General features: G+C 50.7%; 55 protein-coding genes and 1 pseudogene (1 of these 56 only partly in view). 30 read left to right on the top strand and 26 right to left on the bottom strand.

Annotated features, from left to right (window positions below; translation table 11 throughout):
• On the top strand, positions 1–704 hold the final stretch of the coding sequence (locus ACTRXD_RS06750; protein ID WP_442431075.1) for a DNA polymerase III subunit alpha. It extends 2,455 nt beyond the left edge of the window; 704 of the gene's 3,159 nt are visible here — the last part of the coding sequence; its start codon lies off the left edge, out of view; it ends in the stop codon at positions 702–704.
• A gap of 202 nt (positions 705–906) precedes the next feature.
• Here the strand turns inward: ACTRXD_RS06750 and ACTRXD_RS06745 are convergent, their stop codons facing one another.
• From ACTRXD_RS06745 to ACTRXD_RS06725, 5 genes are all read right to left on the bottom strand, one after another.
• Entirely contained in the window at positions 907–1,485 is a 579-nt protein-coding gene (locus ACTRXD_RS06745) for a hypothetical protein (RefSeq protein WP_312747396.1), read from the bottom strand.
• Positions 1,486–1,552: 67 nt separating this feature from the next.
• Positions 1,553–1,852, bottom strand: coding sequence for a BON domain-containing protein (locus tag ACTRXD_RS06740; RefSeq protein ID WP_442431074.1), 300 nt, complete (start codon positions 1,850–1,852; stop codon positions 1,553–1,555).
• A 63-nt stretch (positions 1,853–1,915) separates the two neighbouring features.
• Positions 1,916–2,227, bottom strand: a complete 312-nt coding sequence (locus tag ACTRXD_RS06735) for a BON domain-containing protein (protein WP_442431073.1) — start codon at positions 2,225–2,227, stop codon at positions 1,916–1,918.
• 73 nt (positions 2,228–2,300) lie between these two features.
• Positions 2,301–2,786 (bottom strand): hypothetical protein, encoded by a 486-nt coding sequence (locus ACTRXD_RS06730; RefSeq protein WP_442431072.1) that lies wholly within the window; start codon positions 2,784–2,786, stop codon positions 2,301–2,303.
• A 588-nt stretch (positions 2,787–3,374) separates the two neighbouring features.
• Positions 3,375–4,043, bottom strand: a complete 669-nt coding sequence (locus tag ACTRXD_RS06725) for an SOS response-associated peptidase (protein WP_442431071.1) — start codon at positions 4,041–4,043, stop codon at positions 3,375–3,377.
• Between the two features lie 356 nt (positions 4,044–4,399).
• Here ACTRXD_RS06725 and ACTRXD_RS06720 point away from each other — a divergent pair, with 356 nt between their 5' ends.
• Both ACTRXD_RS06720 and ACTRXD_RS06715 read left to right on the top strand, forming a co-directional pair.
• Positions 4,400–5,191, top strand: coding sequence for a class I SAM-dependent methyltransferase (locus tag ACTRXD_RS06720; RefSeq protein WP_442431070.1), 792 nt, complete (start codon positions 4,400–4,402; stop codon positions 5,189–5,191).
• 751 nt (positions 5,192–5,942) lie between these two features.
• A complete protein-coding gene (locus ACTRXD_RS06715) occupies positions 5,943–7,304 on the top strand; it encodes a DUF481 domain-containing protein (protein WP_442431069.1) in 1,362 nt (453 codons plus the stop codon).
• 448 nt (positions 7,305–7,752) lie between these two features.
• On the opposite strand, the gene ACTRXD_RS06710 is transcribed toward ACTRXD_RS06715, so the two are convergent.
• Complete coding sequence (locus ACTRXD_RS06710; protein ID WP_442431068.1) at positions 7,753–8,484, bottom strand: FAD-binding oxidoreductase; 732 nt, start codon at positions 8,482–8,484, stop codon at positions 7,753–7,755.
• Positions 8,485–9,037: 553 nt separating this feature from the next.
• On the opposite strand from ACTRXD_RS06710, the gene ACTRXD_RS06705 reads away from it, so the two are divergent.
• Entirely contained in the window at positions 9,038–10,009 is a 972-nt protein-coding gene (locus tag ACTRXD_RS06705; protein WP_442431067.1) for a hypothetical protein, read from the top strand.
• A 306-nt stretch (positions 10,010–10,315) separates the two neighbouring features.
• Here the strand turns inward: ACTRXD_RS06705 and ACTRXD_RS06700 are convergent, their stop codons facing one another.
• The 7 genes from ACTRXD_RS06700 to ACTRXD_RS06670 form a co-directional block, all read right to left on the bottom strand.
• Complete coding sequence (locus ACTRXD_RS06700) at positions 10,316–11,440, bottom strand: citrate/2-methylcitrate synthase (protein WP_442431066.1); 1,125 nt, start codon at positions 11,438–11,440, stop codon at positions 10,316–10,318.
• 108 nt (positions 11,441–11,548) lie between these two features.
• Entirely contained in the window at positions 11,549–12,430 is an 882-nt protein-coding gene (gene prpB / locus ACTRXD_RS06695; protein ID WP_442431065.1) for a methylisocitrate lyase, read from the bottom strand.
• Complete coding sequence (locus tag ACTRXD_RS06690) at positions 12,427–13,815, bottom strand: MmgE/PrpD family protein (protein WP_442431064.1); 1,389 nt, start codon at positions 13,813–13,815, stop codon at positions 12,427–12,429. The genes prpB and ACTRXD_RS06690 overlap by 4 nt, the downstream gene beginning before the upstream one ends.
• Positions 13,802–14,584, bottom strand: coding sequence for a hypothetical protein (locus tag ACTRXD_RS06685; protein ID WP_442431063.1), 783 nt, complete (start codon positions 14,582–14,584; stop codon positions 13,802–13,804). Before ACTRXD_RS06685 ends, ACTRXD_RS06690 begins: the two co-directional genes overlap by 14 nt.
• A gap of 2 nt (positions 14,585–14,586) precedes the next feature.
• On the bottom strand, positions 14,587–15,570 hold the full coding sequence (locus ACTRXD_RS06680) for a fumarylacetoacetate hydrolase family protein (RefSeq protein ID WP_442431062.1): 984 nt from the start codon (positions 15,568–15,570) through the stop codon (positions 14,587–14,589).
• Positions 15,567–16,673 carry a homogentisate 1,2-dioxygenase gene (locus ACTRXD_RS06675; protein WP_442431061.1) on the bottom strand — a complete coding sequence of 369 codons (1,107 nt, stop codon included), beginning with the start codon at positions 16,671–16,673 and terminating at the stop codon, positions 15,567–15,569. Before ACTRXD_RS06675 ends, ACTRXD_RS06680 begins: the two co-directional genes overlap by 4 nt.
• A 43-nt stretch (positions 16,674–16,716) precedes the next feature.
• Positions 16,717–17,268 carry a VOC family protein gene (locus tag ACTRXD_RS06670; RefSeq protein WP_442431060.1) on the bottom strand — a complete coding sequence of 184 codons (552 nt, stop codon included), beginning with the start codon at positions 17,266–17,268 and terminating at the stop codon, positions 16,717–16,719.
• Positions 17,269–17,584: 316 nt separating this feature from the next.
• On the opposite strand from ACTRXD_RS06670, the gene ACTRXD_RS06665 reads away from it, so the two are divergent.
• The 14 genes from ACTRXD_RS06665 (at position 17,585) to ACTRXD_RS06600 (ending at position 32,818) form a co-directional block, all read left to right on the top strand.
• Positions 17,585–18,352 (top strand): TenA family transcriptional regulator, encoded by a 768-nt coding sequence (locus ACTRXD_RS06665; protein ID WP_442431059.1) that lies wholly within the window; start codon positions 17,585–17,587, stop codon positions 18,350–18,352.
• 86 nt (positions 18,353–18,438) lie between these two features.
• Positions 18,439–20,178 (top strand): class I adenylate-forming enzyme family protein, encoded by a 1,740-nt coding sequence (locus ACTRXD_RS06660; protein ID WP_442431058.1) that lies wholly within the window; start codon positions 18,439–18,441, stop codon positions 20,176–20,178.
• A gap of 103 nt (positions 20,179–20,281) precedes the next feature.
• Positions 20,282–21,265 (top strand): thiamine pyrophosphate-dependent dehydrogenase E1 component subunit alpha, encoded by a 984-nt coding sequence (locus ACTRXD_RS06655; RefSeq protein ID WP_442431057.1) that lies wholly within the window; start codon positions 20,282–20,284, stop codon positions 21,263–21,265.
• Positions 21,262–22,254 (top strand): alpha-ketoacid dehydrogenase subunit beta, encoded by a 993-nt coding sequence (locus ACTRXD_RS06650; protein ID WP_442431056.1) that lies wholly within the window; start codon positions 21,262–21,264, stop codon positions 22,252–22,254. Before ACTRXD_RS06655 ends, ACTRXD_RS06650 begins: the two co-directional genes overlap by 4 nt.
• A 19-nt stretch (positions 22,255–22,273) precedes the next feature.
• The gene (locus ACTRXD_RS06645; RefSeq protein WP_442431055.1) at positions 22,274–23,455 is read left to right on the top strand and encodes a dihydrolipoamide acetyltransferase family protein; all 1,182 of its coding nucleotides are present in this window, start codon (positions 22,274–22,276) and stop codon (positions 23,453–23,455) included.
• Positions 23,452–24,642 carry a thiolase family protein gene (locus ACTRXD_RS06640; protein WP_442431054.1) on the top strand — a complete coding sequence of 397 codons (1,191 nt, stop codon included), beginning with the start codon at positions 23,452–23,454 and terminating at the stop codon, positions 24,640–24,642. Before ACTRXD_RS06645 ends, ACTRXD_RS06640 begins: the two co-directional genes overlap by 4 nt.
• Before the next feature lie 56 nt (positions 24,643–24,698).
• On the top strand, positions 24,699–25,562 hold the full coding sequence (locus ACTRXD_RS06635; RefSeq protein ID WP_442431053.1) for a 3-hydroxyacyl-CoA dehydrogenase family protein: 864 nt from the start codon (positions 24,699–24,701) through the stop codon (positions 25,560–25,562).
• Positions 25,563–25,585: 23 nt separating this feature from the next.
• Positions 25,586–27,253, top strand: a complete 1,668-nt coding sequence (locus ACTRXD_RS06630; RefSeq protein ID WP_442431052.1) for an acyl-CoA mutase large subunit family protein — start codon at positions 25,586–25,588, stop codon at positions 27,251–27,253.
• 146 nt (positions 27,254–27,399) lie between these two features.
• Positions 27,400–28,254, top strand: coding sequence for an MBL fold metallo-hydrolase (locus ACTRXD_RS06625; RefSeq protein ID WP_442431051.1), 855 nt, complete (start codon positions 27,400–27,402; stop codon positions 28,252–28,254).
• Positions 28,251–28,652 (top strand): cobalamin B12-binding domain-containing protein, encoded by a 402-nt coding sequence (locus ACTRXD_RS06620; RefSeq protein ID WP_442431050.1) that lies wholly within the window; start codon positions 28,251–28,253, stop codon positions 28,650–28,652. The genes ACTRXD_RS06625 and ACTRXD_RS06620 overlap by 4 nt, the downstream gene beginning before the upstream one ends.
• Positions 28,649–29,932: a thiolase C-terminal domain-containing protein gene (locus ACTRXD_RS06615; protein ID WP_442431049.1), complete on the top strand. Its 1,284-nt coding sequence runs from the start codon at positions 28,649–28,651 to the stop codon at positions 29,930–29,932. Before ACTRXD_RS06620 ends, ACTRXD_RS06615 begins: the two co-directional genes overlap by 4 nt.
• 7 nt (positions 29,933–29,939) lie before the next feature.
• Positions 29,940–30,437 carry a Zn-ribbon domain-containing OB-fold protein gene (locus tag ACTRXD_RS06610; protein WP_442431048.1) on the top strand — a complete coding sequence of 166 codons (498 nt, stop codon included), beginning with the start codon at positions 29,940–29,942 and terminating at the stop codon, positions 30,435–30,437.
• Positions 30,406–31,182, top strand: a complete 777-nt coding sequence (gene meaB, locus ACTRXD_RS06605; RefSeq protein WP_442431047.1) for a methylmalonyl Co-A mutase-associated GTPase MeaB — start codon at positions 30,406–30,408, stop codon at positions 31,180–31,182. Before ACTRXD_RS06610 ends, meaB begins: the two co-directional genes overlap by 32 nt.
• 433 nt (positions 31,183–31,615) lie before the next feature.
• Positions 31,616–32,818: a hypothetical protein gene (locus ACTRXD_RS06600; RefSeq protein WP_442431046.1), complete on the top strand. Its 1,203-nt coding sequence runs from the start codon at positions 31,616–31,618 to the stop codon at positions 32,816–32,818.
• Positions 32,819–33,023: 205 nt separating this feature from the next.
• Here ACTRXD_RS06600 and ACTRXD_RS06595 read toward each other — a convergent pair whose 3' ends face one another.
• Together ACTRXD_RS06595 and ACTRXD_RS06590 are read right to left on the bottom strand one after the other, a co-directional pair.
• Positions 33,024–34,103: a hypothetical protein gene (locus tag ACTRXD_RS06595; protein WP_442431045.1), complete on the bottom strand. Its 1,080-nt coding sequence runs from the start codon at positions 34,101–34,103 to the stop codon at positions 33,024–33,026.
• Positions 34,104–34,751: 648 nt separating this feature from the next.
• A complete protein-coding gene (locus tag ACTRXD_RS06590; protein WP_442431044.1) occupies positions 34,752–35,516 on the bottom strand; it encodes an iron-sulfur cluster loop in 765 nt (254 codons plus the stop codon).
• 318 nt (positions 35,517–35,834) lie between these two features.
• On the opposite strand from ACTRXD_RS06590, the gene ACTRXD_RS06585 reads away from it, so the two are divergent.
• From ACTRXD_RS06585 to ACTRXD_RS06575, 3 genes are all read left to right on the top strand, one after another.
• On the top strand, positions 35,835–36,020 hold the full coding sequence (locus tag ACTRXD_RS06585) for a hypothetical protein (RefSeq protein WP_442431043.1): 186 nt from the start codon (positions 35,835–35,837) through the stop codon (positions 36,018–36,020).
• 740 nt (positions 36,021–36,760) lie between these two features.
• Positions 36,761–37,246 (top strand): aminoacyl-tRNA deacylase, encoded by a 486-nt coding sequence (locus ACTRXD_RS06580; RefSeq protein ID WP_442431042.1) that lies wholly within the window; start codon positions 36,761–36,763, stop codon positions 37,244–37,246.
• Between the two features lie 231 nt (positions 37,247–37,477).
• Positions 37,478–37,894: a CBS domain-containing protein gene (locus ACTRXD_RS06575; protein ID WP_442431041.1), complete on the top strand. Its 417-nt coding sequence runs from the start codon at positions 37,478–37,480 to the stop codon at positions 37,892–37,894.
• Between the two features lie 805 nt (positions 37,895–38,699).
• On the opposite strand, the gene ACTRXD_RS06570 is transcribed toward ACTRXD_RS06575, so the two are convergent.
• The 5 genes from ACTRXD_RS06570 to ACTRXD_RS06550 form a co-directional block, all read right to left on the bottom strand.
• Positions 38,700–39,683, bottom strand: coding sequence for a hypothetical protein (locus tag ACTRXD_RS06570; protein WP_442431040.1), 984 nt, complete (start codon positions 39,681–39,683; stop codon positions 38,700–38,702).
• Positions 39,680–40,087 carry a hypothetical protein gene (locus ACTRXD_RS06565; protein ID WP_442431039.1) on the bottom strand — a complete coding sequence of 136 codons (408 nt, stop codon included), beginning with the start codon at positions 40,085–40,087 and terminating at the stop codon, positions 39,680–39,682. The genes ACTRXD_RS06570 and ACTRXD_RS06565 overlap by 4 nt, the downstream gene beginning before the upstream one ends.
• Before the next feature lie 82 nt (positions 40,088–40,169).
• Complete coding sequence (locus tag ACTRXD_RS06560; protein ID WP_442431038.1) at positions 40,170–40,487, bottom strand: hypothetical protein; 318 nt, start codon at positions 40,485–40,487, stop codon at positions 40,170–40,172.
• 209 nt (positions 40,488–40,696) lie between these two features.
• A complete protein-coding gene (locus ACTRXD_RS06555) occupies positions 40,697–42,787 on the bottom strand; it encodes a sigma 54-interacting transcriptional regulator (protein WP_442431037.1) in 2,091 nt (696 codons plus the stop codon).
• 330 nt (positions 42,788–43,117) lie between these two features.
• Positions 43,118–45,103, bottom strand: coding sequence for an acyl-CoA dehydrogenase family protein (locus ACTRXD_RS06550; protein WP_442431036.1), 1,986 nt, complete (start codon positions 45,101–45,103; stop codon positions 43,118–43,120).
• Between the two features lie 263 nt (positions 45,104–45,366).
• On the opposite strand from ACTRXD_RS06550, the gene ACTRXD_RS06545 reads away from it, so the two are divergent.
• Both ACTRXD_RS06545 and ACTRXD_RS06540 read left to right on the top strand, forming a co-directional pair.
• A complete protein-coding gene (locus ACTRXD_RS06545) occupies positions 45,367–46,155 on the top strand; it encodes an enoyl-CoA hydratase-related protein (RefSeq protein ID WP_442431035.1) in 789 nt (262 codons plus the stop codon).
• Positions 46,156–46,591: 436 nt separating this feature from the next.
• Entirely contained in the window at positions 46,592–46,846 is a 255-nt protein-coding gene (locus tag ACTRXD_RS06540) for a hypothetical protein (protein WP_442431034.1), read from the top strand.
• Positions 46,847–47,459: 613 nt separating this feature from the next.
• Here ACTRXD_RS06540 and ACTRXD_RS06535 read toward each other — a convergent pair.
• A pseudogene (locus tag ACTRXD_RS06535) lies at positions 47,460–47,663 on the bottom strand (DnaJ domain-containing protein); the annotation flags it as partial.
• Positions 47,664–47,774: 111 nt separating this feature from the next.
• Here ACTRXD_RS06535 and ACTRXD_RS06530 point away from each other — a divergent pair.
• The gene (locus ACTRXD_RS06530; protein WP_442431033.1) at positions 47,775–48,302 is read left to right on the top strand and encodes a hypothetical protein; all 528 of its coding nucleotides are present in this window, start codon (positions 47,775–47,777) and stop codon (positions 48,300–48,302) included.
• Between the two features lie 26 nt (positions 48,303–48,328).
• On the opposite strand, the gene ACTRXD_RS06525 is transcribed toward ACTRXD_RS06530, so the two are convergent.
• Positions 48,329–49,414, bottom strand: a complete 1,086-nt coding sequence (locus ACTRXD_RS06525; protein WP_442431032.1) for a hypothetical protein — start codon at positions 49,412–49,414, stop codon at positions 48,329–48,331.
• Between the two features lie 156 nt (positions 49,415–49,570).
• On the opposite strand from ACTRXD_RS06525, the gene ACTRXD_RS06520 reads away from it, so the two are divergent.
• The gene (locus tag ACTRXD_RS06520; protein WP_442431031.1) at positions 49,571–50,041 is read left to right on the top strand and encodes a tetratricopeptide repeat protein; all 471 of its coding nucleotides are present in this window, start codon (positions 49,571–49,573) and stop codon (positions 50,039–50,041) included.
• Positions 50,042–50,238: 197 nt separating this feature from the next.
• Complete coding sequence (locus tag ACTRXD_RS06515) at positions 50,239–50,523, top strand: hypothetical protein (protein WP_442431030.1); 285 nt, start codon at positions 50,239–50,241, stop codon at positions 50,521–50,523.
• 45 nt (positions 50,524–50,568) lie between these two features.
• Here the strand turns inward: ACTRXD_RS06515 and ACTRXD_RS06510 are convergent, their stop codons facing one another.
• Complete coding sequence (locus ACTRXD_RS06510; RefSeq protein WP_442431029.1) at positions 50,569–51,468, bottom strand: hypothetical protein; 900 nt, start codon at positions 51,466–51,468, stop codon at positions 50,569–50,571.
• Positions 51,469–51,621: 153 nt separating this feature from the next.
• Between ACTRXD_RS06510 and ACTRXD_RS06505 the strand changes: the two genes are divergently transcribed.
• The 3 genes from ACTRXD_RS06505 (at position 51,622) to ACTRXD_RS06495 (ending at position 54,196) form a co-directional block, all read left to right on the top strand.
• A complete protein-coding gene (locus tag ACTRXD_RS06505; protein WP_442431028.1) occupies positions 51,622–51,963 on the top strand; it encodes a flagellar biosynthesis anti-sigma factor FlgM in 342 nt (113 codons plus the stop codon).
• 218 nt (positions 51,964–52,181) lie between these two features.
• Positions 52,182–52,841, top strand: a complete 660-nt coding sequence (locus tag ACTRXD_RS06500; protein ID WP_442431027.1) for a PilZ domain-containing protein — start codon at positions 52,182–52,184, stop codon at positions 52,839–52,841.
• Positions 52,842–53,119: 278 nt separating this feature from the next.
• Complete coding sequence (locus tag ACTRXD_RS06495; RefSeq protein ID WP_442431026.1) at positions 53,120–54,196, top strand: 3-deoxy-7-phosphoheptulonate synthase; 1,077 nt, start codon at positions 53,120–53,122, stop codon at positions 54,194–54,196.
• Positions 54,197–54,412: 216 nt separating this feature from the next.
• Here the strand turns inward: ACTRXD_RS06495 and ACTRXD_RS06490 are convergent, their stop codons facing one another.
• The 3 genes from ACTRXD_RS06490 to ACTRXD_RS06480 all read right to left on the bottom strand — a co-directional run bounded on the left by ACTRXD_RS06490 (position 54,413) and on the right by ACTRXD_RS06480 (position 56,187).
• Positions 54,413–54,898, bottom strand: coding sequence for a MerC domain-containing protein (locus ACTRXD_RS06490; protein WP_442431025.1), 486 nt, complete (start codon positions 54,896–54,898; stop codon positions 54,413–54,415).
• 1 nt (position 54,899) lies between these two features.
• Positions 54,900–55,274, bottom strand: coding sequence for a Fur family transcriptional regulator (locus ACTRXD_RS06485; RefSeq protein ID WP_312641038.1), 375 nt, complete (start codon positions 55,272–55,274; stop codon positions 54,900–54,902).
• A 358-nt stretch (positions 55,275–55,632) separates the two neighbouring features.
• A complete protein-coding gene (locus ACTRXD_RS06480; protein WP_442431024.1) occupies positions 55,633–56,187 on the bottom strand; it encodes an OmpA family protein in 555 nt (184 codons plus the stop codon).
• Positions 56,188–56,409: 222 nt separating this feature from the next.
• Here ACTRXD_RS06480 and ACTRXD_RS06475 point away from each other — a divergent pair, with 222 nt between their 5' ends.
• Positions 56,410–56,553, top strand: coding sequence for a transposase (locus ACTRXD_RS06475; protein WP_442431023.1), 144 nt, complete (start codon positions 56,410–56,412; stop codon positions 56,551–56,553).
• Positions 56,554–56,841 lie beyond the last annotated feature (288 nt).

The raw sequence follows: 56,841 nt of genomic DNA, 5'->3' as shown, positions 1-56,841 counted from the left end.
CGACCATCCGCATGGGCTTGATGCAAATCAAAGGCATCGTACGGGGATTCATTGATCGGCTTCTCGAAGAACGATCCCGCCACGGCCCGTTTCAGTCGTTTCATGATTTTCTGAGGAGGCTCAACCCCGAACCGGCGCAGACGCGGTTATTGGTTCTGGCAGGTTGCTTCGATGCTATTGCCGGTGAGGTCACCCGCCCCGGCCTGCTCTGGCGGGTTTACGCCGAGCATCCAACCTTTTGCATCTCCTCATCCAGATCCGTTACACAACACGCCACCCCGCTGTTGCCATCCGTTCGTCTGCTCCCAATTCCGAATGAATATGACACAGAACGGCTGATCCAGCATGAGATTGAGCTCTTCGGCTTCCCCCTCCATTGTCATCCATTGACGCTCTACGCGAGACATTTGCAAAGCCTGCAAATCACTCCCGCCACAGAGATGGCTATGCATATCGGCCGTCGGATCATGATGATTGGCTGGCTGATCACGGAAAAAGCTGCCTCGACGAAACATGGCAAACCCATGGAATTTATCACGCTGGAAGATACCACGGCACTTTACGATGCCACGCTGTTCCCCGAAATATTCCAACGATACGGACCGTTACTCACAAACGAACGGCCGCTTCTTCTGGAGGGGTTGGTGGAGGAAGACTTCACCGCCACCACACTGACGGTGCAGCATATGCAAGTGATCGGTTGACATCCAATCTGTCCAAACAGAGACTTCCCCATTTAAGCATGGACCGAACGCATCCTGGTTCAGGACAACCCCACACCATATTGTTACCCTGAGCCAACGAGGAAGGATCGATGTTCAGGTAGAGAAGTTATTTGTCAGGAGATGTTGCAGCCGGCAGCGGCCAGCTCGCCTTCGAACAAATAGGTGACGACATCGCGGGCTCTTAGGATTCTTTTTTCTTCGGCGGATCAAACTCTTCCAGGGGCTGGAAATTGACTGGCAGTTGAAATAAATAATCGGTTACGGGCCGCAGCTTCACATGTTGATACTCGACACTCCAGCTTCCGTCCTTCCTGGTCAACTGCATCGGGAACTGAATGTCGGTGGCGAACCATTGGTAGTAGACATCGATCTCATCGCCCTGCTTCACCGTCACCTCGTACAAGATCGTCGGATGGCCTTCGCGTGTCTCCGTGCCGATCTCTTCACGCGAGATCTCTCCTTCCAGATGCTCACTCAATTTTGGCTCCTGAGCAGGATCGTAGGGAAGCGTCTTGAAGTGTCTCACGCGGGAGAGCAGCAGCCACATAAGCTGTTTGTCTTTTCGCACAATAGTGACGTTGACCGGACCCATCGACTGATGCTCCAATCGCCACCGGTCATCCCGATAGTACAGGTTGGCCTTTTGAGTCTGCCGCCCGAACTTAATGATTTGGTCTGCAGTAAATTCCAGTCCCCAAGCCTCAAGGCCTGACAAGAAGCCACTGGCGATCAGTACTCCGGTGAAGATCCAACAACGCATAATTTCATATTACCAACAAACGCCGATCACATTCTATAATCGGTGAGGATTTCCGGAAGTTTTCCCTTTATTTGATACTGAGTCGGTTCTCAACCACCCCCACCCCCTCAACCTCCCTCGATAAAAATATCGCTTGTTCAGCCTGCCTCATTTCATCCACGAATCCACTCAACTGCACCCGATTTTTAAATGTTTCGACATGAACATCAGTCCCTGACACCAGGGGGCATCGGAGAAGAGCGGTCTTCACCTTTGTCGTGATAATACTGTCATCAAGGTATTCTCCCGTGCTCTCGTGAAGAGGGGTGCTCGCGCAACCCATCGAGATCATCAAGAACATGATTCCAATACCCGTAACTATGTGCATCTCGATCTTTCCTTGTATTAGAAAACCTCTCTATCAAGTTGAAATGATCATGACAGGATTTCATTACTTTATGGACAAGTTATTTTCAACCGCCATGACCCCACCGACTTCCCGTGCTAATCGTGCGGCCTGGTCGATCTGCTGAGCATTATTGACAAGGCCGTTTAATTGAACCCGTCCTTTAAAAGTCGTCACATTGATATCCATCCCGGACACTTCCGGATCACTTAAGAGAGCCGTTTTTACCTTGGTCGTTATGACACTATCATCAATATGCTCTCCAAAGCTTTCCTTTTGAGGCCCCCCCGCGCATCCTACAATCAAGGAAACAAAAAAAAGACAAGCCACTAATCCCATAGTCTGTAATTGTTTCATAAAGTATCACTCCTTTTTTGTCTGGAAAGAAAAAGTAATTCCTCAGTATTTCCTTGAAAAACATCTACTTCACTTATCGGCCATCTGACCTATCCTCCATTCGTCGGGCGCTGGACGGGCTGGATGCGTTTATCGAACTCCCAAAAAAATTACTTCGGGCATCTTGAAATCTCTCTCGGGCACCCACAAATTTATCTCGTGCTTCCAAATACCGGTCACGATCTCCGCTGAATTTTTCATAAGTTTTATTAAACAGGTGCTCTTCCTGCTCATAAATTGATCTGGCTCGATCAAATTTCGCTCTGGCTTCGTTGTAGCGCATTCGGTCATTTATGAATTGATCAACATTTTCATTAAAATTGTCTTGAGCTTCTTCATATCGATCTATGTCCCGTTGGGCTTCACCCAGTTCTTTGAGGGAAGGACCCACGTCTGAAAATGCTGCCGAGTCATTCGAAGGTTCTGACTCTTGAGCAAACGCACACGCCCCCCCTATACCCAGGGAAAACACCATACACAGGGGGAAGGACAGAGCAGTCTTCAAGGTGTACCTTTTCATAAAACCTCCATTGAGCTTAAGTGGTTTATCCTGACCGGGGGTGAAACTCTTTATGTGCTTACAAGTACCACGGCAGGATGCGCCGACCAACTGATAGAAACCCTTGTTTGACGGGTCTTCCAAATAAAAATGATGTTATTAAGGGAACGGGGTCGTTCATTTACGGCCCAGAAGCAATGAGAGAGAGAACGCAAAAAAAAGGAAAAGGTCTGATGGGGGACAATGGAAACAGATTGGCCAAGGTGGGTCCTTCCCAAAAACGAAGTGAGCAGGACGGCCTTATTTCAAAATGGGATTGGTCTTTTCCTTTCTCTTACTAAAATGGGAATGACTACACTTGGAGGGTACGACAGAACACAAATCATAAAATAGATTTGCATCACATTCTGGAATCGTTTTTCTCAGATGGTCTCAAATTCGACTTGCTCTCGATGCCAGAGAAATATCCCCATGACCTTCCAGATGGCAACTTCACCGAAAAGTTCACGACTAACGAGAACCAGGTCTGATTTTCCTCTCTGAATATCAGTCTACCAACCGGCGCATTGCTCCAACTTTCGCGACATGCCACCCACCTTTTCCCTTTCATTAAATAGGAACCACACATTCAGGCCGATCATGTCTTGGATTATTCACGAGCTGACTGACGGGATAGGCTTCCATCTCCTCGGGTGGATACGGTCGGAGCAATGCATTGATTCGCTCAATAGCTTGCAAAGATGGATCGAGCCAATCGGCATAATCTTTAGAGGTTAAAATGACCGGCATGCGATGATGGATAAATTCCATGACTGCATTGGGAGCAGTCGTAATGAGTGTGCAGGTTTCCAGAGGGTCGGCCTCGTTTTTCTTCCACCGTTCCCACAAGCCCGCGAACGCAAAGAGCCGTTGATCTTTGAATCGAACGTAATAGGGTTGTTTTGTTTTTCCTTCTTGTTTCCATTCATAAAAGCCATCCGCCAGGACCAGGCAGCGTTGTTGTTTAAATGCTTTGCGGAAAGCCGGCTTCTCCGCCACAGTCTCTCCGCGGGCATTAATCAACTTATTTCCGATGCTGGGGTCCTTAGCCCAGGAGGGTACCAGTCCCCACTTCAATTCCGTACATTCTCTTTGTCCTGATTCAAGATTTGTGCGCACACAGGCCACCAACTGCGATGGAGCAATATTGTAGCGAGGGCTCAATGGCGGGAGGACCTTTAGACCCAACTGTTCCGCCAAATGCTGGAAATTCTCTTTGCGTGTGAAGCGACCGCACATAATGGGGTGTTATCAAGCTTCAGATTTACTCTAACCCTACAAATTTCTGTAAAAAAAGGAAAGAGGATGATTCACGAAAAAGATTCGAGGACTCCCAACGCTATCCACCACGATCAAGAATAGGTAGGGTAGCCTAAACCCCATATCTTCTCCCATAAACCATAATGTGAAATTACTGCTGTCCGCATATCATTTTTCCAATAGCAGTTTTTTGATTTGCCCGGAAGCCAATTTCCCTAGTTTCCAAACCCCCTTTTATTTTATGATCTTGAATCAAGAAACATAGAACAATGCGTGTATTTCCAGGAATTCTTAAGAAATTCGTTCTTTGCAGGAGATCACCGGAGGCACTATCGATGACTGACCAGGAACACATTCGCATCTTTGATTCCCAGGGGGAGGACTACAAGCAGGCCTTTCAAATTTTCCTGAATCATACCGACCAGAAACGGAACGCGAAGCGTTGGCTGCAACAAGTAGTTGACGATCTGCCGATTCGGCAGGTATTCGTCGACGCCGGGGCCGGCAACGGCGAACTCACCCGCGCCTTCGCCGCCGCTTTCGACCGCACTATCGCCATCGAACCAAACGCGTACCTGCTCAATCAACTACAACAGACCATTCCAACTGCGGAAGCCATAGGTCTGCCAATCCTTTCCGCTCAGCCATCCACACCAGGCGATTTGGTGCTCTCCTCGCATACATTCTATTACATACCCGCCGATGAATGGCTCGCCCACCTCGAACGTCTCGTTTCCTGGATGTCCCCGACCGGCGTCACCATTATCGTCCTACAGAATCGCGAGAGCGGCTGCATGAACATGTTTCATCATTTCTTCTCCCACAGATTTGAACTTCGTCGCATGGTTGACCAGTTCCGCGCGAAGCACGGCAATCAGTACGAGGTCATGACTACCCTCGATCCGGCACATGTCGACACCCCCGACCTATCCTCCACCTATGCCGTCGCCGAATTCATGCTCAATCTTCTCAGCATCGAGCAGGCTCCCAGACGAAAAGACGTCGAGAACTATATTCAGTCCCACTTTGCCCTCCCCGGTGGAGGCTATCGCATTCCCGTTCATCAAGATTTCCTTCAAATCCGTGCCAAAGGGCATGTCTTCGGCAGCGGTGAGTTGCCAACTTAAGCCGACACCGTCGGTTGATAGAAGATGGCAGGAACGGATCTTTTTTGGATTACGTTGCTCCAAACCCCACCAGACCCCATTCAATCCGATGCAAAATCCTTGTCGGGATCCAAGATTGATGCACTTACAACCCCTAACCTGTGAGGGTGCAATATTGGAACGAGAGATCAAAGGCGGAGGGTGCCAAACAAAATTGTATTGTTCGATGCGAATGGGGCAGAGGCCTTTTTTTCTCACAATTTCCGTCGTGTCTCGAAACATGTCGCCGTTTCCGCACAGATAAAAAGTCACATTGCTCATTGATGCGACGTTGTTCTCCACTAATGTTGTCACTCTTTCGGTCGAACCTTTCCAGCCATTTGGGGGACGGGAGAGAATTGTGATCCCTTTCTGTTATCCTTGCCCGTCGTCAACAGGGATTGTTCCTTTTTTTACATTTGAATAGAAGTGAAATGTCTCTTTCTCTAACGGGACACAATATACCCGGTCTGGCACCATTTTAGGGTAGCTTTATGGTGAATCTGTGGCTATAATCCCAAACTTTTCGGGTACCGTGCACTGTTAGTGGGCTCGATCTCAACGTTCGCTCACGCCAAATCTTTCAGTTGCAGGCCCAATTTCTACACAGTGTTTCGTAAAGTTGTCCGAAGTCACATTTAAGAGGAGTGATTGTTGATTGTCCGTGATTTGTGATGAAGCATCCGATTGATCACGCACAAGGCTATTTTCTCTACCAAGGAGAATCATTGCATTGAGATTGAAGCTCTTCATCGTCCTTCTTAGTATTATGCTGATCAGTGGGGGCGGTCCTCTTTATGCCGCAGTCTCAGGACAGATTTCTCTCAAAGATGGCACCATTCTCCAAGGCAAGATATTTGGCATGACGAATGGTGTCCTCCGGGTGAGAGCGTCGGCGAGTATGCACAATCCTATTCCGCTTCGTTGGAAAGAAGTGACAGGGTTGACGACTGAAGAGCCGGTCACGGTGGTTCTGGATACCGGCGAGATCTATGAAGGCCGAATCCAATTGGCTGAGTCCGGAACAATCCAGGTGTTGAGAGACCAGGACTCGGCTCCCCTGATGATTACCCTCAATTCGGTAAAGGCTATCAAAAGCTCAAAAGAGGAAGCCGTGGCGGGGGAAAAGAGTCAAGAGAGCGAAGAGTTAGATGAGATCACTCTCAAGAATGGCATGCATCTCATCGGAACTATTGTTTCGATGGAAGACAAAGCTCTTACTATCAAAACTGCTTATGCGGGGGATATATCGGTTCAGTGGGATGAGGTGGAACAACTCCAATCCCGAACACCGCTTTCTGTTCAAGTTTTTGAGGAGGAGAAAGATTCCGATGGAGATGGTTTTCTCAAAACCTCCCGGACGACTGTGACCGCGTTAGGCGGAAATGAAGGTTTATCGCCGGCGCGTGTGAAGACCATCAATATTCCAGAGCTTCGCTACAAAGGAAACTTCGACCTGGGAGGGAACCGCACGAAGGGGAATACGGACACCACGGCTGTGAACGCCTCAACGGACAATACCATTTGGACGGAACGACACCGTGGCCTCTTGAACGGCAAGTATGCCTTTGCCCAGGCCGATGGAGATAACACAGCCAAGAATGCCAGAGGCACACTAGGCTATGATTATTTTTTCACCAAAAAGTTGTTTGCCAACAGTTACGAATTCCTCGAATATGATAAGTTTCAGGGATTGGATCTCCGGAGTACGACCGGCCTGGGTCTCGGGTATCAATTTTTCGATACCCCAAGCCATAGTTTAAGTGGGTCCATTGGTCCGGCATTTGTTTACGAAAAATTTCAAGAGACCGGGACGACCAAAACCGCTACCGCTGCGTGGGGAGTGGATTGGAATTATGATCTGATTTCGGATCGATTACGAGTGTATCACCGCCAAAAAGGTTTTCGCGATCTGGGAGTAGGTGGAAGTACCGCTCTGCGGTTGACATTGGAGCAAGGAGCTCGCATAGAAGTGTATGGGAATTTGTTTTTGAAGGTGGCCTTCGAATACCGGTACAACAGCGACCCGGAGCCGGGGAAAAAGAAATCGGATGATGCGTTCATCTGGGCACTGGGGTATGAGTTTTCGAATTGATTTACGGTTAGTCTCCCGCCTTTTCTCCCAACCTCTGCGGACCACATCTGAAGCCGCCGGCACTCGGAAATAGACCCCTGGGTTCCCATACTTGATTTTGATATACATCCGATAATGCGGGCAAAACTCAAAGGGTCGCGAGTCGTTTTTGACATACTTCATGAGAGAAAAGAACAAGCCCAAGTTGTGTAGCCCAGAGACTTAACAAACTACACCGCCAGAGTTGCATCAGAACAACCTTATGAATACAAGGCAAGAGATCTTCTGGAGTGAGGTGGCCTATCCAAATCTCAACGACGTTCGTGTGTATTGGGGAGGATCCCTCAGCAAAACACATCACATCAGTTCGCTCTCTGGAAAGACCGGGCCGTTCACTGAAAAGCTCCACGTGTTGTTTGGCTCAACAATCATGGGCATCACTTGTTTTATCCGTAGAGTCGGGATAGATTCAATCGTTTATTCCAGCACCGGCTTTATCATAGTATTGCTCAGTGCGAATGGGACAGAGGCCTTTTTTTCTCACAATGGACATCGTGTCTCGTATCATGCCGCCATTTCCGCACAGATAAAAAGTCACATTGCTCACTGAGACAATGTAGTTCTCTACTAATGTTGTCACGCGTCCGATGGGACCTTGCCAACCGTTTTCCGGCCTGGACAGGATGGTGATAAAACTGAAATTCGGATGCCGCCGTGCAAGAGCTTCCAATTCATGTTGGTAGTAAAGGTCTCGCTGGCTCCGCAAGCCCCAATATAACGTCAAAGTTCCAGCGCCAGGTTCCTCCAAGAAGGTAGAGAGCATTGAACGGAACGGCGCAATCCCGGTTCCCGTGGCCACAAAGACGAGGTCTCGTCCGGGTTTCTCCTGGAGAACAAACGATCCATTAGGCCCTTGAAATGTTATGGGATCCCCTTCATGAAGGCCAAACAAATAGTTTGAGCCTGAGCCGTCGGGGACCCGGTTAAAGAGAAGGGTGATCTGGTGGGATTGCCCTGGCGGAGAGGCAATCGAATACTGCCGCGGAACATGCTGTCTCAATCCTGGATTCCAGACATGCAGGGAGATCCACTGTCCCGCCATGAATTCGATGGCATCCGGGGCGAGCAGGGTGAGTTCCAACTCACGGACATCATGGGTCAGATCCTTGACACGACTGACACGGGCGTTAAACTCTTGCATGATTGTAGGTTCCTGCCGATTGAGGTTATTCTCTAGAGTGCGCCATTACACATTACCAAGCCGACAAACCGCCTGCAAAAATTTGATGAAAATTGCCGCACCTCACAACAATGAGGGCGACTGCCCATCAGTGCTCTATTTCGGAAAGCAAAAAGCGCACATGAATGAGGGAGTCAGGAAGAATCATGGAAGATGAAAAGAGATAGCATCCCTTTGAACTGAACAACATCCCAATGAGAAACAACAAAGGGATGCTCTTCAGCTCATTTGCCCTACCCGTCCCGAGTTACCCTTTCCTTTAATAATCCGTTGATCACTGGCCTTGACCAACGGATACTTCCTCCCACATCACAAAATCACAAGATTACGCGGAGCCAACGCAAGGCCGGGTTGACCTTTCTACCGGAAAGATCCCTGTATTTTAAATTCCGGATGAATTCGTCTAGAATCAACTCTCTGAAGCAAGACCGGATTGCATGCGCCTCATCCGGCAGTGAAAATGATCTTTTTTGCATTCCACTGATTCATTTGGATTGATTTTTTGGAGCCGAGCATGGACTTTCCTAAGTTTATCGAGCAGATCAAAAAAACCTATGGCATCACGAACGATTACGCCCTGGCAAAAAAACTCAAAGTGAGCCAACCTGAGGCCAACTGGTTTCGCCGCGGCAAAAAAGTACCGAATGCCACCGTTTGCATCCGGATAGCCAATCTTCTCAAAAAAAATCCTGTCGAACTCTTAATCGTTGCCCAGAAAGACCGGGCCGCCCCCGAAGAAAAAAGCCATTGGGCCATGGCGTTGTCAGCCGTCGATGTCATGATGCATGTGCCGGAACGACCGAGATACATTCCCCACAAAGTGGAGGCCATAGGGCAGGAACTCCGCCAGCTTGAATCCCAAATGCTGTCCTATGAGGGCACCATTGCTCAGAATGAAGCCATTCAACTACTGAATACCGTGGAGTCCACCATTAATTCGATGATGGAACGATGGCAGATATGGAAACGGGATGGTCCCCTCTTTCCCAGTTATTTATTGGCAAATCAGGCAGCGGTTCAGCGGGGAGTCAAAATTCGGCGGGTGTTTATCTTCAACAGAGAGCAGATGAACGATGCCTCTCAAATCGAAAACTGCCTTCAGGTATTACACGATCAACGACACGCGGGGATTGCCGCGTTTTACGGATTTCGCGAGCAGCTAGCCACGACCCTCATCTATCAACGATTGGTTGAAGAATTCCGAGCCCGTGGCATCAAAGAAGAGATCAATGCCGCGTTATTCGATAATGAAATTCTCATCTTTTCCCGATCTTATGCCACCAGGGATTTGGGCATGAACAACAGTGGTTCTATCCCTATCACCGTCATTGACCAGTTAAATATTTCCTGGAAACCGGACCATTTACGGGATCTGAATCCAAGCCCTCTCTTTGAAACCCGCTTTGTCTTTGAATATCAAGGAGAACGACAATTCAAAACACAACTCGGCCGGTTTCTTCGGACATACGGTGAAGACAAGGACTAAATTATTCCTTCCAGCCGTCAGTTTTTCTCCCAATTGATATCTTTTCCCTTGAGGATCATCTAATGGTCGCATATATAGTGATTCAAATTTAAAATAAGCCTTCACCTTCGGTCGCATCCAATCCTCTCCATTAAAAAAGGCGAGGGAGAGGTGGCATCTTGACCAAAATGTGAAAAACTATGGGAATTCCTATCCGGCTTTTTCCCCTGGAAGACATGGGTGGCCTTTTGCCATACGCTTGGGGCACAGATCCTTCGTTTGACTCAGGATGACAGAAATCGACATGCGAATGTTTTTATATTTATCCTACCGGTCCTCGATAAAGAGAAATTCCCGCGCAGAATGGCCGATATAGGAGGCTCGTGGCCGGATCAGACGATTGTGATCCTGTTGTTCGATGATATGGGCACACCATCCACTCAGCCGGCTTGCGACAAAAATAGGCGTGAAGGCTTCTTTGGGAATTCCGATGAACAGGTAGACCACTGCCGTATAAAAATCCAGATTCGGGAGAAGCCCCTTTTCTTCCTTCATCATCTGTTCAATGATTTCCGCAATTTCATACCACCGCATCTCATCCGCATGGTGGCTCAAGGCTTTCGCCCGTCGTTTGATGATAGCCGAACGCGGATCCTCGTGTTTTAAGACTCGATGGCCAAACCCCATCACCCGTTCCTTCCCGGACAATTTGGAATGGACCCACCCTTGCGCGTTTTCCGGGTTCCGAATGGCGTGGAACATCTCCGCCACAGCTTCATTCGCTCCGCCATGAAGGGGGCCTTTGAGTGTCGCAATAGCCGCCGTGACAGCCCCATAAAGATCAGCCAGGGTTGAGGCCGTAACCCGACCAGCGAACGTCGAGGCGTTCAATTCGTGCTCGGCATAGAGATTAAGAGAGACCTCCAGTTCTTTTGCATGATCTTCCCTAAGATTCCCTGTCAACAGATACAAGAGGCTTTGGGCAAACGACTTTGTGGCAGGAGCCTGAAAAAAAGGATGTTCGAATCGGGTCCGACTCGCCCAGGAAAGCAGGAGAGGCATTTGTGCAAGTAACCGGACGGTCTTTCGGAGATTCGCCTCATGGGAAATATCTTGAGCTTCAGGGTCGATCATCCCGAGAAACGACACCCCCGTTCGCAGTACATCCATGACATTCGCAGAAGCTGGAACCGTTTGGAGAAATTGCCTCATAACAGGGGATAAGGATCCGGCATGAGCCAACTCGGCCTGCCACTCCTGAAGATCGCGGGATGACGGTAGATCTCCATGCAGTAATAAATATGACACCTCTTCAAACGTCGCCTGCTCGGCTAGATCTTCAATGGCATATCCTCGATATCGTAAACCTCCCCTCGTCTCGTCTATTTGGCAGATGGCTGATTCCCCCACCACCACCCCGTCAAGCCCGGGATTATGAACAGCCGTTTCCATGACACACCTGCCTTTCGTTACAGGCCTGTTGAAAATTTTGTGCCCTGAGACGGTCCAAAGAGGCCAGCATATGCATTCTCAGAGCTCGGAGGGTTCAACGTTCCTCTTTCATTCTTTTGGCCCACGTTCATACTTTTGATATTCCAACACCTCGTATAATGCCTGCCTGGTTTGCATACGGTCGAGGAAAGCTTGTTGGGTCCCCTGTTTTTGTAATTCCAGGAGAGCGGCTCGGCCTTCCTTTGCCATCACACGAAATACGGTCATGGGGAACAGCACGATGTGATATCCCATTCCGGAGAATTCCTTGACGGTCATATAGGGGGTTTGTCCCCATTCAGTCATATTGGCGACCAGAATGATCCCGGAATATTTCAGGGCTTTGGCTGCCGTTTGAAATTCTTTGGCAGACTGCAGGGCCTCCGGGAAAATCGCATCAGCGCCGGCTGCCCTGTAAGCTCGAGCCCTTTCAATGGCCCCATCCAGACCTTCCACAGCCCGGGCATCCGTCCTCGCAATAATGACTAGATCCCGATCCTGTTTTGCTACAACTGCCGACTGAATTTTTTGACACATGTTCTCACACGAAATCAGGGTTTTTCCGGGCAAATGGCCGCAACGTTTCGCTAACACCTGGTCTTCTAATTGAATGCCCACCGCCCCGGCTGATTCTAATTCCTGAACCGTCCGATACACCTGATGCCTCTCTCCAAAGCCCGTATCAGCATCGACGATGACCGGAATTTGAACCCGTTGAGTCACGTACCGGGTTTCTGTCACCACCTCCGTCATCGTTAACAGCCCGATATCGGGTAGTGCCCGGGAAGCCGCCAGACCCGCTCCTGACAGGTAGGCTGCCGGAAAACCGGCATCCTCAACCAATCGAGCCGAAAACGCATTAAATACACCCGGCACCGCCAACGTGTCCCGTTGAAGCTCGGTTCGAAAGCGCCGCGCCGGACTCTGGGAGGTTATTGGTTTCCCACTCATCGGCTTTCCAAAACTGGTAATGCCGACACCAGGACATTCACGTCTTTCAGACGGTCCAGTTCCCACACGGTTTGGATAACGTTCGTCATATCTTTACGGCCGATTTTCCGCGAAGACAACTTCTGAAACTTCAATTCCAGTTCGCGATCGGTGAGCGGGCGTCGTGGATGACCTTTGGGATGGTCAATCTGAGCGGTGAACGTCCTGCCGTCCATCAGCGTGACATCAATTCTGTTGGCCATGGCATCCGGATAACGCTCGGAAAACTCTTTGACCTCTTCAACACGGATTTTCTGCATCAGATTCAACAGAACGGTATCGATCAGGCGATGCGGGGAAAATGACCGGGGAGATATTTCCCCATCCGTCAGGGCGACTGCCACGCAAAAGGGGAGACTATGATCAGCCGTCTCACGGGTTTTGGGATGCCACTTTTCCTGATCCCGTCCAATAATTTCGATCGCCACATCACCACTGCCGACAATAATTGCTTTGATTCGGTGGACAGGGTATTCCCCACACGCAGCAATCAGTTGTTCCCGAATGGCGAATGCCGCCTCCACCGCCGACTGAGCATGATATTCCACCGGATGGGGCTTGATGTAGGTGTCAAGAATTTTATAGGAAGAGCCGTGACATCCACCCATTTCGGGTAAAGAGAATGGCCCGGAAATCACCTTCATAAACCCCTTTTCTCCTTCAAACATGGCCTCCGGTCCGGTCATACCCTCGCGAGCCGCAAACCCTGCGAAGATTCCGTTCCTGCTTGCATTGGCAAACGCGCAGGCTTTCCATAGGGAAACTTCCCCCACTCTGGTCTGACGCAGTGCTCCCGCCGTAATACCCGCCAGATTGAGCGCATGCACGATCTGTTTTTTTGACAGTTTAAGCAGCCTGGCTGTGGCGGCCGCGGTAGAAAACGCTCCGTAGGTGACATGATCCCATCCTCGGGGGCGAAGCGCCGCGGCGTCACAAAGACGGCACTGAATCTCATAGGCCAGCACGATGGATTGAATGAATTGCCGGCCATGAACATGAAGACTTTCGGCAACCGCCAGACAGGCGGGAATATTGTCTGACGGATGAGCCGGCTCCTTGGAGAGGTAGGTATCGTTGCAGTCGAGATACCGCACCGCCGTGCCATTCGCAAAAGCGGCCAGATCCGGACTGGTTCGATGGCGGGTTCCCCATACCGTTGCGCCATCTTTGACCATCTCCCGGGTCGCCAGGCGCCTGGCAATTCTGCATGGGGATGCAGTGGTGGCACCATATGCACAGGCCAGGCTATCCAACACCCGTCGCTTTACCTCATGGATCACGTCCGAAGGAAGGTTCTGAAAGGTCAAAAACTCCGCATATTCGGCCAGGCGGTCAGCAAGCATCATCCCCTCTTGCCCTAAGGTCGGACGGCATTTCCTTCCAGGAAAAGAATTCTTCTCCGGCTCGACAATTCGGGCAGTCCTGAATTTCCCATTGAGGCATCGTCACATTCGTCCCGTAGTAAAATGGATAACGAGACATCAAGTCGTCCATTAAAGGGAATTGCCCGCTGTCCCGACGGGCAAATACCATCATCCCCACGACATGACCGCCATGTTCGCTCACAATGGTTTTGAGTTTGTTGACGCAACTCCCTCGTGCGGTGACGTCATTGATCACCACAAAATTATCCCCTTTTTGTATCGAGCCTTCGGGAATCTCCACTCCAATCTTTCCTGTCTCCTGATTGAAAGGCGCATATACCACTTTCATCGCCATCTGAGGGCCGATGATTGTCGCGATACCCTCTGCCAACCATCGTGCATCCGAGGCCGGCACGAGGAGTCCGTCGATTCGATGGTGTTGACTCAGGCCTAGAACCCAGTTCCCCATATCCGCACTGATAAGGGAAAGCAGATCCGCATCACGTGCGATGGACTCAAATCCTAAATAGGTCGCGGTATGGTGCCCTGACACGACTGATACATGCGTATCGAACAGAACCGCCATTGAGTCGCGAAGTATCCGAATGATCTCGTGTTTTGACAAGGAAGAGGATGGGGACTCCCGGACAATCGATTGAAGCCGTTCTTCGACGGTTGAATCCGCGTAGAGCCTTCGCTGATAATCGACCAACTCCGATATCCTTTTGTGTTTCTCAAGCACCAGATTCATGCTCAATGCTCCTTAGTAACCTTTGTTTTCAATTTGCCAATAGGCTGAATTTCCAGCTCCACGACATCATCCGGCTGTAAAAACCGATCCATCTCCAATCCACATCCCCCACCCACGGTTCCAGAGCCGAACACTTCGCCGGGATAGACCGTTTCTCCCCTGGACACATGTTCAATCATTTGAGCGAACGACCAGTAAATGGTTCCAAACGTCCCTTTCGACCAGACTTCTCCGTTGACACGAGCCACCATGGCGAGTTGCTTCAGGTCTGGAATCTCATCCGGCGTCACCAGACAGGGTCCCAACGCCGTGGCAAAATCCTTCCCCTTCGCGGGTCCCAGCCGACAAGCCATTTCCAGAAATTGAATATCCCGCGCACTAAAATCATTCATGATGGTATAGCCGGCGATGTAGTCCCACGCCTTATCCGCTGGAATATCTCTCCCCTTTCGACCAATGACGCAGGCCAACTCCAGCTCAAAATCAAGTTTTTGTGTCTGTAACGGCCATGCCAGAACATCTTCGGGCCCGATGATGGTCTGTGGATTGCCTTTATAATAGACCGGCGCCTTGTACCACTCCGGGGGTATCGGTTGTCCTCGTTTTTTGGAAGTCGCGGCGATGTGCGCCTCAAAGGCAATAAAATCACGAAGAAGAGGGGGATGAGGGATCGGCGCAAGCAACGAAACCTTTTCCCTGTTATAGACAATCGTTTCGCCATCGGGACCATGGACCACCTGATCGTTGTCACTAATATAATGAAAGGCCTCCCGGGCTCTATTCATGGCCGACACTTCTCCCTGAAGGAGTTCCAGCATAGAGGACGGGACTCCCGATGTGGCCAGCCTGTAGGGTTGCGCCTCCCCTTGATCCGCCAGCATCCGCGTGTATGCCATGTTCAGATCCACGATGGATTGATGGTGGAATGCTCCGACCCGTGCAAATTTTCCGACTGGTGTGTGAACCTGGAAGGTGACAAGTTTCATGGTGTGCTCCAACTCATGGAATAGTTTTTTAATTCAACAGCCTCAGCCTCAAGCATCACGGAGAAGGGCTGCTGTGACTCCACCATCACCGCAATTTCATTCGTCTGTGTTTGTGTTTTACTGGCCTCAACAGCGCCTGGATGGGGTCCATGATGGATGCCCTGAGGATGCAGGGTCAGGGTTCCCGGATGGATTCCCGACCGGCTGAAGAAATTTCCCTCGTGATAAAACAGGACTTCATCAAAATCCGTATTCCGATGATAAAAGGGAATTTTCAATGCACCCGGCTCACTCTCCAGCGGTCTGGGGGCAAACGTCGATATCCACACCCTTCCCGCCTGGAAGGTCGCGTGCACGCTCGGAGGCAAGTGATAGCGGGGACTGGTCACCGGCCGAAAATCCCGAACGTTGAGTTTCGTCGGCCAAACCTCTCCCTTCCACCCCACGACATCCAATGGAGAAAACGGATAAAACACCTTGGTAAAGGTCCCATCACGTTTGATGCGAAGCTCCCATTCATGTTGACGCTGTGTGGTGACAGGCGCTGAAAGTTCGGGGACCACAAGGACCTCGGGATCAAATAGGGCATGCTGTCCCAACAACCCCCGCTCGGGTAGCATGACAGGCTCAGAAGTTTCGATGATCAACATGACACCGGGTCCTTCTTCCACAACCATCCGGTAGGTCGTCCCTTTGGGAATGACCAGATAGTCTCCGGGTTCATACGTCAGCACGCCGTAATCGGTTTCCACCAGACCACGCCCTTTATGGACAAAATGCACTTCATCGCCATCCGCATTGCGAAAGTAATACGGCATCGTTTCTTTCCGACGGGAGATAGACACCAGGACATCCGGACTTCGTAATATTTCAACCGGTCGGCTGTCCCCGGAGAAAAAGTCTGAAGGGGTCAGATCGCTGCACTGGAAAGCGCGAGGCCGACAAGGCCCATCGATGCGAAGCCAGTTGGTGGGAGGGTGCGATCGATACAGATGGGAAGCCGGACCGGCAAATCCCTTACGCCCATGTTCCTCTTCATACAGACCTGATGGAATATTGACGTGCGCTTGCCGGGGTGACTGACCTTTCCGTGTTAAGTACATGGGGTCCTTTCTGTCAGCATGAATCCGCCATGGCTATGGCTGCTTAGGGGATATGCCCAAAATCAATAATGGTCTGTTCTACGCCCTGCGTTTGATCCCGCTCAATATCCTGATATAAGGACTCGACCGTACTCTTCACAAAAGTTTTTGACTCCTCCTGTCCCTCTCTACGCTGAGTCAATTCGAAGAAAATTCCACTGCCGGGAAACAGTGGATACGTAAAACGCTGACGGAGCGGACCGAATCCATCTCGACCTTCTTTGACGGGTCCGCTGAACTTCACCCCATGGGCTTCCCATTCCTGGCAAACGGTTTCGATGTCGTCCACTTCCAACGCGACATGCTGAATACCTGGCCCAAACCGTTCGACAAACTCCGTAATCTGTGATTTCCCGGTTTTATCCCGGCCTTGCATGAGGGCCACTCGAATGTTGTTCCGTTGAACCACAATGGTATCCATGCTTGATCTGTCGGACCCTACATCATCGGCAGACCAGATCGTTCGGAAGCCGAGAATGTTGTTGAACAGGTGTTCGGCAGCATGAAGATCATTCACACAAAGGGTAATGTGATCAATTCCAACCGTGTCACCCATTGGATTCTCCTTCCCTATCCGTAATATGAAACGGCTCCTCCAGATCTTTTATGTATCTCAGCGTTGTCCGGTCCATTTTGAGCCTTGGCCACCAAATTAATTATAACTTACCATTAAAAAATTATTATTGGCAATCCTTATTAAAGCATAAATTAAAATGGCCCATACGATATCATTATTATATGCAATCATTGCTTGTTATCTATAAAAGTTTTATGATGATAATAATATTTTATCATTTAATTTATGACTGGCAATCACCACATACAGCTACTTGAATGGGACTTACTTATAGGTTCCGATTAAGGAGGCCACCATGTCAGGATTTTATCGGGAGATGCGGGAGTTCGTACTTCATCATGGTGCAATCAATAACTCTTACCTGAATTGGTTTAAGAGGGGCGATGCATCCGATGAAGAGCTCTATGCGTTTGGAGTGGAGTTTTATAACTTTGCCCGATTCTTTCCAAAAATTCTTGTCGCACAACTGGTCAACACCGAGGACGAATCCATCGCGGAAGAGTTGACACGGGTATTGTATTCAGAATTAGGTGAGGGAAATCCTGAGAATCGACATGAGTTGCTCTATCGGCATTTCCTGCGTTCCCTCGGAATCGATCTTCATCAAGCTCTGACTACACCGATGATGCCTTCTACCCGGGCCTATATCGAAGGGTTGGAAGAATTGTACAGCAGCGGACTCCATGAACAAGCCCTAGGAGCTTCATTCGGCCTGGAAAACATGGCCATTACCATGTGGGACCACCTCATTCCCGGCTTACAGTCTTTGCGTCGTCAAAGATTTCCCGGCCTTGATATAAGGTATTTCACCTTCCATCGTGAACTGGAATCCACTCATGAGGAAGCCATGGTGCATGCAGTTGCGGCAATGGAAGGACATGGTTCTGCTCAGGGGACACTCTCCAACCAGGAGCAACAGGATTTTCACGACGGCGTCCGACAGGTTCTGAACTTTTTAGAGGGGTTCTGGTTGGGTCTCGAGCGACAACGCAAGATGAACATGCCTAACCACCATGGGGCGCATTCCAGGAACACGCATGTCACACTCGGCGATGCACGATGAAAGAACCCGAGCTTAAGGATGAGCACGGCTATCGCGCTCGAGACCTCATGCTTCAATCGAGAATAAGTCCTTAGAGGGTAAAACAGATGATTGAAACCATTTCCATGAATAACAATATTCAGGAGGCCCATCGGAACGGATACCCGCTCCTCAAATTCCCTTATTCTTCGTTTACACAATTTTTTCAGCAGCGGGTGGCCGATCCGGCACTCATGAAAGAAGTGTACTTAACATATTACGGCGATTCCGGAATGGTTCGAACCTATACCTATGAGGAATTCGGAAACGCCGTCAACCGAACCGTAACCTTCCTGCGTGAGCAACTGGGGATCCAATGGGGGGATCGCATTGCCACCCTGCTGTTTAATCATGACTTTACTGTGGTGATGTATTTTGCCGCATGGGTCCTGGGAGCCGTGGTGGTGCCGATTGACATCGATGAATCTGAAGACCGTCGCTTCTACATTCTGGAACATTCAGAGGCCTGTGTGGCCTTTTGTTGGGAAGCCGAATATGAAGCCCTCCAGGATATCCGGAATCGACTGCCCCACCTCCGGCATCTCGTCTCTCTCGGGAATGGAACCTCACCGCTCATGGACATGTTGGGTCAACCTCGCCCGGCTCAATCACACAGCCACGGATCTCTCGATCAAGCTGCTCTCCAGGATGACGCATTGATTGTTTACACCTCCGGAACGACGGGACCGCCGAAAGGAGTTGTGCTCACGATCGAAAATCTTCTCGTCGATGCCCACGGCATTGCACAATGGCACGGATTGGAAAAAGGTCATTGCCTCATGTGTGTGCTGCCAATCCATCATGTAAACGGAATTGTTGTCACGCTCATCACACCATTTTACGGACAGGGCAGATCCGTGCTGAACCGGCGTTTTCGTCAGTCCGCGTTCTGGAACCGAATCCAGGAAGAAGGGGTGACCTGCGTGAGTGTGGTCCCTACTATTCTGGAGTTCCTGCTGGAAGGAAGCCGGGATAACCGGCAATACCGGCTTGACCATTTTCGTGGATTGATTTGCGGTGCCGGCCCCCTCTTAAAGGACACAGTGTCACGGTTTGAGGATCAATTTCATGCTCCGGTTCGTCATGGGTACGGACTATCTGAAACCACGTGCTATGCCAGTTTTCTCCCCGTTAATCTTTCCGAACAGGAACACAGGCATTGGCTTACCGACTATGACTATCCATCCATTGGCCTCGCCATTCCTCACAACGACATGGCGATTCTCAATCCCCATGGACAACCGGCCGGCGAGATGGAAAAGGGGGAAATTTGTATCCACGGACAAACGGTGTGCTCAGGTTACTTGAAACGACCGGATGCGAATGAGGAAAGTTTCCGGTGGGGATGGTTCCGGTCGGGAGATGAGGGGTTTTTCATTCGTGATCAGGCTGATCGCCAGTATTTTTTCATATCCGGGCGTCTGAAGGAATTAATCATCCGTGGGGGTGTGAATATATCACCCCTGGAAATTGATGAAGTACTCAGAGGACACCCTTCCGTCAAATTCGGTATGGCCGTTTCATTCGAAAACCGTTTCTACGGAGAAGAAATTGCCGGATACCTCGTGGTCAAAGAACATATGCCGCAACCTTCGGAAGATGAGATGGTCACCTGGTGTCGCAAGACGTTGCCCTTTGCCAAGTGTCCCAAGGTCATCATGTTCGGCCAGGAAGTACCCTATACGACAACGGGGAAGCCCAAACGTTTGGAGTTAAAGGCGAGGTTGAGCCCGGCATTGGCACGCTATCGCGACGTCCAATTCCGCTCTGTGCAACGCGGCTCAACTACAAAACATCAGACGGCTTGAGGAGGTCGTCATCGAATAAGTGGGGGACATGACGTATCACCAATACCACACCCAATGACCAACAAGAGGATAACTATTCATGTCTAGACAAAAGGAGAGTGTTATGGAGATTTCACAATCTGAATTTCTCCACCTCTATTATTTCCTGAAACTCACCAGAGCGTTGGAGGAACGAGTGACCACTCTGTACCGGCAAGGTCGCATCGTCGGTGGTGCATACACCAGCCATGGAATGGAGGCGATTTCGGTGGGCTATGCTTCCGCCCTTCAGACGGATGACATTATCGCCCCCTTCCACCGGGATATGGGCGCGTTCTTAGTCAGAGGCATTACGCCGGGTGAGGTCTTAGCGCAATATCTTGGCAAGCGCACCGGACCCACCAAAGGAAAGGACGGCAACGTGCATATGGGCGACCTGAAACGTGGCATCATCGCTTTTGTCAGTCATCTGGCTGACAATCTTCCCGTTGCGACCGGAGTGGCTCTGGCGTTTAAGCTCCGTGGTGAATCCCGTATTGTCGCCGCTAATACAGGAGATGGAGGGACCAGTCGCGGAGATTTTCATGAAGCGTTGAACTTCGCCTCCGTTCGCCGGCTGCCGGTGGTATTCTTTTGCAATAACAACCAGTACGCCTACTCCACCCCTCTTCACCATCAGATGGCCATCAAAGATGTCGTCGAGCGGGCGAAAGCCTATGCCATACCCGGTGAAATTGTGGACGGAAACGATGTCGCCTCCGTCTATCTGACGGCACAACGGGCCTTTCAACGTGCCAGGGATGGAGGAGGTCCCACCTTTATCGAATGCAAAACCATGCGTATGCACGGGCATTCGGAACATGATTCCGCCAAATATGTGCCTCAAGCACTCTTGGAGGAGTGGAAGAAGAAAGACCCTATTCTGAAGGCGGAACGTCGACTGAAAGAATTGGGGTATGCCGGTCCACCCGAATTCCAGGAAATTCATATGAGGGTTGAAAAGGAAATTGAATCCGCCTTGGAGTTCGCGGAACAAAGCCCTCTTCCGGAGGGTTCAGAAGCGTTGGAAGGCGTTTTTGCGGCCAATCCCGTGGAGGTACTGATATGACCACATCCGCCATCGCACATGAAGTGACCTATCTGGAAGCCATTTCGCAAGCCCTTGATGAAGAAATGGGCCAGGATGAACGGGTCTTCCTTATGGGAGAGGATATCGGCCCGTACGGCGGGGCCTTTCGTGTCACCGAAGGGTTTCAGGATAAGTATGGTGAATGGAGAGTGCTGGACACCCCTCTGGCGGAATCGGGTATTGTCGGCGCCGCGATCGGAGCGGCAATGATGGGCATGAGACCCGTGGTTGAAATGCAATTTGCGGATTTCATTTCCTGTGCGTTCGATCAAATTACCGAGATGGCCGCCAAGAATCACTATCGCTGGGGAGCAGAGGTGCCTCTGGTCATCCGCGCACCCTTCGGAGGAGGGACTCATGGAGGGCCGTTCCATTCCGTGTGTCCGGAAGCCTGGTTCTTTCATACCCCCGGGTTGAAACTGGTGGCGCCCTCAACGGCTTATGACGCCAAAGGATTGTTGAAGGCCGCGATCCGGGATCATAACCCCGTCATTTATTTTGAACATAAATTTCTGTACCGGCGCGTGAAGGAGGGGCTTCCCGCTGAAGAGTATATCGTCCCGATCGGAGAGGCGGAGATCAAACGGACAGGAAGCGAGATCTCCGTCATCACCTATGGAGCCATGGTCCACGTAGCATTAGAGGCAGCCGAGGCCTTGGATCAGGAAGGGATCGACATGGAAGTCGTGGATCTTCGCACCCTGAGCCCCCTTGATACCGACACCGTCAAAGACTCGGTTCGAAAAACGGGCAAAGTGATTATTCTCCACGAAGACACGAAGACCGGAGGAATCGGTGGTGAGATTGCCGCGATTCTGGCTGAAGAATGTTTCAACGCGCTTGATGCGCCGATTATGCGGATCGCAGCCCCCGATATTCCCGTGCCCTATAGTCCCCCGCTTGAGGACTTTTTTCTTCCGAAAGCTCATGACGTCATCACCGCCGCCCGCCAATTGGCGGCCTATTGATTACACAGGGGAGCAATTCATGGCCACCGACATCGTCATGCCGCAGTTAGGTGAAAGCATTGCCGAAGGCACCATCGTGAAATGGCTCGTTCCGCTGGGGGCCCAGGTGAAAAAAGATGAATCCCTGTTAGAGGTGGAAACCGATAAAGTCGCATTGGATATTCCTTCCCCGGCGACCGGAGCCTTAACCGAGATTTTGATTCAGGAAGGGGAAACGGTCCCGGTGGGCACCCTTCTTGCGCGACTCGATTACCATTCCGAATCCGGAAACGGTGATTCCGCGACAAGCACAATTCACTCACCGGTATCGTCCGGTTACGGCCAGTCAACGATCTCAGGATCCCCTGACCTCCTTTCACCGGCTGTTCGAGACCTTGCCGCCAAGCACCAGGTGGACCTCAGCCGCATCACTGGAACCGGCATGAATGGACGGATTACTAAAAAGGACATTCTGGAGTTTCTGGACAAACAAGGTCTGGCCGGAAAAGAGTCCGGCGTTTCGCTAAAGGGACAGCCCACATCAGTGCCCCCTACCCTTGAAGAAGAGGTGATTCCCCTGAGTTCCATGCGACGAACAATTGCGGAACGCATGGTCAAGAGTCGACAGACCGCAGCCCACGTGGTGACGTTCTTTGAAGCCGACTTTACAACCGTCGAACCCACCAGACAGCAGCTGCATCTGACCTATCTGCCTTTTGTGATCAAAGCGGTCACACAGGGGATTCACGCCTTTCCGATTCTCAATTCCTCCTGGTCTGCCAAAGGTCTGGTCCTCAAACATCCCGTGCATATCGGTGTAGCTGTCGCCGTAGAAGAAGGATTATTGGTTCCCGTTATCAAGCATGCCGATCAAAAAGATCTTCGACAATTAGGTCAAATAGTCGCCGATCTGTCTCAACGGGCACGAAGCAAACAACTCCAGCCCGAAGAAGTCCAAGGAGGGACCTTTACCATCACCAATCATGGAGGGACCGGCAGCCTTTTCAGCACCCCGATCATCAACCAACCGCAAATCGCCATTCTTGGCGTTGGCGCTGTTCAGCGGCGAGCAGTGGTCGTGAACGAGTCCATTGAAATTCGCCCCATGGCCTACTTGAGCCTTGCCTTTGATCATCGGGTCATCGATGGAGCCACAGCCGATCAATTTATGCTCATGGTGAAATCTGTCCTGGAACAACCGTCCTGGGAGGTCACCTCATGAATGAGACCAAACACGCGGTCATTGTGAGCGCGGTCCGCACTCCCATGGGAAGCTTTCAGGGCGTCTTCAGTCCGGTTCCCGCGACGAAACTCGGAAGCCTGGCCATTGCCGAAAGCTTACATCGCGTTCACCTTTCCGGGGCGTTGGTGGACGAGGTCTATATGGGTTGCGTGCTGGCTGCCGGTCTCGGACAGGCACCCGCGAGGCAAGCCGCGCTTGGAGCCGGCCTGCCCGACTCGGTGGGCGCAACCACCATCAACAAGGTCTGCGGGTCCAGTCTTATGGCCATCATTATGGCCACTCAGGCCATTAAATTGGGAGAAGCCCGCATTCTGATTGCCGGAGGCATGGAAAGCATGACCGGCGCCCCCTACCTCCTGACCAGGGCCAGACAAGGCTACCGGCTGGGCCATGGGGAACTGGTCGATAGCCTGATCAAGGATGGCCTCTGGGACGTGTATAACGATTTTCATATGGGTCAGGGTGGGGAACTCTGTGCGTCCAAGTATCAACTCAGCCGGAAGGCCCTTGATGACTTTACGATTGAAAGCTATCGCAGGGCCCGCATGGCCATCGCGACCGGGGCCTTCAAACAGGAAATTGTTCCCGTCGAAGTTTCTCAAAAAAAAGGTGATACCCTTCTCGTTACCGACGATGAAGAACCGAATCGCGTGAATCTCGAAAAACTCGCCAGCTTGAAGCCGGTGTTCAAAGAAGACGGCGTGTTAACGGTCGGCAATTCTCCATCCTGCAATGACGGTGCGGCAGCCCTTGTCCTGATGGAAGAGAGAGAGGCCGAACGCCAGGGCATCAAACCGTTGGCACGAATCATCGGGTATGCCGGCGCCGCATTAGCACCCGAGTGGTTTACCATCGCCCCGGTTCACGCTATCCAAAAAGTTCTGAAGCAAACAGGTCTGACCATCGAGCAGATTGATCTCTTTGAAATCAATGAAGCCTTTAGCTCGGTGTCTCTGGCAATTAACCGGGAACTCAACCTGGACCCGGCTAAAGTCAATGTGAACGGAGGTGCCGTGGCGCTTGGCCATCCTATCGGAGCTACCGGCGGACGGATGATGACCACCCTGCTCTACGCACTGGAAGCCAGAGGTGGCCGTTTGGGGCTTGCCAGTCTCTGTATTGGTGGAGGCGAGGCCCTGGCTGTCGTGATCGAACGCATGCCCTAGCACATGGTATTCACGCCCCCGATCACGTTTCGGTTTGGACTGGAGGAGATGCGTACATGCCATCACAGGCCATACAAACCATTGGTGTCGTAGGAGCCGGCCAAATGGGTGCGGGCATTGCGTGCGTATCTGCGCTCGCAGGCTGTGAGGTCTTCCTCTACGATATTCACACCGCATCTCTGGAAGCCGCTCTTGAACGCATTCACAAGGGTTTCGACAAACAAATTCAGGAGGCCATCATCCCGGCTTCGGAGGGCGAAGCGGCCATTAAACGAATCCGGACCACCCAATCCCTCGCAGACATGACTGATCGTCACCTGATCCTGGAAGCCGCCCCCGAAAATTTTGAAATGAAATGCGAGCTGTTCCAAGAGCTTGGCGCAATCTGCAAACCGGAGGTGATCCTGGCCAGCAATACCTCCTCGATATCCATCACAAAATTAGGGGCCATGTCAGAGCGGGATGCTCAGGTAGCCGGCATGCATTTTATGAATCCGGTCCCGGTCATGAAATTGGTCGAACTCATTCGAGGTTTGCGAACCAGCGATGAGACCATCTCGCTTCTCGCCGGACTTGCCGACCGCATGGGAAAAGTTGTGGTGGAATCCAAAGATTCTCCGGGTTTCATTGTCAATCGCCTGCTCATGCCGATGGTCAATGAAGCCATTTTTGCCTTAGCCGAAGGCATCGCGACCGCCGACATGATCGACAAGGCCATGACCCATGGCACCAACCACCCCGTAGGGCCACTGGCCTTAGCCGATCGGATCGGTCTGGATACCGTGCTCAACATTTGCGAAATTTTATATCAAGAATTCGGCGATCAAAAGTTTCGCCCGTGTCCGCTTCTTCGAAAATATGTCGAGGCGGGTTGGTTGGGTCGAAAGTCAGGAAGAGGATTTTACACCTATCAACCTTGACCCCCTTGTCAGGATATGACGCCATGAAGATTGCTCACGATTCACCGGTGGTCCATCAGAAGGGTTCGGCTGAAGAACGTCCGGCCTCTCATTATCCTCAGGACCGGAAGACGCCCTGTACGTCCTTGTCCGGACTGCCGATTGCCGAACAATATACGCAGGAAGACCTCAGAGATTGGGATCCTGAACGTGACCTCGGGCATCCTGGAGACTTTCCTTACACACGTGGGATTCATCCGACGATGTACCGCAGTCGGCTATGGACGATGCGGCAATTCGCAGGGTTCGGGACGGCTCATGACACCAACGCCCGTTTCAAATATCTCCTGGATCAGGGACAAACCGGTCTGAGCGTCGCGTTTGATATGCCAACCCTCATGGGCCTGGATTCAGATGATCAGCAGGCTCTTGGGGAGGTAGGCTATTGTGGGGTCGCAATTTCGTCACTGGAAGATATGGCCACACTCTTCGAAGGAATCCCTTTGGATCGGGTATCGGTCTCCATGACTATCAATGGTCCGGCCGCCGTGATATTCGCCATGTATCTCACTCTGGCTGAACAGCAAGGCATCCCGCTGAATCGGCTCAATGGCACCCTTCAAAACGATATTCTCAAAGAATATATCGCACAAAAAGAATGGTTGTTCCCCCCTGCACCCCACATGCGGTTGATTACGGACACCATCGGCTACTGCAGTGTACACGTGCCGAAATGGCATCCCATCAGCATTAGCGGATATCATATCCGGGAAGCAGGATCCACCGCCGTGCAGGAACTGGCCTTTACCCTGTATGACGGGCTGACCTATGTCGAAGCCGCCGTTCAGGCGGGATTGCCGATTGACGCCTTTGCCCCGCAACTGTCCTTTTTCTTTAATTCGCATAACGAATTTTTTGAGGAAATTGCCAAGTTTCGAGCGGCACGACGCGTGTGGGCGCAGGAAATGAAAGACCGATACCACCCCAACAATCCACGCTCGCTCCAGCTCCGCTGCCATGCCCAGACAGCAGGGTGTTCCCTCATGGCGCAACAACCCATGAACAATGTGGTGCGGACCACCCTTCAGGCTCTGGCAGCCGTGCTCGGCGGCACGCAATCACTGCATACCAATTCCATGGATGAGACGCTGTCTCTGCCCACTCAGGAGGCGGTGACGCTGGCGTTACGCACCCAACAGATCATTGCTCATGAAAGCGGGGTCACTAACACGGTTGATCCTTTGGCCGGTTCCTACTTTATTGAACACCTCACCAACCGTATGGAAGAAGGTGCCCGCGAATACTTTCGCAGGCTGGATGACATGGGAGGCATGTTGGCCGCCATCGAACGAGGTTTCCCACAACGAGAGATTCTGGAAGCGTCCCAGCACTACCAGGAGGGAATCGACAGGAAAGAACGCATCATCGTCGGGGTCAATGAGTACGTTGAGTCGGAGCAGTACACCATACCCACCCTGCGAATCGGGAAGGAAGTCGAACAGTATCAGAGGGAACGCTTACGCTCATTTCGCGCCAACCGGGATCCCAAGAAAGTGGCTGAAGCGCTTCATGAAATTCAATGGTTCGCACAATCCGGTGAGAATCTGTTGCCACACCTGATGCACGCCGTCAAAGCCAGGGCCACATTGGGAGAAATGTGTTCAGCCTTAAAGGAAGTCTTCGGCACCTATCGTGAACCGGTGGTCTTATGAACTGTTGTCGTAACCTGAGGACCACAAGGCATGTTGGCCTTCAGGAGTTAATTCGCAAGGAGGTCACAGAGCAAACCGGCAGACGGATTTCACCAATGTTCCTGTAGCGGAAAAACCCTTTCCTCAAAACAGAAGGGACCAATCCTGTGAAACTTGGACAATTTAACATTTATCCTGTGACAGACGGCCGGTTCCGGCTTGACGGCGGAGCGATGTTCGGGGTGGTCCCCAGAGTGCTCTGGGAGAAATGTTGTCCGGCCGACGATCACCACCGCATCCCGCTCAGCTTGACCTGTCTGCTGATCCAGGCACATGGGAAGAACATCCTCGTCGATACGGGACTTGGCTCAAAACATGACAAAAAATTTCACCGAATGTTTGCCGTGGATCAATCCTCCTCGCTTCATGATGCCTTACACCATTACCGCCTTGCCCCGAAGGATATCGATATGGTGATCAATACCCATCTTCATTTCGATCATGCCGGAGGCAACACGCGGTGTAATGAAAAAGGACAGACGATCCCGACGTTTCCGATGGCCCGCTATCTGGTGCAACGCGGAGAATTTGAGGATGCCATCAAGGCGAATGAACGGACCAAGGCTAGTTACCGTCAGGAAAATTTCATTCCTATTCTGGAACATCACCAGTGTGAGTTTGTCACAGGCACGACCGAGTGGCTGCCCGGTGTCTCGATGGTGGTCACCCCAGGCCATACCAAATACCACCAAAGCGTCAAGATTGAATCCGAAGGACACACGGCCTTCTTTTTAGGTGATTGTATTCCAACGGTCTCTCACCTGCCCCTCCCCTACATTATGGGCTACGACCTCTTTCCGCTACAGACGCTGGAAACCAAACGATGGATTCTTGATCAAGCCTACGAAGAAGGATGGCTCCTGATTTTCGAACATGACCCCCGGATTGAGATGGGGTACGTCCACAAAGACCCGGAAGGCAAATATTTCTTGAAACCTGCAGAGGAAGCGAGAACAGCATGACCACAGCGACGACGCCCATTCGAGTCCTGATCGGAAAGGTTGGTTTGGATGGCCATGACCGCGGCGTGAAACTGGTAGCCCGGGCCCTGCGAGACTCTGGTGTAGAAGTTATTTATACCGGGTTACATCAAACCCCCGAGCAGGTCGTCAATATCGCCATCCAAGAAGACGTGAACGCGATAGGCCTCAGCATTCATTCCGGTGCCCATACCTCTCTGTTTCCACGGGTCCTGGAATTACTGAAAACGCATCATGCCGAGGATATCGTCGTCTTCGGTGGAGGCATTATCCCTTCTGATGATGTCGGCCCTCTGATGGAAACCGGTGTGCGGGCCCTGTTCCCTCCCGGCACCTCGATGTCACGCATTGTGGAATTCGTGAAAGGACTGCCCCAATGAGACCGGTCTATATGATCAGTGGCGGGATCACCAAATTCGCCAAAGCCCATCCGAATAAAGATTTTCGTCTGATGGTCAAAGAAGCGTATGACGCCGCCCTCCAGGACGTGCCCGACTTATCGAAAGACATGATTGACGGAGGGGTCGGCTCCTATTTTTCAGATCATTTCACCCGACAGCTCAAAGCCGCCAGCATGGCACACGATTACCTGGGACTGTGCCCTAAACCCTCAAAACGGGTCGAAGGGGGTGGCGCCACGGGAGGCCTGTGCTTTCAATCGGCCTGGGAAGCGATCACCTCTGGACGAATGCATTGCTGTGTGGCGTATGGATTTGAAACCATGTCCCGGGTCAACACCTGGAAGGGCAACGAATTCATTGCGTTGGCTTCCGATACGAATTTCGACTTTCCGGTCGGCGGGTTTTACAGCGGGTACTATGCCATGATGGTCAATCGCCATATGCATGAATTCGGCACCACGGTTGAACAGATGGCCATGGTCTCCGTCAAAAATCATCTGAATGCCCTGTACAATCCCTATGCACAAAAGGCGAAACGTCTCACCGTCAAACAGGTTCGGGAATCACCGATGGTGGCCACCCCATTGACCATGGAAGATATCTGCACCATGTCCGATGGAGCAGCCGTCTGCATTCTGGCTGACGAAACCATTGCGGAACAGGTCTGTGACCGGCCGGTGCACATCACCGGCATAGGATCAGGGTCAGATGCCATGCGCATGGCTGACCGGCCGCATGGAAAAGTTCCGCTGCTTCCGCACGAGCAGGAATCCGATTATGCCCGGCTCAAATACCCTGGGGTGCATTCCTTTCGCGGTGGTCGCATGGCAGCAAAGCTGGCCTACGAAATGGCCGGCATCCGGAATCCACTGGAAGAATTAAGTTTTGTCGAACTTCACGATGCGTATACCTCCTCTGAAATTCAAACCTATGAAGACCTGGGGTTGTGTAAATATGGGGAAGGCGGCGGTTTTATTGAAAAGGGTATCCCGTTCATGCCGGGGATTGAGTATGGCTTGCCGTTACCGGATCAAGGGCGATTCCCCGTGAATCCATCCGGAGGACTGTTAGCCTGCGGCCATCCGGTTGGAGCCACAGGTCTAATGCAAGCCGTCTTTGCGTTTTGGCAACTACAAGGCACAATCGAGAAGCATTTAGGCAGTCCGGTATTACAACTTCGCAATCCTCGACGTGGACTCATCCATAGTCATGCGGGCACCGGGACCTATATCACCGTGTCGATCTTGGAGAGGACATAACCATATCATGAAACACACCCAAACAACCGGCAAAACCGTGAAGAAACGCCAGAAGACCAATCTGCCGGAAGGCGCCCCCTTGATCATCCAGGACCACTACGAAATCGACTACCGGCATAGTTATGCCCAGGATTCCCCCTTCTTTGTGGGTTTGAGTCAGGGCCGCTTGCTGGGATCGCGATGCACGGGGTGCCGGTATATGTATGCGACACCGCGGGCACATTGCATGGAATGCGGGGCGCCCACGACGTGGGAAGAACTTCCGCCAACCGGACGCGTACATACCTTCACGGTCTGCTATTACGGCGGGGAGAGTTTTCTGAAAGAAACTCCCTTTCTGTTGGTGCTGGTGGAATTTGATCAGGTGAATACACTCTTTCTCTCCCGGCTCAAAGGCATCCCATTGGAAGAGGTTCACATTGGACTCCCGATTCGTCCACAATTCTCCGACACTCCCACTTATAAGGTGACCGATGTCTGGTTCGAACCCATTGACCATTCCTGAATGTTCCACGATTCCTTCATTACTCAAGGAAGTCCGAACGGGAAACATGAGGGCCATTTCCCGTGCCATTACGTTACTGGAAACGAATGGGCCGGAAAGAACAGGAGTCCTGGAGGGGCTCAGGCCTTTCTCGGGCCATGCACAAATCATCGGGATCACCGGTTATCCCGGCGCGGGAAAAAGTACCGTGATAGACCAATTGATTACGGCGTACCGCTCACAAGGGAAAAAGGTCGGCGTGCTGGCCGTAGATATCAGCAGCTCATTAACCGGCGGCGCTATTCTGGGAGATCGCATTCGCATGCAGCACCATTCGCTGGATGATCGTGTCTACATCCGGAGCATGGGCACGAGAGGACACCGGGGTGGCCTTGCCCTGGCGACACAGGACGCCATTCACGCGCTCGACGCCGCCGGGTTTGATGTCGTGCTGATTGAAACCATTGGGATGGGGCAGGAAGAAGGAGAAATTGCCCAGATAGCTCAAACGGTGATAGACGTCGTCGCACCCGGTCTTGGCGATGACGTGCAGGCCATGAAAGCTGGAATCCTGGAAGTGGCCCATATCGTCGTCGTGAATAAAGCCGATCACGCCGGCGCCCACGAAACCCTTCAGTCGTTGCGAGAATGGGTGCCACAGGTATTGCTGGTGACCGCCACGACCGGAGAAGGCATTCCATCGTTGGTAGAGGCCATCACCCGCCACCAACAGTCCCTTGAAATTGAGGCACCCGTTTCCGGTTAAATGTGCTGCCGGGTGACCGATTGGGTCTGCCCTGAGTTTTATCGAAGGGTTCCCACTTTAGAAAAAGGGCTCTTGAGGAAATTGTGTGGATTGTTCGAACTAGACAGATCTGCGAAGAGAATCCCCTCCTTTGTAAGGAGGGGGCAGGAGGAGGTAGAGGCATCACATTGCCACTGTAACCAAAATTTTCCTATGGCCATCAAGATGCGTACGGATCCAAGACTCTACCCCACCTCAATCCTCCCCTTACAAAGGGGAGGAATGTGCCGGGGCCTCATCTCCGAGGCACATGGACTTCAACAATATCCGATGGGGATGCCCACGCATAACCCGGAAGAACCTAAAAAAGGGGGTGAGGGGGATTTTCTGATTCTCTTTTTCTTCTGAATACCCCACAGTCTGGCTGAGGGATCTTTATTGAAAACCACGACTCATGCAACCTGCACCACTTCAACAACATTCGTTCTCACATTTTGAGATGTCCGAGGAGCGCGGCTTTTTGCCGGTCCCCGACCCTCTTTCTTCTTGTTCTCTCTGCCCTGAGCTGGAATGGCTCGGGCAGCAACTGCCCAAGTTGCTGGCGGCTCGCCAACTCCGGAACACCATCCACTCGATACAGGAACTCATTCCCCGCAAGAAGGACGACTGGACCGTCGCCACCAACCGATACGCCAACCGCATTCTTTCTTTCGCTGCGCATGGCTACATTTGGGAAAATCCGAAACACCCCCTCGACCGTCTCCCAGCCAACCTGGCCGTACCCTGGTGTGAAGTGTCGTCCCGGTTAGGCCGGCCTCCGGTTCTTTCCTATGCCTCCTACGCCTTGGACAACTGGCGTCGTCTCGATCCTAAACGCCCCATCGAACTCGATAATGTCGTATTGCTGCAAAACTTTCTTGGAGGATTGGATGAAGAGTGGTTCGTGGCCGTCCACGTGGACATTGAAGCGAAAGCGGGTCCGGCCATGGCCGCCATTCTTCGCGCGCAGGAAGCCGCGGGACGGGATCATGCCGATGATGTGACCAAAGCACTCCTGACTTTGGCTTCGACGATGGAAGGCATGTGCCTCACGCTGGATCGCATGCCCGAGCGGTGTGATCCCTATATGTATTATCACCGCGTGAGACCGTTTATTCACGGCTGGAAAAATAATCCGGCTCTACCCAAAGGCATTGTGTATGAGGGTGTTGAAGAGTACCGGGAGGAACCTCAATCTTTCCGGGGAGAAACCGGAGCCCAAAGCACGATTATACCCACGCTGGATGCCGCACTGGGCATTACCCACGCGGAAGATCCCTTAACCGTGTATCTCGCCGAGATGCGCCATTACATGCCGCCAGCCCACCGCGCCTTTCTCGAAAGGTTGGAACATCAACAGGACCATGCCGGCCGTCCCTTGCTGTCCGGATATAGTATGGACCACAAATCCAACAAGCCCGACTTATGGCAGGCCTATCACGAATGCGTACAACTTTTAGCACGCTTTCGGGCCACACATCTGGACTATGCCGCGACCTATATTCATCAGCAAAGCGAGAAACAGTCCACTAATCCCACCTCCGTAGGCACCGGCGGCACGCCGTTCATGGAATATCTGAAGAAACACCTGGAGGAGACCAAGTCAATCGGGCAATGATGCAGCGTGTAAATTCCTACTCGAGCCAGCCACTCATCCAGTTCCCTCCATCTTACGTCGAGCAGCCTCGACGCGCATTCAACCCCGTCAGCACCCTGACCACAACTGGCGGTCGACTGAACGATTAAGGCTGAGTAGGCAAGGTCGAAAGTTTGCGACCAGGCCCGATTATCTGTCTCAGGCGGCATGTTTGAAGTATTACAGCCTATTTCCCACGCTCAATATCTAATTGAAGCTGTACTGCCAAATCGATCCTCCGCTCTGCGTGGAATGCTAAGACCTCAACTTCAACTAGACTCTGGTCCAGTTGGAGGTATAGTGAGAGAGCAGCTTCCAACGTAGCGCTCCCTTCAAGGAGCTGAACCTTGTCGGAAATCAAATCAAGAGTTGCGGCGGTTACCTCTGGAATGAACGAGTCATACGCTGCTTTCATCTTTTCGATGTATTTCTGCTCTGCCGCTTGATATTCGTCCCAACTTGGAACGGCGCCAGACACTTGCCCTGTAATGCGATAATTGAGTTGCTTTAACTCGAGGGAAAGATCATCCTCAATTCCTTTCAATTCAAACGCAGATTTTTTAAAAATTTCATCTAGGTCAGATGCAGTTTTACAGTAAAGCGTTTCCGTCTTCATCCGTTCCAATTTTGCCAAGCGACCTTTTATGTCAGCCACAAACGAGCTGCGAATGTCGGATGGAAATGCTGCAACCTTTTCTCCCAATTTTTGCGCTGCTTCCTTGGCTGCTTTCTCATAATCAATGAAATTCTCTACTTGACAGAACGGCGTCAAAGAACTTGATTGTTCCTCGCTAAGGCCCCAAATGCTTACGCTGGAATTGCCAGCCGTGCGCTCAAATAATCGCAACGTAGCGTGAAATGAAATTCGGGCGATCGACGAAATTACGTTTGGGTTATGACTGTCTCGATGATATGCGGCATTTCGGTAGAAATTCAGTATCTTAAAGATCGTAGCATCGGCATCAGAAATCAATTCGGCCGTGTTTCTACAGAAATCCACCTTTTCGTCAAAATAACGAAGAACCTTTTTTCGAAATTGTGCCGTGTAATTAGGGACCGATACCCGAGACAAAGAAACGTCCGAATCAAATTTTTCGATTACCTCGGAAAACATCAATCTTTCGGCTAAGCTATGCAGTAAAATAATCGCCATTCGAGACTTTTCGTGCTGGCTAGACAGCATTAGGCCACAGGCTACTTCAAGAAGCTGAAGTGCCCCTAAGAAACGGTCGAATTCGTCGCGTTCCAGTAATTTATTGCGCTTCATAACAGAATCCATGGCTAATTAGCCTGCCGAAGTCCCGTCAATTCGAACTGCGCGTTCGGCCACCGCAGGTGGCTTGGACCCGCGGCCAGATGGGGACTCCATTCAGCCAACCACTCTTTAACCTCCCCCTCCTCCACGTCGAGTAACCCCTGTCCCCTTAAACCCACTCAGCACAGAATCTGTCGTCAAAGTTCGACTGAACATAGAGGTCCAACGGTCCAAGGGGCCGTCTCAAGCCTGATGTCAGACCAATTTCCCTCCGAACTTAAACCAATGCAACTTCAGTCCGCCAGGAACCGCCAGCGCTAGTCCATATTGATACTGAAACTTCCGTGCGTCTGTAGGCGCTTTCGTATACTCGCACGCCCTTATTCGATCGTTGGTTTTCGGGTTCGACCCAGGTCCCTGTCTGTTGTACTCACAGTCCACATTCCCCTCGTTAGCTCATGTTCTAAGAAAACTGCCAAGCAGTGAGCTAATGTCCATTTGACTGCATCACGATAAAGAAGATCGGAATCCCGAGCATATAGAAAGTCAATTGCTCGCATCACACTTTTCTTTATTGCTGGGAAATCCAAATTTGTGTCCCTTTGTAAATTAACACTCAGCTTTAGCGTGGCGCGGGGCACCGTCCGCTGTATGCTGTTGTTAGCCTGTGCCTGCAATGGTTAACTTGCCCGTGGGGCAGACTCCATGCATGTAGCAGTCGACGCAATGTGGATTAGTCGGACGGCACCATTTCCGGCCAATCTCCCATACCGGGAAGTCAAGAAGACCGGGAAAGGCCGGATGAAGTGCTCTAGCACAATATATTATTTCCTCTAGTCCGGCGTTTTCGCCGACCAATCCGAGGCGAGTGAATACGCGCCGAACATGGACGTCCGCAGATACATCGACGGGATAATGGTCAGCAAGCGGAATTTTGAAGTCTCGCGCGAGAATGTTCGCGGCCATCGTGGCAATCTTCGGCCCAATGCCACGGAACCGCAAAAACCGAAGTACTACTTCGGCACTTGATGGTTTGTCATGCCAAATGCGGGCGGCGTCACCCGCATAGGCGCATGCGATACGCTCGATGGCAGCGTGGAAGCTGTAGCTCATTTCCCCAGGGAAACGGTGGAGAGGCTCCGGCTTCGAAAGGAGTTCTCGAACTTGGTCGAGGGAAAGCGGGTACAGGACAGACAACGAAAACCCACCGAGCTTCACAGAGATAAGATGCAGGATCAGCCAAGCCCGTTCCGCCTTGATTTGGCGACCCATGATGCATGCCAGGACGAACGCGTGGGGATAATTCGCTAGGTCATTGAGGAGCGCATCGGCATCATGGTCTTTCGTAAAGGCAACGTGGCCGGCCTTGGCTTGGAAGAGCGCTTCGCCATGCTGCCTCAGTACATCTGCGATCTCGCTGTTCACCGTTCACGACCGTCCATTTGTTTCATGCAGGCTAATAATTTTAGACTGATCCACATAAGAGCCCGTTCTGCCAATTTCTATCCGTATAACACGCTCATCGATGTTCCCAAACCCCCAGAACATATGGATGTTCCCCTATTTGATTTTTCCAGCCTTGAGTCCTGCCGGCTTGATCCACTTTGGCAGTACACATTCGTGAAGCGATCACGGCGATTTTCTTGTGTGGTATTGGCTCATTCAGTGCTTGTATTTTTTATTCATTCAGGAATTCAAAGAAGTTATTCTCAAAGTAGAGAATTTTTGAACAAGGCAGGGAAAATGTCAAGAAACTTTCGAAGAATATTCTGGCGAATGGTTGAGGAAGGGTGGGATCATTCAGAATTTATGGTTCTGGGCTTACCGTTTTTCGATGTGTATCGGAAAGCCATCTTGGGGGAAGACAGGAAAAAAGCTCTAGCCGGTGAACGCGTTGCACATGTGTATCCAACTCTCGTGTTCACGTGATGTTCTGTGTTGCCGGGTTTCGCCCCTGCAGGCGAGGCCCTTTTGTTTCGGCAAAAGGCCCCAAAACCATTGACGCCCCGTTCGGCCTCAGCGGATTGGGCGGATGCAGGGAAGAGGACGGGCCAACTCGCCAAGCTCAGACAAGGCCCGCCAAGAAAAAGAGCATCCTCCCATAGGGCCGAACGGCAGTCGTCGGACAATGGGGAAATAGAGACGACAGGGAATTCCATATGACAAGGTAACCGCAACGCAGAGGGAATCTTGACTATGTATGTTCGGATGGCTTTGATATCACGGAGTGCTTGAGGCAACCAAATAATTTGTGTCACCACCCGAGCCGACGCTTGACCCCATCATGCGGAATGTCTTTTCCCGCATCAAGTTCAGCCAGGCCTGCATCAATCTTGGCGAGAAATACAAGTCGCTCGATGGCGTCGTCATAGGTCGCATCAGAGGGCTAATTCTGGAAGGACTTCGGAATGCGGTCTCCTATGGTTTCAGATGACATGTTCAGATTATACCTTTCCTCTATCCGCACGCCTAACGAAGTCCGCAATTTCGTGACTATCATGAAACTTCCCGGTGCTGGCTTTTTTGCTACAGGGATATTCGACTTGCCCATTTTCTGGGATTTATGCACAATTTCTTGACATAGAATATTTGGACAGAAGAAAGGAGGTTGCATGGTTTCAGGTTAGACCATTGCAGGACACCGGCGGGTTCACACCAAGGAGGTCGCCATGCCAATATTAACGCGATTACAGGACTATCTCGATGAACGCAAGGTTGCCTATCAGCTAATACGGCATCAAGAAGCGTATACCGCTTCGGAAATCGCTCATACACTCCATATTTCCGGAAAGCTGTTAGCGAAGGTCGTGATTATCAAAGCGGACGATCGTTTTGTGATGGCGGTCTTACCCTCCAATCACAAAGTGGATTTCGAACGTCTCTCTGATGTGCTGGGAGGGGAACACGTGCGTCTGGCCACCGAAGGGGAATTCCAGGAATTGTTTCCTGACTGTGGTGTGGGAGCCATGCCACCATTTGGGAATCTCTATGGCCTGGAGGTGTTTGTTGACGAATCGCTCACGGAGGATGAGGAGATCGTCTTTCAAGCTGGAACCCATCTCAGGGTGATAAAGCTCCGGTATCAGGATTTTGCCGACTTGGTCCATCCCAAAGTGACCAATTTCCATCTGGCAGCGGGAATCCCGGGGAATTGAAACACACGACCTGGCCAGTGGAACATTCCTTTGAGATTTGGTGCAGGAAATTATGTGCCGATTTCTAGGCTCCACGCAGAGGTTCTATGCATGTTGTTTCAATGCCTATTCAGTTCGCCACACTATTCAATTTAAGGCTGAATGGAAAACCTTTGTTAGGGGGCCTAGGGGATACGAGATCATGGGATGATAAGCCAGTCATGATCCACGTGAGTGAGGGGAGGACGAGCCATGGATATTACCTCAACCATCGTCAGGCGTGTGGTCACAATCAATGAGAATCGATCGATATTCGAGGCGGCCAAGCTCATGACCGAGGAGTTTATTGGGGCGCTCGTTGTGACCAATTCTACAGGAATCCGGGGACTGTTGACCGAACGCGACATGATTAAAAATGTCGTAGGGAAAGGAAAAGATCCCGAGAAGGTCAAAATTAAAGATACGATCACCCTCAAGCCTTTAAAGGTCAGTCCATCTGTCGACGCCAACCACTGCTTGAATCTGATGAAGGAACACCATTGCCGACATCTTTTGGTCTACGATGGCGAAGAATTTGTGGGGATCGTCTCAGTACGGGATCTGGTCGTGCTGTTGCTTGAGGAGAAGGAAGAACTGATTCGGCAACTTGAGAAGTATATCACCTCATAGGTCCCTCTCCCTGTCTTCGCTCATGACTCCTGTCAATTCCTGAAAAAGAAGAATCGGTTAACAGAAATTTCCAGGGGACGGGGAGACAATCCGTCCCGTCCCCTGGCCACCAAGGGCGGGGATGAGGCTCCACCTGCGGAGTGGCGATGTTGAGTCGAACCGGAGGTAGTAATGGCTCAACCCAACATCACTTTCCCCGCGAGCGGGACCCTCACCCACAAGGAATTCTTCTTCGCACATACGGCTGCTCCCATGATTCCTCCCGGAGGTGGAACGGGAGTATCCAACCTCCTCCTTCCTGTTCTCCCCTCTAAATTATTGGGAAAGGAGTCCCCGGACTGCTTGGAGCTACCCCCGGGGAAAAGCCTCCGGTTATGACCCTCGGCGATTATCATCATCATAGGGTTTCGTTTATTTCCAACATCATGGCGTTTTCTTCCTTCAACACCGTCAATTTGCCTCGATTCCATCTGCCCCGTCTGAAGCACATTAAGGGACTGTTGAATATTGTAAAATTTTTGCCGTGTCATTCGCTTCTGAGTCACGGAGGCTCAACAGAGAAAAATAGTGGAGTGTTCAAAAAGGCCGGTCCAGCAAGGCCGCAGCCGCTTGGACGAGCGGAGCGTACGGAGGAGTACGTGAGCACGGCCTAGGGGCGAGAACGCCGCTGGCGGCATTTTTCAACACTCCCATTAAACCATTTTTCCATGGCCCCATTGCCGGTTTTCACAAGGCGTCAAGGCTACTCCATTCCTTCATACACCCGTGTCAGGTGTTGATTCGGTTTTGTTAGCGTCCATCACCCCTAACGAATTTTCACCGGCGTCCTGGGCATCAATTCCATGGTCAGCTCCAGAATGCGATCCATGTTCACCGTCCTTTCCACCGATGCCCTGGGAAAGGTGAGGCTCCAGATCAGAACGCCCGGAAGCAGGACCAGGAAAGCGATACCATAGGCAATGAAAGCCCTTTCGCTCCAAAGCCCAGAAAAGGAAACCTGAACCCCGGCAGCCGATGGTGTTGCTCCAAGGGATGGCCTGATGCCCTGCTCCGATTGGGACAGTTGCGCCAATCGCATCCCCGGGGTTTCCGATCGTATGGCAGCGACGGTCAAGGCCTGCAACTGGGTTTGGAGGGCAGAGTGTTTCGTCCCGTATACGTGCTCCATTGAAGCTTTCTGGACAATCGCCTGGCCCATCCGTTCCTGAAGAAGGGCATGCAGGCGTTGCCGGGATTGACTTTCCTGAGTGATCCATCGCCCCATTAAAGCCTGGCTTTCTCCATTGAACCGTTCTTGGCCCAACACGCCGTATTTCGCCGCAGTCTTGATGATTCGATCATTGACAGGCGCGTTGAGGGTATTGGCCGTCAACAGACCAGACCGGACACCCTGGCCCGTTAAGGTGACAATGGATTTCCCCATGAGATATTGAAGTCGACCTTCACGCTCCGCTTGTGCCTGGACCAGGCGGGATTGCACGATTTCGGGTATGGGGGCTTTGTTGTTAAACGCGTGGAGATTCCTGGAAGCGTGAGTCAGAGATGCCGTGACATGATCAATAGAGTTGTCATAGGCATAGTCCAACTTCGCCACTTCCACAATCCCTTCACCCATGCTGGTTTGGAGGGATTGCATGACACTCGTTGCCGTTATGGGATTATTCGCATTGGATGGGGGAGGGACTTCCCATGACCCATAGCTGGCCACGACAAGAAACAACCCTCCCACAATCGTGGCGAACATGCCTACTGCGACTATCACATCTAAGGGATCCACCCTGGGTTTCATAAGCGCCACCTTTTCCTCTCCATCGGAAGGGAAATTTCACATTCCCCTCTCCGACTATGAATTGAGATGAACCGCCCCAAAGACTGGGAGTTAATTTTACTATCCGGATGTACCATGACGTTGCGGAGCACCCTCTCGCCCCAGCTTTCCAAACGTGACGGAACTTCCGCCATAGCATTGACAGCATCGACATCTTGATACGCTGATGCCTCTCTGGGAACCGGAGACACATCCAAGGTTGACTGCCCGAGATCATTGGCTCCCGGCGAACCAAATTCGGGAACAACAGACGCTCCCGTTTGATAGTCTGGGTAATCTGGTAACAGAGAAGGAATGGCAAGAGATGAAGGGTTGCCAAGAATTCCTCCTACGACGAGAATGACTATGATGGCCATACAGGTCATAGAATTTTCCTTCTTTTCCAAGGTCCTGTTCCCCTTATTCTTCTGAATCTTCTGATGAGTCATGGTGATTGCACTCTTCTTATTAATCCAGCACATTCGCGCCCAACCCTGCGGATCGCAACATATTCCTGACCGGCGTTGAAAGATTCAAAAAATACATTTTGTCGGACATGAGATGTTGGAGAATACCGGTCAGCGCATGGTTGGTGGTTCTCAGAGACGCGCAATCAAAAATTACGGGATGATCAAGACGTTGCATAATCAGGGCGAATTCCTCTTCCCATAACTCTGCGTTTTGTGTGGTAAGCGCACCCTCAATCTTAAACAACGTGAGTTGTTCGTTTTCGAAGACCTTGCGCAACCGAAAAAGTGGAATCAATGTTTCCGTCCAACTTTGCATCGATAGCGTGAACTCCCTCAATTAAAATCATTGACGAACTCTACCCTTTAAGAGTTATGAGAAGAAGCAAAAGTTGAACCGGCCCTATTGGCAGACAGAGACGAGCAAAACATTACGATTTTTCAGGATTTTTCGAAGGAGAGGATGTGGAAAAATGGAAGGGATGTGTTGACGGATTGGTGATATTTCACCAAAGTGCTGAAATATCATCACGATTCTTTCTCATGGAATGAGCGAGAGGAGGAAGGGACGATCCCGAATTTTCTCATTCGAGAAAGCAGCGTGCTCCGGTTGAGTCCCAAGAGAGCGGCTGCTCCATGAGGTCCACTCACCAGCCCTCCTGTCTTTTCCAGAGCTCTGAGGATATGAAGCCGTTCGTTTTCCTGGAGAGTCTGGATCTTCTCTTCCATGGGATGCATACCCGGAAACTGAGGAAAGCTGAGGTGGTGAGCAAGCAGCACACCTTTCTCGCAAAGAATGACCGCTCGTTCGAGAATATTGGCGAGTTCCCTGACATTTCCGGGCCATTCATAATGAACCAACCGATCCAGGACGGCCGGGTTAATTTCTTCGATTCGCTTTTCCAGTTGCTTGCTAAAACGTTCAACGTAATATTGGGTCAACAGGGGAATATCGTCTTTAAGATTCCGCAGTGGCGGCATCGCAATAGGAAACGTGTTGAGACGGAAGAACAAGTCAGCCCGAAACGCACCGAGGCCCACCGCTTCTTCGAGATTCCGATTCGTAGCCGCGATGATGCGCACGTCGACATGATGGGTTTGGGTTCCCCCGACCCGTTCAAATTCATGTTCTTGAAGGACCCGAAGCAATTTACTTTGCGTTTCCAATGGGAGTTCGCCAACTTCGTCTAAGAAAATCGTACCCCCGTGCGACAATTCGAAACGGCCCTTCATTTTGTCTGTGGCGCCGGTAAACGCGCCTTTTTCATGGCCGAAGAGTTCACTTTCTACCAGGCCGCTTGGCAGTCCGGCGCAATTGACCTTCATCCAGATATGGTCTTTCCGGAGACTCAACCGATGGATGGCTCGAGCGGCTAATTCCTTACCCGTCCCTGTTTCTCCGGTGATGAGCACGGTGGCATCTGTTTGAGCCACCTTGCGGATTTGCTCGAATACATGCTGCAAGGGCGAGGAGACTCCGATGATGTCTTCAAACGATGGAGTGTGCGCGAGCGGTCCCTTAAAAAGTGGAGAGACCGGATGAGGGCGGGAGGATTCCATGCGATGACGCAGGCTCAAATCCCGCATAACGAGAGTATAACTATTGTGTCCGGAGATATTCGCCCGAGAGAGAGTTGCCTCGACCGGAAACTCTTCACCTGTGGCCCGTTGGGCCATGAATCCTTCTTGTTCCCAAATATAGCTTTCCACCTGAGAAGTGGAATGATGAGCCTCAAGATGTTGATGTAGGATTTTCCACGATCGTGGAGTCAGGAATCGCTGCAAGGGCTCCCCTTTTACCTCCAAAGCCGATATGTGAAATGTGGTCGCGGCTGCGCGGTTCATAAACGTGATGCAGCGTTCTTGATCGATGGTTATGATTGCATCCATAGCTGAATCGAGGACTTGAATATGGCGTTGTTCGCTTTCACGGAGGATCTGTTCGGATTGTTTGCGCTCAAGGACTTCCGACTCCAAATTTCTGTTGCCTGCCCTGATCTGCTTTATCAGCATTACTCCCAATAACCCCACAATCACACCGAGCAGAATTTGCCATTGAACCAGCCTGGAAATTCTTGCGCTTGCCCAGGCGTCGTACAGGGTCACCAGTGTGTCCGCCTTGGCGACAATATCGTTAGAGAGTTGGAGCAATTCCAAGGCTGAAGCGTTTTCCCCAGATCCGTCCTGCGTCCCTTTCAAAAAGCCGTCAGATTTGGCGATAAATTGGACAAGAAGTTCCTGCTGCCCTTGGATGGCGAGTCGGATCGCTTCGGTCGGAGCAGGAGGAACTGTTACCTCATGATCATTGGCCCAACTAACCGTGACCTTTCTTCCAAAATGCAGAGCTTCCAATGTTTCCACCAGTTCTGTTCTTGTAGGGGTAGAATTGGCATTCCTATACTGCCGGGCCAGCAGAACCTCTTTCATATGCCGTTCTTGCAGCATTCGCTGCCGACCCGCCAGATCTATTATCAGGGCATCAACTTCCTGATCCTGGATTCCTGAAATCGTAAACGTGACCATCCCGAAAAGGCCGGCAAGAAACAAGGCAAGAAGAACATGCAACCGGCAGTGTATTGAGGAATTAAAGAACGTGCGGGACAGTGGAAAGGACACCATGTGCTCTTCCTAAGCAAAGGTGCATGTCTACCCTTAGGTCAACATTTATGAGATAGGAAAGAAAATTCTAACAGGATCGTGAAAAAGTCCGCCAGCGGTATATCCCCGCCCGATCCCTCTAAACGCACACTTCTGCCCGGGATTCGCACGTCACGCGGCATTTCTGGGCTGGCCATTTTGGATATGTTTGTTCCCTTTTCATAGGCAGAGAAGATTGATTGTGAGACTGACCGTTCCCAAATTTTGGATTTTTGGCGCCCGCCCCAATGCCCCCTCAATGAATATCCGGACCCATTTCGAAGAAACACAATCCGTCATTGATCATTCCACCTATCCCGAATCGGTCAGCATCGTGAAAACCTCATCCTCCTGATTGGTTTTTTCATTTGGTCCTTTCTCCTTTAAAGTTCCCGCTGGCCCCTTCGGGATATAGTCGAAAAGGTCCCGGTAAATGATGCCATGATTCAGCATCGGATATTGACCGAGGAATGCCCGTTTTCCGACGTTTGCCGTGACATGATCGTCATTGTGGATGATTTCCGGAATCATCCGGTCAATCCGCTCACGCGCCGCATGAAACACCTCATTGGCCAGGTCCCATACACGGGGATCCCCTTCCCGGCTATATTGCCGCTCAGCCCATAACGCCGTGGCCGCAATGATCAACATATCTTCCCCCACCGACTCAATCCTATTTTGCCTGCCCTGATCATCATGAATCCCTTCCTGGTGAATGGCCAGAATGTAGAAAATGGCTCTGGCCAGACGGCGACTTGCCCGTTCGACATACGTGAGGTGCTTGCGGACTTTGGGATGATCTGTCTCTGAACGGGAAGGAAGTGGATTCCGTTTCCACAGGTCAAGGTATCGGGGAAGATACCATTGCGCGACCTTCACCCCTTCCCGGATGCGTTCCAGGGCTTTGCCTTTTGCGTCCAGATAATTCCTGGCTTGTTCCAAATGCGGGTTCAGGGCTTCACGGGCCACAAAGGGTCGCAGAATATCCGTGGCTCCCTCCCCGATACGGTACATTTCGATATCCCGAACCAATTGTTCAACCCCGAAGGCCGGCTCTCCCCGAACCCGCTTGGAATCGGCCTTTTCGTATCCCATTCCTCCAAAGATTGTTTGCGCACCTTTAAGAAAATTGATCGCCTTTTCCGAACACGCGATTTTGGCAATGGCGGCTTCAATACGAATGTCATACGCATATTGATCGGCCATACGCCACACCAGCCAGGACAGGGCCTCCATGGCAAAAAGATCCGCAGCCATCTGTCCTACGCGCCTCATTTGGGTTTTCCGCCGGCTTAGCGGCTGCTGAAAGGTCACGCGTGAATTTGCCCGATCCAATGTGGGTTGCCAGGCTTGCTTGGCCATCCCCAGACACACAGCCGGAATACTGATGGCCCGCCCGACGTTCAGAATAGTCAACGCATATTTCAAGCCTTTCCCGATTTCTCCAATGAGGTTTTCCACTGGAATTTGCACGTCGGTGAATGTCATATGGGCGTTTTCAATGCCCCGACATCCTTCAAATTGACATCGTTGCTGAATCTTCACGCCGGGGCTGGCCATGTCCAGGATGAACGCCGTGTGGACAGAAGCTTCTGCCCCCTTTCCTTCGGGCACAGGGACCCATTTGGTTTTCCCGTCCAGGAATATTTGTTTTGCCGGCACGCGGGCCACCAGTGTTATCAGGCTGGCGAGGGAGCCATTCGTGCACCAGAGTTTTTCGCCGTTGACCACAAAATGTGTGCCCAATGCATTTAGGACGGCTTTTGTTTGAATATTGGCCGCATCCGATCCGGTGTCCGGTTCCGTGAGCGCAAAAGCCGAGATTTCCTTTCTCGCGACCCGCGGGAGAAAGGCCTTTTTCTGATCCTCGTTTCCGAACAGAAGAATCGGCATGGCAATCCCGATGGACTGTGGCACCGCAACGGTAAGGGCCAGGATATTACTCCAGCTGGCCATCAGCATCAGCACCCGCCCGTAGTTCGTATACGAAAATCCCAGCCCGCCATATTCTTTGGGTATTTTCATTCCGAATGCCCCAAGGTCCAGCAGGCCCTTGAGCACATGCTCCGGGATTTTAGCGGTTCGTTCGATGTCGTCCGGATCCACATGCCGCTTCAGAAATTCTTCAATTTTCTGGCAATATTCTTCGCCGATTTGCTTTTCCGCGTCTGGCCCTTCCGGCGGAAACAGCAGGTTGAAGTCCGGGTTTCCCATGAACAGGCCCGCCATAAAACTCTCTCCGGCCATTTCCTGGCGCGCTTCTTCTATTCGCTCCATGCCTCTGAAAAGTTGTGACATGTCCGGACCTCCTTACTGTGAATTCCGAAGGAAACCAGCATACATCTGACTCTCCAATTCTCGCCGAATACTGGACAGGTTTTTTCAGCCAGATGGTCTGTAGAAAATTCCTTTTTACAGTCCGCAAGCAATGATATTGAACTCATAATATTATATCATTATGATAAGATAATTTTATATTATCAAAGTGTGGCCCCATGCATCACGGATTCGGCTAAGGCATGCAGGCCGAGGATGCACGACTCTCCATAGGAGACAAGACCATGAGCGCACTTCCTCGCATATGGCTCACCGACCAGGTGGCAGATCATGTCGCGACGGTGACGATCAACCATCCTCCCGCAAATGTGCTTACACCCCAAGGGCTTAGTGAACTCGAATCAACCCTGGACGATCTGGCCGATAATGATCGAGTGAAGGTCATCATCATCACCGGAACAGGACGGTTTTTCATTGCAGGAGCCGACATCCGGATGTTGGCAGAAATCGGGTCTAGGCCAAAAGGCAAAAAACTGGCTATCACCGGCCAAAGAATTTTCAATAAAATTGCGGCTTCGCCGAAACCCATAATCGCAGCCATCAATGGCATCTGCCTCGGCGGAGGCTTGGAATTGGCATTGTGTTGTCATCTCCGATTAGCTGCTGAAGGAATTCAACTCGGGCTACCGGAGGTGAATCTTGGCCTGATCCCAGGGTTCGGCGGGACGCAACGCCTGCTTCGTCTCATCGGCCACTCGAAAGCTACAGAAATGATTCTGACCGGGGATACGCTCTCCGCAGAGGATGGCAAAACATGCGGACTGATATCTGAGGTTTTCTCTGATAAAGATTTGATGCCTCAGGCTATCGGACTCGCCAGTCGGATTGCCTCAAAAAGTCAAAGTGCTGTTCGAGCAGTCCTTCAAGCCATTCAAAGGGGGTCGGATTTGAAACTTCGTGAGGGATTGCTGGTAGAAGCAACCTTGTTTGGAGAACTTTGCGAATCCGAAGATAAACAAGAAGGGCTGGCGGCTTTTTTAGAAAAACGCACACCGCATTTCAAGGACCTCTGATACCCCAAGTGGTTTAGCGAACCTGTCAGGAAACGAAGGGGGATAGATCAGTTGGTTTTGAAAGATTTCTGCTCAACCTAATCACCACTTTTCCTACATACACAATAACCGGGAGGTCGTGATAGTCTCGTGAATTTCATGAAAGGGAAGCACACGATCAATGAAACTGACCCTTCCTTTGCACCGCTCGACTTCAAAGGTAGTCGGGTCACACCGTTGTTTTGACATACCTGTTGCTCATCTATAGCCCATTCACTCGTTATTGATGTTGTGGGCGTCCCAATTGATTCCTTGTCCTTTTTGGCAAATAGTTCACATTCTATGTCGTTTCGATAAATCCACCCATTCCCTCGCCGCAAGCAATATGGGCACATACCGATACAGAGATGGTAAGGGAAGTCTCGAACTCATTCAGGAGAGCAAAGGAGTACTGACCATGACTTTACCGGAAGTAGGAGCTATTCAATTTCTGCAACCCGCATCATCGGGAGATCATTCACGAAAACAGGTGACCGCCGTGAGTTCCGATGAGGAGAGTGGCAAAGCCAAAAGCCATCGGGAACGAGGTGTCCCCTCTCCTATCCAGGACCAGGTGACCTTGTCGAAGGAGGCTCAGGCATTATCCACATCCAGGCATCCCGCCTCAAAAGGCAATTCCTTCCAGCAACCCTCTTCTCCCTTTGATCGCTGAGGATTGTGAAACGGCCATGATCCGGCAAATGGGACGTCCCATTTGCTGGCATCGGATTTCAAGCAATGCTAGCCTCCTCATTGTTCCTCATTTCCCTTATCCACTTCCATTTGTGCGTTTCTCGATGTATCCGTCCTGATTACCTACGCTCGTAGAGCAGTTCACAAGCTTGTTCGTATCCTTCAATCCATCCTTCCTGATACGCCTGCCCTAAACTTCGTCGAACCTGATCCATTGGCTCTTCGCCTCGAAACGAACCTGGAACGGCCGAGCACACCATCTCCACGGCTATATCCACGAGCCGCTCTCGGCGCTGTTTGAGCTCCACGGACACGAGTTCATCTAACACTTCCTGGCCTCGCTGCATGACAATTTTTTCCAGAAAGGTATCATACCCTTGGGCACGAATGACCCGCTCCCGAATAATGCCTAATTCTTCTTTGATTCTTTGTGTATTGCGTATCAAGACCATAAACAGTTGTTTGCGGGATTCCTCTCGAAGGGTTTCTTCCATTCGTTGCAAGACCACTGACGGAGAAATGGATACTTCCGGCTCAGGTTCCGGATACCCATCCCGTCGGTGCACCATCGGCTCGACATAGCCCAAACGCATTCGATCATACGTCTTTCTGGCATCCGGATCACCCAAAATTTCATAGGCTGCATTGACTTCACGAATTTTTTGTTCAGCCTGACGATTTCCTCGATTGCGGTCAGGATGATATTGAAGGGCCAATGCGCGATAGGCTTTTTTTATCTCATCTTGCGATGCTTGAAGAACGACACCGAGAACCGCATAATAATCGACGACTGGCATTGACTTGTTCCTTACAGAAGAAAATTCTTCACCTGGTTATTTGCGCAGCTTTTGCGAGTATCCACGTTCACTTGTCCCTGAATATTATTTCTCAAAAGCAGCTTTTCCTTCATGACCATTTATTCAAAAGTTCTGTTGATTGGAGCTTGGAATGCTCTCCTGTTCGTTGGGATGGACATAACGCATCAACCGCCATCTCCCTTGAAAGCTTCCATCGAGGGAGTTGCCTCGGCACCATCCACACCCGGGCTCCTCTGGCCACACTCGTCTCCCCTCCCCTCCTCCACTTTTACCACATCACCCGAACCCGTCTCCATTGCCATGCTGCTCAGTCAACCAGCTTCCTATCATCAACAACTCGTGGCCGTTCGTGGAGTGGTCACTCAACCGGAAATGCACCTTACTGACTCAGAGTTAGCCATACGCTTTGTGTTTCGCCTGGCCGAGGGTGAACAATCCATTGTCGTCTTTGGTCAACACGATCGCACGCAAGGCTCACCGTCAATTTCACTGGATCTTTCCGTGGAAGTGATCGGAGTATTTTGGAAAGAACGAGAATTGAATGCCTCACGTGTCTTCAATACGATTGAAGCCATTACGGTCTCTCCCTACCCCTCTCTGATCCCGGATAGTGCTTGAAAAGATCCCCGGCCCGTTTCCCTTCATCACGACAAATATGTTTTTAACTGACAAACAACGTCACCCGTGCCCGGTGACGGATGCGCCTCAGACGGAAACGCTACTGTAAGCACAGCTCGAAGAGTCGGTTCCCAATTGCCGGATTCAAAGTCATCACGGGATAACTCCAATCCTCGCCCGTGTCGATGGATATAATCCACTAAACTCTGTTCGTCCACGAAATTATTTCGACGGACGTAGACCAATGCCGTCTTATCCTGGACCGCGGCGATCACGGTACCATACCCCGGCTTAGTCATGATGATATCGGCCTGTTGACTGATTTCCCCGAATGGCATCGCAAGATCTTCAACACGATGCACCGAGGCATAAGAAGACAAAGATGGGAGTCCGCTTACTAAAAAGTGGAACCCGGCCATTGCGGACATCTGCTCAAGTGGAAGACGGTTGAGCGGCACACCCCCAAAGGCAATGAGGACGATCAATTCATGCTCTCCCACCCCCAAGGCTTTTCGCAGATCATAGCCGTTCCGCGTCCTCAAGGGTGCCGAAGGTCCTACATCAACCGTCGAACCAAAGGCCGGCATCTCGATACCCGGATGGAGGCGGAGGAGAGAGTCTGCCAACCCATAACTGTTACGAATGGTTTTGAGAATCGAACGATGAAGAGCGGAATCGGCTTGCATAAATGGCTCTAACACCCGATCCCAGGACAGCGAGGCAATTCCCACCACCGGGCACTTCGCTTGAGCTGCGCCAGCTATGGCAAGAGGCGAAATATTGGAAATGACCAGACGCGGCTTGGACAATCGGATGGCCTGAGCTTCCTCCTCAACCTTGGACTCCCACTGTGTGTGAAATTTGGTGTAAGCCTCCCATGTTTCCTCCACATCAATATCCAAGGGCCCTCGCTGGACACATCCAATATCTTGTTGGACATCCTGCAACTCCCAACTCACGCGGAGATGACGTTGAAAAAAATCGGCAGGTACCTGGGTGCGTAAAATCACATGCAGGTCATCAATCGCCCCATCTAATTCATTCAAGATTGGCATTAATTGCGCGGCATGCCCAAAGCCATGGGCCGAAATTGAACACCACAAGACCGTCATCGTGTGCTCTTCTCCATTCAAATCACTATTGAATTGGTTGTTGATAAATCATAAACGGGGGAGTTCACTTGCGAGAACAGGCCCAGAGTTCATAGAATCACTTCTGATTTTCTATTCGAGGCTTTTTGGAAGATGCGTTGGTCAGGGTGTAGTCCTATGAACTGGAATATACAATCTATTTTTAGGATGATGTGGACCATTATGCTTTTGATCGGCCTACTCAGCGCATGTACCTCCCATTCAAGAACGCCTTCGCCTTCTTCTCGGTCCTCGCTTCCGGCAACCACCGGAGAATCACCCACCCCCGCGTTAGAAAACCAGTTATTGGCCACGGTTAAACATGCTGAAGGGTTAGGACCGGGAAACCCCCTGCTCTTAACTAGTCTATATAGTTTGGCCACCTATTACGAAGATCGGAAAGAATATGACAAATCCGCTGCGCAATATGAACGGGCCCTCAAATTAAAAGAAACCGCGAATGGCCCAAACCATCCAGACGTGGCGGCCATCCTTCAACGGTATGCTCGAATGTTGCAAGCAGCGAATCGACCATCGGAAGCAGCCAATCTCCGCCTTCGTTCTGAGGCCATCCTCTCTCGCCCCTCGACTCCCATTCCCAGTCAATAAACGTTAGCCCGCCAACCGCGCTCCAGCGCAGCATTTTTGACCCTGTTCCTCGGGTAAGTTTTACCCAGTGTCGGCCTCCTTCCTCCTATTTCTAGGTCGTTTTTGGACTTTTCTGTCACTTTTTCCACTAAAATTTTGGCACAGGAATTGGTTATATCCAGATGAGTTCTTCTATTACCTTGACCAAGGATTCATTCATGAAAAAGTCAGGACAGTCGGACCAACCAACCGGCAAGACACGCAAGAACTCTCCCAAAAAGACCGTGACCAAAAAGCCCTCCACCGAGAAGTATCCTCGTTGCTCTCGATGTGGGTCGCGAACCGTACATTTAGAACAGTTGGAACAGGAACTTCTTGTCACACTCAGCTTGCACTGCCTGATCTGTGGACATTACACCTTCCTTGGTCGCCCCGTGATCCGATTATTGCGCCGTCCTAATGTCACGATTCCAGATTCCATTACACGGCCCGCAGGGGAATAAGAATCATCCACAACAAATTCCTCTGCCTTTCAGCATGGATTTTTTCTACCAGGACTCCGTGCGCAACGTAATCGGAACCAACCCGCCTTGTTCAAGTCCAAGAGTGAGCTGCCGGCAGGCCGTGACGCTCCCACATATGCGTAGATGCGATTGGTCTATATTCGGCACAATAGTTTGAAACCGTGAAATGTCGATTTGTTCGTTTCCGGACACGGAGTGAACCACTCGCTGGATTCGACCTTTCGGATATCCCCAGGAAACCGGCCAGGATCGAGTTAACACTGGTTGATATCGAAAATGTTCGGGGAATTGTTTCTCAAGGGCGACCATTTCTTCATGAAGCATTAATTGCCCCTCATGACGCACACTAGCCACCAGCGTCAGGTGGGCTCCCGCTTTCCCTCCATTTCGACCAAAATTTTTGGCTTTCAAATATCGGGCATACGATAAGAATGGCGTAATCCCCGTGCCGAAGGCCACACAGACCATTCGCATTCCCTCCCATATCCCATCGTCTTCCAGGCGAAGATTCGTAGCCTTACATACCTTGGTATTTTCATACACCAACACGCCCCCCTTCTCTTCATCTATCTGGAGGCGAACTTCTACAGTTTTTCCCTTCTCAAACCAGTCGGTGGCCATTTCCGATTGCCACCAACTGGAGGTATCAGACTGGTCGAGATGGGTATAATTGATGAACGTCTCCAACAAGCGTGGCTCATTGAAGGAGGCATTTGACCGGGAATACATCCGTCTTCGATATTTGCCCGTCCGGTCTCCCCAGGGCTTTGCGAGAAAGGCTGTTCCTGGACGCATGGTATCCCGGAGGGCATATAGTTTTCCGGCTATTTCAACCTCCTCAGGCAGTGCTAACTGGATCAACCGGATTTCTCCTGGATCAATGGTCCGTAACTGATGAATACGTGCGCCGACAACAAGTTCCATTATTATCTCAATCCTCTATGAGAACCACTCACAAGATGACAAGGGATTTCATGGGAAGAATTAGACGGCCAAGAGGGACGACGATGCCATTTGATTCTTCTATTCATATTTATTTAAGATTTCATCTCACCCTGGGATACCCTTTAACAACCAATGAACCAACGTTCCTCCACCCCACCAACACCACCAGGAGATGCGTCATCGTTTCCTCCTAAGGAAATGGCCTTGTCATCTCCCGATGTTAGCCACGAGGTTTCTGCTGAAGCTTCAAACTCTGCCAAAGATGATAGAAAATCCCCTTCCCCTCCCGGCCGAAAACTTTCTTTTTACCTCGAACAAATGTCTCAGGTTCCGGATGTTCGACAAGACAAGATCGCATATTTCCAAAAAGCCATTGACTCACAGAACTATGTCATCTCTGCTGAAAAACTAGCGGATTCACTCATTCAAGAACTTCATCCTCACCCAGAGGAAACCCGACCGCCAACCACATAATAATTTCGTGGCCCCTTAACGGCAGAGTCTTTCCCTCACTGCCCTTTCAAACCGATGGAGTGTCGGTCCATGCATGGGCAATAAGCCATCAAAATACATTCTAGAGTTTTTAACCTGTTCTTGTATATTAAGGTCAGTCCTTTTCTGTTCTCTTCTCCTCATCTTGCCGGTCTGAATTTGGCCTTGTAACATGGCCTCACGCAACCGAAAAGGGAATCATGAATTCGCCATCTCCGCACCTTTCCATAGGTTCAAACTCCATTTGGTTGACCTTTCCCTCCACACCTGAGAAATTGTTAATTCAAACCTATTTATTGGGACTGGGAGCGGATCACTCCCTCCTCTGTGCACTTCCAAAAGATCCGGCACTCATCAGTCTCAGATGCGGAATTCCCTGTAAAGGTCGTTCATGTATCGATGAGGACATTTATGAATTTGAAACAGTCATCCAAGAAATTCTTACACAGCCTCCGACGATTCGATTAGGTGCCCCACCAAACATCTCACGTCAACACCCTCGCTCATTTCCTCGTTTGACGGTCAATATGACTGGAGCCGTTCGACCCCTCAGTGACAAGGGAAATATCCTAGCTGTGCTACCTGTTCAGCTCAGCAATCTTTCCCCGACGGGTTGCCAGTTTCGAGTCGCCCCTTCCGCATGGCCACTCGTCTCCTCATCACATCTCCACATCAGTTGTCGTTTGCCAGGATTCAGCCACTTTTCCAAATTTTCCGGAATGATTGAGTGGGTTGATCCCACGACGGATTTAGTCATTGGCACCAAATTTTCATTTACCTCTACTCAAGACCCCGCCAACCAAGATGTCATGGGGTGGTATACTTCTCAACAAGCCAATTTAATCAACACTACAGCTTGACGGGCTTTGATGCCTAGATTTCCCTCATTATCCTCTCACAATCCCGTTGACTTCCCATTTAATTGGCAGGAAGTTCTTCCGCCTGCCTCACATCTCACCCTCTTTGAATGGTATAACTAGCCACTCTCAACAATTCTGTTCTATTTGACGCATGACAGACTTGACAGTTGCCTGGATATAGGGTTTCTTATTACAATGTTGTTAATTCCCGCATAATTTGGTTACGGTATTAAATCTGCAATTCCAGATATTCTCTCATTTTACCCAGGACGTCTCGCATGGCCGAACCAATTAATAACCGAAACATTATCGATATTACCCCACTTCCTACCCCAAAACAGATGCAGAGTTCCCTCCCCTTGCCCGAAAAAACCGGACAGATGGTTCTCCAATCTCGGCAAGCCATTCGAGACATTCTTCATGGACGAGACTCACATCGCTTGTTAGTCATAATTGGCCCATGTTCGATACACGACCCGGAAGCGGCCATTCTCTATGCTGAACGCCTCAAACTGGTCGCTGATCGCATTCAGGAGCATGCCCTGATTGTCCTTCGAACCTATTTTGAAAAGCCCCGCACAACGGTGGGTTGGAAGGGACTTATCAACGACCCCCATTTGGATGGCTCCTGCGAAATCGGCGGAGGTTTTGAACTGGCTCGCTCTATTCTACTCCGGATCAATAACCTAGGATTGCCATGCGCTACGGAATTTCTGGATCCTGTCACGCCCCAGTATATTTCCGACTTAATTAGTTGGGCGGCTATTGGCGCACGCACCACCGAAAGCCAAACCCATAGAGAAATGGCCAGTGGCCTATCCATGCCCGTTGGCCTTAAAAATGGTACGGATGGGGGACTCCAAGTCGCTCTAAATGCCATGATTGCAGCCCGACATCCTCAAAGTTTCATTGGGGTGAACGCCGACGGCCTCACCTCAGTAATCAAAACAAATGGCAATCCAGACCGACACCTTGTTCTTCGTGGAGGCGGTGGACGAGTCAATTATAATCCGGAAGATATCTCTGAGGCCGTGCGTTGCTTAACGAATGAAGGGATTCGTCGTCCGATAATGGTTGACTGCTCTCATGGCAATTCAGAGAAAGACCATACGCGTCAGGTTCCCGTGGCTCAATCAGTTATCAACCAATTCACCAAGGGCCAACTCTCCATCATGGGCTTGTTAATTGAGAGTAATCTGAAGTCGGGCAATCAAAAATGGGAAGCAGGGAAACCCTTGGAGTGGGGAATATCAATTACAGATGCCTGCATCGGATGGGAAGAGACAGAACAACTTCTTGATGATTTGGGGGAAGCCTTGGATAAGTCGGCTAAAAGTAAGATTTTGGCTTCATAACCAATTAAATGTTCCTTGACGAGTATCGAGAATCTTCATGATTCCTCTTTACACATGACACCTGCCCCCATTTATATAAACGGGTGTTTCAATCCAACCCTAACACACCCCACGGGCCTCGGTTCGGTTAAAAAAGAAACACTGTGATCCCGGGGAATAAACAAAGAAAATTTCATTAGATGAAGCCTGCGGTAAACAAGCTAAGGGTATGGAAGCTTAAGAATTGGAGGATAAATCAGGAAGGGGTTGAATTTTAGAACCGCTGGTTTCATGCGTGTGCTCATGAGTATGGCAGCCTAAATGGTGGCATAACCGGCGATTCCAAAACCCAGCCAGTGCAATCATAGAGGCTCCAGTTACATCAAGAATTATCTCTAACCCACCGCCTGATTCGATCAGGAGATGAGCGGTCATTAACACCACAAGTCCGCAAGCAGTCAAAAGAGCAGGACGGCTATCTCGATGCCTAGGATAGGTCGCCAACAATCCAAAGCCTGCCAATAAGGCTATCACTCCCAAAAACATCCATTCAGTAGTATCGGCCCAAAAGGCTCCTATTATTCCATCAAGACCATCCCAGGAATGTGCAGCTATGACGGGAAGGGCAAGCAATGCCAAAGGCGTCACCGCACAGTGCACAGCACATACCAGAGAAGCGATAGAGCCGGCTTTTGAAAGCCTCGGTCCAAGAGTTTTGATCATTTTATTGGCATTGTGGACACAATCCCGTGAATTCCAATGTATGATCATCCACGATAAATTGGGTCCGTTGTTCAATCAATTTTGTGACTTTTTTTAACGGGCATAACAACAAATCCTCGATCTGACCACAGATCTGGCAACGAATATGATGGTGATGTTCACGCCCTTCTTTCAGTTCATATCTTGCGAGACCTTCCTGGTGAAGGTCCAATTGGAGAACCAGACCTAAATCTTTCAGCACATGCAAGGTTCGGTACACGGTCACTAGATCAATCGCTACTTTTTCCTGGTGCAATTGTTCAAAAATTTCCGTGGCACTTATTGGTTGGCGAGTCCTTTGCAGTAATGCTAGGACGGCTTGGCGAGTACGGGTCATGCGTCGCCCTGTAGCTCGCAGATCTTTTTTGATGCTAGGTTCTAATTTCAACAAGAGATGTAAACCTGATTTTTCGATTCCTTATTGCAAGTTTATTGCAAATAACATATCGGCAAATGATTGTCAATTCCGAGAAAAAACCCCGGAAAGCCGGCTCAAAACATCTCATCATCAAGAATGACTCGATGCCATACCCAACACATACATAGAACATTTACAAATTAAGTTCTCAAGAATGGATTGGATCCGGGAAATCCCCGAAAAAAGGCTGGAAGACCTATCAGATGGGAACTTTACAAAAAGTCAAACTCACGTATTTCGACTAGGGGGGGAAAGGCATTTACCAGTAGGAAGAGCTTTACTCCAGAAGCAAGTCAGCACGTCGGTTAAATTGATGGCATTGATGTTCGTCATCAACTTCACATAGGACCAAGGTATTCCCAAAGGAAACCACATCAAGACGTTTGCGTGAAATTCCTAAATTGGCCAGATATTCTTTGACGGCTTTTGCTCGTCTTACCCCCAGGATCATATTATAACTTTCTGTTCCACGTACATCCGTATGTCCCTCAATTATTAGTTCATAATTCGGAAAGCGGTTCATCCAACTAGCCGTGGCATCCAGACGATCTTGAACTTCTGTTGAAATCTCCCAACTATCGAATGGAAAGTACACAGTGGGGAAAGGATCTACTGGGGGCTTTTCCTGAGATATTCCCGTCTTCGGGCCTTGAGGAATGCTCATGCGTTGTGCAAGTGACGAGGAACCTTCAACTTCCCTTGTCGAAAGAGAGGTCAAAGTGGCCGGGGGGGGGCCTGGCGTCAATAGATCCGCAGACTGATGGGTCATTGAAAGCGATTCACAGCCCCATGTCGCACACACAATAAGAATCCCAAGAAATCGTACAAACATATCGAAACTCCCTTCTTTTTCTCAATTTTTCGGCAATGCACCCCCGAGACTTAAGATTTAAAGATGATAGTCCTATTTTAAGTGGACTATTTGATCCCATTTACAGATTTGAGGAGAAAATGCTGCATTACCACCTCCGAAGAACTCAAAAACAGGGGTGGTCTTAGGAATTCGGACAGAGTGTTTCGCTACAATTTGTGACCAAAGGAGGGTCATGGATTTATGAGTCGACCCCGGAAGAATCACCCTGCGTATTTTAAGGCACAAGTGGCGTTGGCCGCGCTTCGGAAGGATGCACCGATATCGGAGCTGGCGTTAAAATATGGCGTACACGCTACCAACCGTCCTTCACCGCTGGAAACGTGAGGCTCGGGCCTCCATGGAGGCCCTGGTTTTCAGGGAAGTTGGAGAAAAGCCACGCTGATCATGAGGCGTACCTCCATGAGATGCACACCAAAATTGGCCAACTGAGCATGGAACGGGATTTTTTAGTCGATGCCTCCAACCGATTGGGAGCTATTGTCAAATCTAGTGTCTGAGCCGGTGATTACGCGGCGACCGAGTTCATGGTGTTCGGGTCCATGCCATCAATAAACTGAATCCCTTCGATGACCTTCGGCAACTGTTTGAATCCTCGCACACGACGCCACGTCT

This window comes from Nitrospira sp. T9 (assembly GCF_052156535.1).
GTDB lineage: Bacteria > Nitrospirota > Nitrospiria > Nitrospirales > UBA8639 > Nitrospira_E.
Note: the sequence above shows the minus strand (reverse complement) of the source record. Positions and strands in the feature narration are given on the sequence as shown.

What these genes read in the sequence shown, in the direction of transcription:
- ACTRXD_RS06745 (WP_312747396.1), bottom strand. Translation starts at nt 1,485, where the DNA reads ATGCGTTGTTGGATCTTCACCGGAGTACTGATCGCCAGTGGCTTCTTG.
- ACTRXD_RS06740 (WP_442431074.1), bottom strand. Translation starts at nt 1,852, where the DNA reads ATGCACATAGTTACGGGTATTGGAATCATGTTCTTGATGATCTCGATG.
- ACTRXD_RS06735 (WP_442431073.1), bottom strand. Translation starts at nt 2,227, where the DNA reads ATGAAACAATTACAGACTATGGGATTAGTGGCTTGTCTTTTTTTTGTT.
- ACTRXD_RS06730 (WP_442431072.1), bottom strand. Translation starts at nt 2,786, where the DNA reads ATGAAAAGGTACACCTTGAAGACTGCTCTGTCCTTCCCCCTGTGTATG.
- ACTRXD_RS06725 (WP_442431071.1), bottom strand. Translation starts at nt 4,043, where the DNA reads ATGTGCGGTCGCTTCACACGCAAAGAGAATTTCCAGCATTTGGCGGAA.
- ACTRXD_RS06720 (WP_442431070.1), top strand. Translation starts at nt 4,400, where the DNA reads ATGACTGACCAGGAACACATTCGCATCTTTGATTCCCAGGGGGAGGAC.
- ACTRXD_RS06710 (WP_442431068.1), bottom strand. Translation starts at nt 8,484, where the DNA reads ATGCAAGAGTTTAACGCCCGTGTCAGTCGTGTCAAGGATCTGACCCAT.
- ACTRXD_RS06705 (WP_442431067.1), top strand. Translation starts at nt 9,038, where the DNA reads ATGGACTTTCCTAAGTTTATCGAGCAGATCAAAAAAACCTATGGCATC.
- ACTRXD_RS06700 (WP_442431066.1), bottom strand. Translation starts at nt 11,440, where the DNA reads ATGGAAACGGCTGTTCATAATCCCGGGCTTGACGGGGTGGTGGTGGGG.
- prpB (WP_442431065.1), bottom strand. Translation starts at nt 12,430, where the DNA reads ATGAGTGGGAAACCAATAACCTCCCAGAGTCCGGCGCGGCGCTTTCGA.
- ACTRXD_RS06690 (WP_442431064.1), bottom strand. Translation starts at nt 13,815, where the DNA reads ATGATGCTTGCTGACCGCCTGGCCGAATATGCGGAGTTTTTGACCTTT.
- ACTRXD_RS06685 (WP_442431063.1), bottom strand. Translation starts at nt 14,584, where the DNA reads ATGAATCTGGTGCTTGAGAAACACAAAAGGATATCGGAGTTGGTCGAT.
- ACTRXD_RS06680 (WP_442431062.1), bottom strand. Translation starts at nt 15,570, where the DNA reads ATGAAACTTGTCACCTTCCAGGTTCACACACCAGTCGGAAAATTTGCA.
- ACTRXD_RS06675 (WP_442431061.1), bottom strand. Translation starts at nt 16,673, where the DNA reads ATGTACTTAACACGGAAAGGTCAGTCACCCCGGCAAGCGCACGTCAAT.
- ACTRXD_RS06670 (WP_442431060.1), bottom strand. Translation starts at nt 17,268, where the DNA reads ATGGGTGACACGGTTGGAATTGATCACATTACCCTTTGTGTGAATGAT.
- ACTRXD_RS06665 (WP_442431059.1), top strand. Translation starts at nt 17,585, where the DNA reads ATGTCAGGATTTTATCGGGAGATGCGGGAGTTCGTACTTCATCATGGT.
- ACTRXD_RS06660 (WP_442431058.1), top strand. Translation starts at nt 18,439, where the DNA reads ATGATTGAAACCATTTCCATGAATAACAATATTCAGGAGGCCCATCGG.
- ACTRXD_RS06655 (WP_442431057.1), top strand. Translation starts at nt 20,282, where the DNA reads ATGGAGATTTCACAATCTGAATTTCTCCACCTCTATTATTTCCTGAAA.
- ACTRXD_RS06650 (WP_442431056.1), top strand. Translation starts at nt 21,262, where the DNA reads ATGACCACATCCGCCATCGCACATGAAGTGACCTATCTGGAAGCCATT.
- ACTRXD_RS06645 (WP_442431055.1), top strand. Translation starts at nt 22,274, where the DNA reads ATGGCCACCGACATCGTCATGCCGCAGTTAGGTGAAAGCATTGCCGAA.
- ACTRXD_RS06640 (WP_442431054.1), top strand. Translation starts at nt 23,452, where the DNA reads ATGAATGAGACCAAACACGCGGTCATTGTGAGCGCGGTCCGCACTCCC.
- ACTRXD_RS06635 (WP_442431053.1), top strand. Translation starts at nt 24,699, where the DNA reads ATGCCATCACAGGCCATACAAACCATTGGTGTCGTAGGAGCCGGCCAA.
- ACTRXD_RS06630 (WP_442431052.1), top strand. Translation starts at nt 25,586, where the DNA reads ATGAAGATTGCTCACGATTCACCGGTGGTCCATCAGAAGGGTTCGGCT.
- ACTRXD_RS06620 (WP_442431050.1), top strand. Translation starts at nt 28,251, where the DNA reads ATGACCACAGCGACGACGCCCATTCGAGTCCTGATCGGAAAGGTTGGT.
- ACTRXD_RS06615 (WP_442431049.1), top strand. Translation starts at nt 28,649, where the DNA reads ATGAGACCGGTCTATATGATCAGTGGCGGGATCACCAAATTCGCCAAA.
- ACTRXD_RS06610 (WP_442431048.1), top strand. Translation starts at nt 29,940, where the DNA reads ATGAAACACACCCAAACAACCGGCAAAACCGTGAAGAAACGCCAGAAG.
- meaB (WP_442431047.1), top strand. Translation starts at nt 30,406, where the DNA reads ATGTCTGGTTCGAACCCATTGACCATTCCTGAATGTTCCACGATTCCT.
- ACTRXD_RS06600 (WP_442431046.1), top strand. Translation starts at nt 31,616, where the DNA reads ATGCAACCTGCACCACTTCAACAACATTCGTTCTCACATTTTGAGATG.
- ACTRXD_RS06595 (WP_442431045.1), bottom strand. Translation starts at nt 34,103, where the DNA reads ATGAAGCGCAATAAATTACTGGAACGCGACGAATTCGACCGTTTCTTA.
- ACTRXD_RS06585 (WP_442431043.1), top strand. Translation starts at nt 35,835, where the DNA reads ATGTCAAGAAACTTTCGAAGAATATTCTGGCGAATGGTTGAGGAAGGG.
- ACTRXD_RS06580 (WP_442431042.1), top strand. Translation starts at nt 36,761, where the DNA reads ATGCCAATATTAACGCGATTACAGGACTATCTCGATGAACGCAAGGTT.
- ACTRXD_RS06575 (WP_442431041.1), top strand. Translation starts at nt 37,478, where the DNA reads ATGGATATTACCTCAACCATCGTCAGGCGTGTGGTCACAATCAATGAG.
- ACTRXD_RS06570 (WP_442431040.1), bottom strand. Translation starts at nt 39,683, where the DNA reads ATGAAACCCAGGGTGGATCCCTTAGATGTGATAGTCGCAGTAGGCATG.
- ACTRXD_RS06565 (WP_442431039.1), bottom strand. Translation starts at nt 40,087, where the DNA reads ATGACCTGTATGGCCATCATAGTCATTCTCGTCGTAGGAGGAATTCTT.
- ACTRXD_RS06560 (WP_442431038.1), bottom strand. Translation starts at nt 40,487, where the DNA reads ATGCAAAGTTGGACGGAAACATTGATTCCACTTTTTCGGTTGCGCAAG.
- ACTRXD_RS06555 (WP_442431037.1), bottom strand. Translation starts at nt 42,787, where the DNA reads ATGGTGTCCTTTCCACTGTCCCGCACGTTCTTTAATTCCTCAATACAC.
- ACTRXD_RS06550 (WP_442431036.1), bottom strand. Translation starts at nt 45,103, where the DNA reads ATGTCACAACTTTTCAGAGGCATGGAGCGAATAGAAGAAGCGCGCCAG.
- ACTRXD_RS06545 (WP_442431035.1), top strand. Translation starts at nt 45,367, where the DNA reads ATGAGCGCACTTCCTCGCATATGGCTCACCGACCAGGTGGCAGATCAT.
- ACTRXD_RS06540 (WP_442431034.1), top strand. Translation starts at nt 46,592, where the DNA reads ATGACTTTACCGGAAGTAGGAGCTATTCAATTTCTGCAACCCGCATCA.
- ACTRXD_RS06530 (WP_442431033.1), top strand. Translation starts at nt 47,775, where the DNA reads ATGACCATTTATTCAAAAGTTCTGTTGATTGGAGCTTGGAATGCTCTC.
- ACTRXD_RS06525 (WP_442431032.1), bottom strand. Translation starts at nt 49,414, where the DNA reads ATGACGGTCTTGTGGTGTTCAATTTCGGCCCATGGCTTTGGGCATGCC.
- ACTRXD_RS06520 (WP_442431031.1), top strand. Translation starts at nt 49,571, where the DNA reads ATGAACTGGAATATACAATCTATTTTTAGGATGATGTGGACCATTATG.
- ACTRXD_RS06515 (WP_442431030.1), top strand. Translation starts at nt 50,239, where the DNA reads ATGAAAAAGTCAGGACAGTCGGACCAACCAACCGGCAAGACACGCAAG.
- ACTRXD_RS06510 (WP_442431029.1), bottom strand. Translation starts at nt 51,468, where the DNA reads ATGGAACTTGTTGTCGGCGCACGTATTCATCAGTTACGGACCATTGAT.
- ACTRXD_RS06505 (WP_442431028.1), top strand. Translation starts at nt 51,622, where the DNA reads ATGAACCAACGTTCCTCCACCCCACCAACACCACCAGGAGATGCGTCA.
- ACTRXD_RS06500 (WP_442431027.1), top strand. Translation starts at nt 52,182, where the DNA reads ATGAATTCGCCATCTCCGCACCTTTCCATAGGTTCAAACTCCATTTGG.
- ACTRXD_RS06495 (WP_442431026.1), top strand. Translation starts at nt 53,120, where the DNA reads ATGGCCGAACCAATTAATAACCGAAACATTATCGATATTACCCCACTT.
- ACTRXD_RS06490 (WP_442431025.1), bottom strand. Translation starts at nt 54,898, where the DNA reads ATGATCAAAACTCTTGGACCGAGGCTTTCAAAAGCCGGCTCTATCGCT.
- ACTRXD_RS06485 (WP_312641038.1), bottom strand. Translation starts at nt 55,274, where the DNA reads ATGACCCGTACTCGCCAAGCCGTCCTAGCATTACTGCAAAGGACTCGC.
- ACTRXD_RS06480 (WP_442431024.1), bottom strand. Translation starts at nt 56,187, where the DNA reads ATGTTTGTACGATTTCTTGGGATTCTTATTGTGTGTGCGACATGGGGC.
- ACTRXD_RS06475 (WP_442431023.1), top strand. Translation starts at nt 56,410, where the DNA reads ATGAGTCGACCCCGGAAGAATCACCCTGCGTATTTTAAGGCACAAGTG.